Origin of the sequence: Micromonospora sp. LOL_025 (assembly GCF_048060285.1) — a bacterium.
Lineage (GTDB): Bacteria > Actinomycetota > Actinomycetes > Mycobacteriales > Micromonosporaceae > Micromonospora.
Map to the genome: position 1 here is coordinate 1 of NZ_JBHMIR010000020.1, position 54,195 is coordinate 54,195.

The window sequence follows — 54,195 nt, forward strand, 5'->3', positions numbered from 1 at the left end:
CGGCTGCCGTGGCGGCGGCTGCCGTGGCGGCGGCTGCCGTGGCGGCGGCTGCCGTGGCGGCGGCTGCCGTGAGGGTGGCTGCCGCCGCCTCGGGGTCGTCGGCGCGCATGACGGCACCCAGCACCGCCACCCCCACGGCACCCGCCTCGACGCAGGCGGCCACCTGGTCCGGGCTCCGCACTCCACCGAGCGCCAGGATCGGCACGGAGCTGGCCGCGATCAGCGCGCCGAGCCCGTCCGGGCGCAGGGGTGGGCCGTAGCCGGGTTTGGTGCTGGTCGGGTAGACGGGCGAGAGGGTGGCGTAGTCCTCCGTGGTGAGTCGCGCCAGCTCCGCCCGGTCGTGGCAGGAGCGGCCGACCAGGCCGAGCCTCGGCGGCGGGTACGGGCCGGCGGAGGGCAGGTGGACGGCGTCGCCGCCGAGCGGGTCGGGGCCCGCGACGATCAGCGTGCCGCCCGCCTCGGCGAGGATCGCGCGCAGCTCGGCGGCGAGGGCGGCGCGCTCGGCCCGGGGCAGGTCCTTCTCCCGCAGCACCACCCACCGCACTCCCCCGGCGACGGCCCCCGCCACGACGTCGACCAACGACCGCCGCGCCTGCCACCGGTCCGTCAACAGCACGACGCCGGCCGGCCCGCCCGAGATCTTGGCGGGAAACGGCCCCTCCAGGGGCCTTTCCGTACCAAGATCCGCAGCCGAGGCCGCAGCCGGAGTCGGTGCCGCAGCCGGAGTCGGTGCCGCAAGGGCGGGGCCGGGGCTGGCGGTCACAGGTCCGGCCGTCCCTCGTCCGGGGTGGAGGCGAGCGCGTGGAAGCGCCGGGCGATCCGGCCCGCCCCGTACGCTAGCCGGCCCGCCTCGACCGCGTACCGCATCGCGGTGGCCATCGCCACCGGGTCGGCGGCACGGGTGACCGCGCTGGCGAGCAGCACCGCGTCGCAGCCCAGCTCCATGGCCAGCGCGGCGTCCGAGGCGGTGCCGATGCCGGCGTCCAGGATCACCGGCACGTCGACGCCCTGCCGGATCAGCCGGATGTGGTGCGGGTTCGACACGCCCAGGCCGGAGCCGATCGGCGCGCCCGCCGGCATCACCGCGGCGCAGCCGACGTCGGCCAGTCGGCGTGCCAGGATCGGGTCGTCCGACGTGTACGGCAACACCACGAACCCGTCGTCGACGAGTTCCTCGGCGGCGCGCAGCAGCTCCACCCCGTCGGGCAGCAGCGTGCGCTCGTCGCCGATCACCTCCAGCTTCACCCAGTCGGTGCCGAACGCCTCCCGGGCCAGGTGCGCCACCTTCACCGCCTCGCCCGCCGTGTAGCAGCCGGCGGTGTTCGGCAGCAGCCGTACGCCGCAGCGGTCCAGCAGGTCCAGCAGCCCACCGGCGGTGCCGGGGGCGGTGTCGACGCGGCGCAGGGCCAGGGTGACCAGTCCGGTGCCGGAGGCGCGGATGGCGTCCTCCAGCACGCGTAGGTTGGCCGCGCCGCCGGTGCCGAGGATCAGCCGGGACGTGAAGCTCACGCCACCCAGGTCGAAGCTCACCGCGTCACCCGCCCTGGGCGGCGCTGAGCACCTCGACGCGGTCGCCGTCGCGCAGCACGGTCGCCGGCCAGCCCGTACGCGGCACCACCTCCCCGTTGACCGCGACGGCGAGGCCGCGCTGCTGGTCGGTGACCGCGCGGACCAGGTCCGCCACGGTCGAGCCGCCGGGCAGGCTGCGCCCGGCGCCGTTCACCGTCAGTTCCACGTGTGTTCCTCCTCGCGTGCGGACAAGTCGTGACCGAACCGGGCCGGGGTGAAGGGGGCGAGCAACGGGTCCGTGGCACCCGTGACGACCAGCTCGGCGATCAGGTCGGCGGTGACCGGGGTGAGCACGATGCCGTGCCGGTGGTGCCCGGTGGCGGCGAGCACGCCGGGCCGGCCGGGCAGGGGGCCGAGGATCGGGGCGTTGTCGGGGGTGCCGGGGCGCAGGCCGGCGAGGGTCTCGACCAGGTCGTACTCGGCCAGCTCGGGCAGCAGGTCGACGGCGGCGCGCAGCAGGCGCAGCACCGCCCCGGCGGACACGTCGGTGTCGGAGCGCTCCTCGACGGTCGCGCCCACCACCACCTCCCCGCCGTCGCGGGGCACGAGGTAGACGTGCTCGCCGTCGGCGTACCCCCGGATGACGTGCCGGAAGCCCGGCGCCCCGCCGCCGGGCGCGCGGAGCCGGACCACCTGCCCCTTCACCGGCCGCACCGGCAGCCCCGCCAGGGCCGCCGCGCCGCAGCCGGCCGCGACCACCGTGACGCGGGCGTCCACGTCGGACAGGGAGCGCACGGCGGCGGGGACCAGCGCGGCACCGGCCCGCTCGGCGGCCGTGCGCAGGGCCGGCACCAACCGGCGCGGGTCGACCTGGTGGTCGGTGGCCGCGAGCGCGCCGCCGCGCACCCGGGGCGCCAGCGCCGGCTCGCGGTCCCGCAGCGCCGACGGGCGCAGCGGCGTCACCGGCAGCCCGATCCCCTGCTGGTACGCCCAGAGCCGGCGCGCCTCGGCCAGGTCGTCGGCGGTGAGCCCGACCATCAGCGTGCCCTCGGTCCGGTAGCCGACGTCCACGCCGGTGGCGGCGGTCAGCTCGGCGGCGAAGGCCGGCCAGCGGGCGGCGGAGGCGGTCAGCAGCCCGGTCAGCTCGTGCTCGCCGAAGTACGCCTCGGCGACCGGGGCGAGCATGCCGGCGGCGACGTGGGACGCGCCGGATCCGGGGGCGGGGTCGTGCACGACGACGCGTAGTCCGCGCTGCGCGCAGCGCCAGGCGATCGCCAGCCCGACCGGTCCCGCCCCCACCACGGCGACGTCCGGTCGGTTCAGCACCCCAGCGCTCCCAGCAGCTCCGCCGTCGCCCGGGCCGGATCCGCCGCCCCGGAGAGGGCCCCCACCACCGCCACCCCGTACGCCCCGGCGGCCAGCAGCGCGGGCACCCTCGCGGCGGTCACCCCGCCGATCGCGACGACCGGCACGTCCACGGCGTCGGCGACGGCGCGTACCCCGGCCGGGCCGATCGGCGCCGGCAGCCCCGTCTTGGTGCCGGTGGCGTGGCAGGGGCCCACGCCCAGGTAGCTGGCCCCGGCGGCGACCGCCTCGGCGGCCGTCCCCGGCTCGCGGGCGGTGGCGCCGAGCACGGCGGTCGCGCCGAGCACCCGGCGGGCCGCCCCGACCGGCAGGTCGTCCGCGCCGACGTGCCCACCGGCGGCGCCCACGGCCAGCGCCACGTGCAGCCGGTCGTTCACCAGGCAGGTGGCGTCGTACCGGGCGCAGAGCGCGACCACCCGTCGGGCCAGGTCGTACGCCTCCCGGTCCGTGGCGTCGTCGGTCACGCGGACCTGCACGACCAGTTCCGCGCGGGCCACCGGGAGGGCGGCCCGCAGCACGGCGACCGGATCCCGCCCGGGTCGGGTGTCGGTGATGAGATGCAGTCGCCCGAGGGACGGCACGGCAACACTCCTCCCTGCGCCGGCATTACCCGGATCAGGTTCGACGGTCGGGGGCTCACAGCCCCCCTCTCAGCCCGGTGTACCGGGCTCCCGTGGGTCACTTGCGGGTGTCACCGTACGACGGATCGCCGGATCCGCCAAGGTCGAGCTGCGGATTTCACACCGACCGCCCGAACCCGACGGACGGGGCGGCGCGTGACCGTCCCGTCACGCGATGCTGTCCGGATGCCCTCCGCCGCCCGGGTACTGCTGCACCGCCGGGCGGTGAAACTCGCCGCGTTGCGCGCGTACGCCGACGCGCGGTCCGGCTGGCCCGGCCTGCCCCTGCTGCGGGAGGTCCTGACGCTGGCGGAGCCGCTGGCCGAGTCACCCATGGAGACCCGCCTCCGGCTACTCCTGCTCGACGCGGGGTTGCCACCGGCGGTGGCCCAGCACGACGTTCGCAAGGCCGACGGGCGGTTCGTCGGCCGGGTGGACCTGGCCTGGCCCGCCCTGCGCGTCGCGGTCGAGTACGACGGCGACCACCACCGCGAGCGTGCCCACTTCCGCCAGGACGTCGCCCGGCTGAACGCGCTGCGGGCGGCCGGCTGGATCGTCCTGCGCTTCACCGCCGACGACGTGCTCCGGCACCCCACCCGCACCGTCGCCCTGGTCACCCAGGCCCTCCGCGAACGCCACCCCTCCATCTGACCCGACCACCGCCCTCGGTGGAACAGCACGGGTGTCTCCGCCGTCCGCTGACACCCGTGATGTTCCACCCAGCGACCACCCGGCACACGCCACGACCGGCCGCCGCGCACAGCGGCCACATGCCGGGCACGAGGCGACCCGACAGTCGGGTGGAACGTGGTGGGTGTTTCCGGTGCCGGGTGACACCCATGGCGTTCCACCGAGCCTCGCCCCAGCGCGGGTTGGGGTGCCGCGCACAGCGCACCACCCCCGGTGCCTGCCGGGGGTGGTGTCGACGTGGCTCAGAGGACGGCGCGCAGGGCTTCGAGGTCCTCGTCGGTGGGCTGCCAGGTGCCCGCCTCCGCGTTGGCGCGTACCTGCTCGGGTGTGGTGGCGCCGGCGATCACCGAGGTCACCGCGGGCTGGGCGGCCAGCCCGCCGATCGCCACCTGGAGCATCGACAGCCCCCGCTCGGCGGCGTACGCCTCGATCGCCTCGATGGTGTCCCAGTCGGCGGCGGCGAGTCGCTGGGCGTACCGGCCGCCACCGGCGAGGCGGCTGCCGGCCGGCGGGGCCTCGTTGCGCTTGTACTTGCCGGTGAGCAGCCCGTTGGCCAGCGGGAAGAACGGCAGCAGCCCGAGGCCGAAGCGCTCGCACGCCGGCACCACCTCGGCCTCGACGCCGCGCTCCAGCAGGCTGTAGTGGTTCTGTGCGCTGATGAACCGGGACCGGCCGTTCGACGAGGCCACCCAGTCCGCGTCGGCGATCTGCCAGCCGGCGAAGTTGGAGTTGCCCAGGTAGCGGACCTTGCCGGCGCGGACCAGGTCGTCGAGCGCGGCGAGCGTCTCGTCGATCGGGGTGCCCGGGTCGGGCTCGTGCATCTGGTACAGGTCGATGTGGTCGGTGCCGAGCCGGCGCAGCGACGCCTCCACCGCCCGGGCGACGTAGCGACGGGCGCCCCGGGCGCCGAAGTCGGGGCCGTTCATGCCGTTCATGTCCATGCCGAACTTGGTGGCCACCACGACGTCGTCGCGCCGGCCCTTGAGCGCCTGGCCCAGCAGCTCCTCGGAGCCGCCCTGCGGCTCCCCGTAGATGTCGGCGGTGTCGAAGAAGTTGATCCCGGCGTCGAGCGCGGCGTCGACCACCGCCCGGGTGCCGTCGAGGTCGAGCTTGCGGCCGAAGTTGTTGCAGCCGATGCCGACCACGGACACCACGAGCCCGGAGTCGCCCAACCGGCGGTAGGTCATCTCAGTCACGAGATCCACCCTATGCCGCCCGGCCGGGCCACGCCGTGGACCACGGAGCCCACCACACGCACGGACCCGGAAGCCGAACCAGGCCCCACGGGCCGCGAGGCCCACGCACGACCCACGCACCCTCGGACCACGCCGCCCACGCAGGACCCACGCGCACCGACGGCGGAGCCCGTTCGGCGTACGTCACGGACCGTCAGTCGAGCACGTCGGCGACGAGCCGGCGGGCGGCGGCGAGCGTGCCGGCCAGCTCGTCCGGCGTGTGCCCGACCGCGCCGAGCAGCGCCTGCGCCCGCCGGGCGAAGTCGGCGGGGATCACGCCACGTCCCAGACCGGTTCCGGAGTCTCCACCACCTCGTTGTCACCCCGGAAGAGCACGAACCGGTCGAAGGAGCGGGTGAACCAGCGGTCGTGGGTCACCGCCACCACGGTCCCCTCGAACGCCGTCAGCCCGGCCTCCAGCGCCTCCGCCGAGGCCAGGTCGAGGTTGTCGGTGGGCTCGTCGAGCAGCAGCAGCGTCGCGCCGGACAGCTCCAGCAGCAGCACCAGGAAGCGCGCCTGCTGACCGCCGGAGAGGGTGCCGAAGCGCTGGTCGCCCTGCCCCGCCAGCTCGTACCGGCTCAGCGCCGCCATCGCGGCGTGCCGGTCCATGCCGGTCCGGTGCTCGTCGCCCCGCCAGAGGATCTCGACGAGGGTCTTCGTCATCAGCTCCGGCCGGTCGTGGGTCTGCGAGAAGTGCCCGGGGCGTACGCGGGCGCCGAGCCGGGCCACCCCGTCGTGCACCACCGGCGCGAGCGCGGCGGCGCCGTCGACCGGACCGTTCGCCGGGTCGGGGTCGGTGCCGCCCCGGGCGAGCAGCCGCAGGAAGTGCGACTTGCCCGTCCCGTTGGCCCCGAGCACCGCGACCCGGTCGCCGTACCAGATCTCCAGGTCGAACGGGAAGGTCAGGCCGTCGAGCTCCAGCTGCTCGCAGATCACCGCGCGCTTGCCGGTCCGCCCGCCGGTGAGCTGCATCCGGATGTCCTGGTCCTTCGGCGGTACGGGCGGCGGCCCGGCCTCCTCGAACTTGCGCAACCGGGTCTGCGCGGCCTGGTAGCGCGACGCCAGCCCGTCGTTGTACGCGGCCTTCTGCTTGTACATCAGCATCAGCTCGCGCAGCTTCTGGTGCTCCTCGTCCCACCGCTTGCGCAGCTCGTCGAGGCGGGCGTGCCGGGCCACCCGCGCGGAGTGCCAGCTCGCGAAGCCGCCCGGGTGCACCCAGGCGCTGCCGCCCTCCACGGCGACCACCCGGTCGGCGGTGTGGGCGAGCAGCTCCCGGTCGTGCGAGACGTAGAGCACCGACTTGGTCGACTCGCGCAGCCGCCCCTCCAGCCAGCGCTTGCCGGGCACGTCGAGGAAGTTGTCCGGCTCGTCGAGGAGCAGCACCTCGTCGGGGCCGCGCAGCAGCAGTTCGAGGGCGAAGCGCTTCTGCTGACCGCCGGAGAGCGTCCGGACGGGCCGTTCCCGGGCGCTCTCCCAGGGCAGGCCGAGCACGATGGTGGCGACCGTGTCGAAGAGCACCTCGGCGTCGTATCCGCCGATCTCGCCCCAGGCCGCGAGCGCGTCCGCGTACGCCAGCTGGGCCTTGCCGGCGGCGGTGCTGTACTTGCCGCGGACCTCGGCGGCGCGCATGGCCCCCTCGGTCTCGACCAGCCGGCGGCCGGCGTCGCGCAGCGCGGGCGGGGCCAGCGACAGGGCCAGGTCGGCCAGCGTGGACTCGTCGCCGATCATCCCGATGAACTGGCGCATCACGCCCAGCCCGCCGGAGCGCGCGATCGCGCCGGTCTTCACCGGCAGGTCGCCGGCGACCATCCGCAGCAACGTCGTCTTGCCCGCGCCGTTCGGCCCGACCAGGGCCACCTTGGCGCCCTCCCCGACCCGGAACGACACGTCGGAGAAGAGCTCCCGACCGTCGGGAAGGATGTGCCCGACCGCTGCCACGTCCACGTATCCCACGTCGGCATCCTGCCCGAGCAGGGGCCGGGCGGCCCAACCATTTACCGGGTGACCCGCAGCACCCGGTAGCCCTTCTGGCTGGCGTGGCGCCCCACCTGCCAGCCCTGCTCGACCAGCCAGCGCTGCAACGAGTCCCCGCCGAGATAGCGGGCCACCACCAGCCAGGCGACGCCGTCCGGGGCGAGCCGGGGCAGCCAGCGCAGCAGGATCCCGTGCAGTTCGTCCTTGCCGACGTGGATCGGGGGGTTGGACCAGAGCTGGGTGAAGGTCAGGTCGGCGGGTACGTCGTCCGGCGCGGCGACGCGCACCCGGTCGGCCGCGCCGACCCGCGCGGCGTTGGCCGCGGTGAGTTCGCGGGCCCGTTCGTTGACGTCGACGGCCCACACGCTCGCCGACGGCGCGGAGCTGGCGAGCACGCAGGTGATCGGGCCGAAGCCGCAGCCGAGGTCGAGCAGGGCGCCGGTGGTTTCGGCGGACGGCAGCTCGGCCTTGCGCAGCAGCACCGCCGTGCCGGGGTCGAGGCGGGCGGCGGAGAAGACGCCGGCGGAGGACGCCAGGGCGTAGTCGCGGCCGGCGACGGAGAACTCGACCTCGCGCGGGTTGGCGGCGGTCGTGGGTTCAGCGGTGAAGTAGTGTTCGCCGGTCACGCCGGCAATTCTCGCACCGCCGCCGGCCACCCCGGCGCGGGCCCGGCGGCCCGACCAGGCCGACCGGGCCGACCAGGCCGGGCACGGCGGCGTAGGCCCCGGCACGGCGGCGCGGACCATGAACGGCAGGGATGGCGGCGGCGCGGGCCTGGTGCGGCGGCGCGGGTGCCCAGCACGGGACGAAACGACTCCACCCGCAATTTCCGATTATTCGCACCTAAAGGGACAATGCCTCCTATTCTGGGCGACATGGTGTATCGGTACGAGTCCGATGAGGACGCATTCATGGAGTACCCGGAGCCCGGGTCCGACGGGTCGGTGCTCGGTGCCGGTCCGCCTCCCCCAGCCGGCCCCTCCCCGTCCCGCTTCCCGACGCCGTCGCTGCCCCGCGCCAACCGGGTCGCGCTGCCCTCCGCCGCGCCGGAGCCGGTCCGCGCCGCGGCGCAGGTGTCGCCTCCGCTGCCCGCCCACGTGCGGGCACCCGTCGAGACGCAGCCGCCCGCGCCGGTCGAGCCGCCGCCGGTCGAGCCGTTGCCGCCCGTCGAGCCGCCGTTGTCAGCCGGGCGGTCGCAGCGGCGTGGCGGCGGCCGGTGGTGGCAGGTCGTGGTCGGCGGCGCGGCCGTCCTGGCGCTGCTCGCGCTCTGCGGCCTCGGCGCCGCCGCCCTGCTGGCCGAGCGCGACGGGACCCCGCAGACCGCGCCCACGTCCCCACCGGAGGCGGCCGAGTCCGCCGACGTCGGGGCCCAGGCCCTCGACTCGCGGGACACCGACCAGGCGCCGCTGACCGCCAGGGAGCTCTTCCCCGGCAAGCAGCTCGTCGTCGCCGACGGGGAGCCCGCCTACAAGGTGTTGAAGAGCCAGTCCAGCGCCAGCTGCGCGGTGGCGGCCACCGGTGAGGTCGCCGACCTGCTGGTCCGCCTCGGCTGCACCCAGGTGGTCCGGGCCACGCTGCGGACGCCCGACGGCGGCCACCTCGTCACCACCGGGTTGTTCAACCTGACCGACCGGGCCAACGCCGAACGCGCCCGGGACCGGATCCGGCTGCTGCTCGACGAGCGGGAGGGCCGGTTCCGGGGCATGGCGGCCGACGAGGACAGCGCGGCGATCGCCACGGCGCCGGCCCGCGTCGGCTGGCAGGTGCGCGGCCACTACCTCGCGTACGCGGTGGTCGCCCGCAGCGACGGCGAGACGATCAGGTCCGGCGACACGAAGGCCCGGGAGATCCTCTTCGACATGATCGAGCTGCACCTCAACCGGGGCGTGCTGGAGCGCCGGGCGGACGGCGGCACGGCCGGCCAGCCGACCGACGAGAGCGACACCGGCACGCAGGACGGGGGCGACTGACCGCATCGCGACGGCGGGAGGCGAGCCCGACGACAGCGAGTACGGGGAACGGGTACGTGGGCCACGGCCGCGTACCCGTTCCGCGTGTCGCCACCGGCCGCTCAGGTCCGCAGCTCGACCCGGTGGGCCCGTAACAGGTCCAGCATCCGTTCGTGCGGGACCGCGTACCTGACGCGTCCCTTGACGCCGACGGTGGTGCGCGCCATGAAGAGCGAGTTCAGCAGTGCCTCCTCCACGGCCTCCAGCACCGCCGCGAAGACCGGCTCCAGGTCGGACTCCGGCGCCGTCGGTGCCTGCGTGTCGGCAATGGAGAACGCCAGGGCGTAGTCGCCGCTGCCGCCGGCGAAGTCCGAACCGACGCGCGCCATGGCGAAGATGGCCCGGCGGGCGACGCGACCCAGCTGCCGCGCGTCGAGGCGGCCGTCCGTGGCGACCACGATGACGCAGGAGTTGCCCGGCTGCTCCGGCCGGCCCGGCGGCGACAGGGTCGGCACCCCCACCTGCCCGGGCCGGATCGGCACCCCGGACACCTGTAGCACGCCGGAGAAGTTGGACTGCACCAGCGCGCCGACGGTGACGGCGCCACGGGAGGTCGTGGCGAGCCGCGAGGACGTCCCGATGCCGGCCTTGAAGCCGAGGGCCGCCGTGCCCGTACCGGCGCCGACGGCGCCCTCCGCGGGCAGTCCGCCGCGGGCCTCCGCCAGCGCGGCGAGGACGTGCTCCGCCCGCACCGGGCGCGCCCGGATGTCGGACAGGAACCCGTCGTTGGTCTCCGCCACCACCGGGTTCAACGACTCGACCGTCTCCCGGCCCGGCTGCCGGAGCATGTACGTGACCAGCGCGTCCGCGGCCCGGAACGTCGACAGTGTCGCGGTCAGCACCACGGGGGTCTCGATCTCGCCCAGCTCGGCCACCTGGGTCGAACCGACCATCTTGCCGTGCCCGTTGCCCACGAAGAGCCCCGCCGGCAGCGACCGGCGGTCGGTCAACTGGTCCGGGACGATCGCCGTCACCCCGCTGCGGATGCTGTCCCCGTCGACCAGCGTCGTGTGGCCCACCCGTACGCCGGGCACGTCGGTGACGGCGTTCAGCGGTCCCGTCGGCAGCGTCCCGACGACGATGCCGAGGTCCCGTCCACGGCGAGGTTCCTGCACGGCTTCCACTCCTTGACGGTCGACGATGCTCTGCCGGGGCCGGGCGCGGGCCCGCCGGGCGACCGCCCCGATCCCGGCGCAGCCGCTCACCCCGGCCCGAGGATCCGGCAGCCGACGGTCGGGAGGCAAGCCCCGGGCGGTCAGCCCTCCACGGGTACGCGCAGCCGGCGGGTCGCCTCGGCGCGGTGGGCGTACTCGGCCGGGTCCTCGGGGTAGCCGACGGCGACCAGGGTGAGCCCGTGCGCCGGCGCCACGGTCACCTCGCTGGAGCGTTCCCGGCGGGCCAGCAGACTGCCCGGCCACTCGACCGGCCGGCGTCCGTCCCCGGCGACCAGCATCGCGCCGACGAGGCTGCGCACCATCGCCTGACAGAACGCGTCGGCCTGCACGGTGGCCACGACTATGCCGTCCGGGTCCCGGCGCCAGTCCAGCCGGGTCACCTCGCGCAGCGTCGTGGCGTGCTCCTTGCGCCGGCAGTACGCGGCGAAGTCGTGCTCCCCCACCAGGCCCGCCGCGGCGGCGTTCAGCGCGGCCAGGTCCAGCGGCTTCGGCCAGGCCAGGATCTCGTGCCGGCGCAGCGGCTCGGCGCCCCACGGCGCGTCGGTCACGCGGTACTCGTAGCGGCGGAAGGTGGCCGAGAACCGGGCGTCGAAGTCGGCGGGAACCTCGGCCATCGCGCGCACCCGGACGTCGGTGGGGAGCAGCCGGGCCAGTCGGCGCAGCAGCCGTCCCTCGTGCTCCCGCCACACGGCGGTCGGCAGGTCGACGTGGCAGACCTGCCCGCTGGCGTGCACCCCGGCGTCGGTGCGGCCCGCCACGGTCAGGCCGGTCGCCGTGCCCGCGCCGAGGACCAGGTCGAGGGTCTCCACGAGCACCCCGGCGACCGTGCGCCGGGTGGGCTGGGCGGCCCAGCCGGAGAAGCCCGACCCGTCGTACGCGACGTCCAGCCGCAGCCGGGTGCGCTCGTCCACTCGTACCTCCGCCTCACGGGGTCGGGCCCGGCACCCCAGGAGGGGTGCCGGGCCCGACGGTGGCCTGGATCAGGCCTTGTCGTTCTCGCCGGCCTCGTCGCTGTCCTCGCGGGCGGCGGCGGTGTCGCCGGACGCCGACACGGGCGGCTCGGCGTCCTGGTCGCCCGAGTTCGACTTCGGGGCCTCCTCGGCCGGGGCGAGCGCCTCGACCTTGTCCTGCTGCGCGGCCTTGCGGGCGGCGGTCTTCTTGTTCGCCTTCGGCTCGGCGACCTGAAGCTCCTCGACAAGCTCGATGATCGCCATCGGCGCGTTGTCACCCTTGCGCGGACCGGTCTTCACGATCCGGGTGTAGCCACCGTTGCGGGTGGCGAACCGCGGCGCGATCTGGTCGAACAGGGAGTAGACCACGTCCTTGTCCTTGACGACGCCCAGCACCCGCCGGCGGGACGCCAGGTCGCCGCGCTTGGCCTTGGTGATGAGCTGCTCGGCCAGCGGACGCAGCCGCCGGGCCTTCGTCTCGGTGGTCTTGATCTTGCCGTGCTGGAACAGCGCAGTGGCCAGGTTGGCCAGCATCAGCCGCTCGTGCGCGGGGCTGCCGCCGAGGCGGGGGCCCTTGGTGGGCGTGGGCATGCTTGGTGCTCCTCAGGTGTGGCGGCAGCGCGGACTAGAGCTGCTCGGTCTCGCGATAGTCGTCGGTGTCGTAGTCGGCCTCGCCGAAGGCGTCCACGACGTGCGCCGGGTCGAAGTTCGGGGCCGAGTCCTTCAGCCCCAGACCCATCCCGGCGAGCTTCATCTTGACCTCGTCGATCGACTTCTGACCGAAGTTGCGGATGTCGAGGAGGTCGGCCTCGGTACGCCCGATGAGCTCACCAACGGAGTTGATGCCCTCGCGCTTGAGGCAGTTGTAGGAGCGGACGGTCAGGTCCAGCTCCTCGATCGGCAGCGCCAGGTCGGCCGCGAGCTGGGCGTCCTGCGGGGACGGCCCGATGTCGATGCCCTCGGCGGTCTCGTCCAGCTCCCGGGCCAGACCGAACAGCTCCACCAGCGTCGAGCCGGCGGAGGCCAGCGCGGTACGCGGGCCCATCGACGGCTTGGTCTCGACGTCGATGATCAGCCGGTCGAAGTCGGTCCGCTGCTCGACACGGGTCGCCTCGACGCGGTACGTCACCTTCAGCACCGGCGAGTAGATCGAGTCGACCGGGATCCGGCCGATCTCGGCGCCGGCCTGCTTGTTCTGCGCCGCCGTGACGTAGCCGCGCCCCCGCTCGACGGTCAGCTCCATGTCGAGCCGGCCCTTGCCGTTGAGGGTGGCGAGCTTCAGATCCGGGTTGTGCACCGAGACACCGGCCGGCGGCTGGATGTCGCCCGCCGTCACGTCGCCCGGGCCCTGCTTGCGCAGGTACATGCTGACCGGCTCGTCGTGCTCGGAGCTGACGCACAGCTCCTTGATGTTCATGACGAGCTCGACCACGTCCTCCTTGACACCGGGGATCGTGGTGAACTCGTGCAGCACGCCGTCGATCTTGATCGAGGTGACCGCCGCACCCGGGATCGACGACAGCAGCGTGCGCCGCAGCGAGTTGCCCAGGGTGTAGCCGAAGCCCGGCTCCAGCGGCTCGATGGTGAACCGGGACCGGGTCTCGTTGATCGACTCCTCGGAGAGAGTCGGTCGCTGGCTGATGAGCATGTCTTCTCTTCTCTTCCGGGGCGCCCGCCATATGACGCCCACGACAAACTGTTCCGGTGGCCCGCCCCGGAAGGGCGGGCCACCGCAACGAGCTCCGACTACTTGGAGTAGAGCTCGACGATCAGCTGCTCCTGGACCTGCGTGTCGATGACCTGACGGGCCGGGAGCGAGTGCACGAGCACCTTCATCTGGCTGGGGATAGCCTCCAGCCACGCCGGAACCGACTTCGAGCCGGCCTCGGCCTGCGCCACGATGAACGGGGTGAGCTCCTTGCTCTTGCCCCGGACCTCGATGATGTCGTGCTCCTTGACGCGGTACGACGGGATGTCGACCTTCTTGCCGTTCACGTTGAAGTGACCGTGCTTGACGAGCTGGCGGGCCATGTCCCGGGACTTGGCGTAGCCGGCCCGGTAGACCACGTTGTCCAGCCGCGACTCGAGGATCTGCAGGAGGACCTCGCCGGTCTTGGCCTTCTTGCCCACGGCCTCCTCGTAGTAGCCGCGGAACTGCTTCTCCAGCACGCCGTACACGCGGCGGGCCTTCTGCTTCTCACGGAGCTGGAGCAGGTACTCCGTCTCCTTCGTGCGGCCGCGGCCGTGCTGCCCGGGCGGGAACGGCCGGGACTCGAACGGGCACTTCGGGCCATCGCACTTGCTGCCCTTGAGGAACAGCTTCATCTTCTCCCGCCGGCAACGGCGGCAGTCAGCACCGGTGTAACGAGCCATCTCTCTCTACCTCTCAGACCCGACGACGCTTGGGCGGACGGCACCCGTTGTGCGGCTGCGGGGTGACGTCGGAGATCTGTCCGACCTCGAGACCGGCGGCCTGCAGCGAACGGATGGCGGTCTCCCGGCCGGAGCCGGGGCCCTTGACGAACACGTCGACCTTGCGCATGCCGTGCTCCATGGCCCGACGCGCGGCGGCCTCGGCGGCCAGCTGCGCGGCGAACGGGGTCGACTTGCGGGAGCCCTTGAAGCCCACCTGGCCCGACGAGGCCCAGGAGATGACCGCACCGGTCGGGTCGGTGATCGACACGATGGTGTTGTTGAAGGTGCTCTTGATGTGCGCCTGCCCGTGGGCGACGTTCTTGCGTTCCTTGCGCCGGACCTTCTTGACGGCGGCTCCGGCACGAGCCTTCGGTGGCATAAGTCTGTGCGCTCCTATTACTTCTTGCCGGGCTTCTTCTTGCCGGCGACGGTCCGCTTCGGGCCCTTGCGGGTCCGGGCGTTGGTCTTGGTCCGCTGGCCACGCACGGGCAGGCCCCGGCGGTGCCGGATGCCGGCGTAGCAGCCGATCTCGACCTTGCGGCGGATGTCAGCGGCGACCTCGCGGCGCAGGTCGCCTTCAACCTTGTAGTTGCCCTCGATGTGGTTGCGGAGCTGGACCAGCTCCTCGTCCGTGAGGTCCCGGACGCGCTTGTCCGGCGAGATGCCGGTGGCAGAGAGCGTCTCCAGGGCCCGGGTGCGACCCACGCCGAAGATGTAGGTGAGCGCGATCTCCATCCGCTTCTCGCGGGGGAGGTCGACGCCGACTAGACGTGCCATGTGCGGGCGTACTCCTCGTGATGTTCTGGCGGAGGTGTGGACCCGTCCCACCCCGCTACCGACCGTTCCGCCACCGGCGTCGTGCGCCGGCGACCGGGGACGGTCGCTGCCCGAGCGGGCCCCGGCCTCCGACCGGGGGTCAACCACGATGAGGTACGCGACGCGCACCGCCCGCGGCTGGGACGAGCATGTGATTCGTTGTCTGGATCCGCGGCCCGGACCGATTTCGAGCGACCGTTGTCACACGGTCGACCGGAACTGGTTCAGCCCTGGCGCTGCTTGTGGCGCGGGTCGGTGCAGATGACCATGACCCGGCCGTGCCGACGGATGACCCGGCACTTGTTGCAGATCCTCTTGACGCTCGGCTTGACCTTCACGGTTGCCTTACTTCCCATCTGGCCCGACGACGCGCCGAGGCGCGACACCGGACGTCGAAGACGGACACGGGGACGTCCCGGCCGCCGTCAGGCTTACTTGTAGCGGTAGACGATGCGCCCGCGGGTCAGGTCGTACGGCGAGAGTTCGACGACGACCCGGTCCTCCGGCAGGATGCGGATGTAGTGCTGCCGCATCTTGCCGCTGATGTGAGCCAGCACCTTGTGGCCGTTCGCGAGCTCCACCCGGAACATGGCGTTCGGCAGGGGCTCGATGACCCGACCCTCGATCTCGATGGCTCCGTCTTTTTTCGGCATGTACTCCGCTGTCCTGACGTCGGTTACTCCGGACGGCCCACAACGTCTTACACGGGCCACCGATCAAGATCAGATTGCCCGCGCCAGCCGCGGCTCCGGCTCCCACCGAAGCGCAGGGTGGGCATGCCGGAGTGGACGCTGTGCGCCGATCAGAAAGTGTACGCCCGCCTGCGGGCCGTCGCCAAACCGGCCGGCAATCGGTGCGTCGAACCGGACGGAAAGGGCCTTTCAGACCTCGGCGTCGGCCCCACCGCGCCGGTCCTCCCGCTGCGCCGCCGGCAGCTCCCGTTCCGCCCCGTGGCGGTTTTCCCCGGGGGCAGCCGGCTCGCGCACCTGGTCCGGGTCCTCCCCCTCGGCTGCCGGCAGTTCCCGCACCGGGTCATGGCGCCCCTCCTCGGGGGCAACCAGCTCGCGCTTCCGCGCCCGCTTCGCCCGGCGGCGCTCGCGCCGTCGCTCCCGCTGCTCGGCCTGCCGCCGCGGCTCCCCGTCGACGAGGCCGGCGACCGTCCGCACCACGAGCACCCCACCCCACGGCCCGGCCACCCAGACGGGCCAGAAGTAGAGCAGATCCGTGGAGAGCGCGGACGTCACCGCCCAGACGGTCACCACGATCGCCACCACCCGCAGGTACGGCAGCCAGACCTCGGCCAGCCACCGGGCCGTCACGGACGAGGTCGCCGGCGGCCGGACACCCTCCGGGGGCGACGGGACGGTCTCCGGCCGCGTGGCGAGCTCCGACGCCGCCGGGGCGGCCGATGCCGGCAGGTCGACCACCAGCGCGTCCAACTCGCCGTACGTGCGCGAGGCGTACGCCCGCTGCAACCGCTCGTCGTACTCGTGCAGGTCGAGCCGGCCCTCGTCGACGGCCACCCGCAGCCGCTCCGCCACCGCCTGGCGGTCGGCGTCGGCGGCCCGCATCCCGTCGCGTCCCTGCATGCCCGCAAGCATGCCACCGCCCCACCAGCCGCTGCCCCTGTGTGCCGTCCCGCCCGGGGCCCGGGGCGGCTGGTGGGGCGCCTCAGCGGGCGGGAGGACGGGACGCGCGGGCGCCGGCGGGACGCTGCCGCGAGGCTCAGCGGGCCGGCGAGTCCGCGGGCTGCCGGGAGGTGACCAGCTCGCCCAGGCGGGCGCGCCCGCCGTCCGGCGCGGTCAGCACCCAGACGCCGTCCGGGAGCAGCGCCATCGTGTGCTCGACGTGCACCGCCATCGACCGGTCCCGGGTGATCACGGTCCAGCCGTCGGACAGCTCGACCGTCCGGGGCGAACCCATCGTGATCATCGGCTCGATCGCCAGCGCCATGCCCGGCACCAGGCGGGGGCCCTTGCCCGGCCGCCCGTGGTTGAGCACGTGCGGGTCCTGGTGCATCTCGGTGCCGATGCCGTGCCCGCCGTAGCCGTCGACGATGCCGTACCGCCCGCCCTTGCGGACCGCGTCCTCCACGGCGTGCGAGATGTCGGTGAGCCGGCCCTTGCCGCTGGCCGCGCCGCGGGCGGCCGCGGCGATGCCCGCCCACATGGCGTCCTCGGCCACCGCCGCCATTTTCAGCAGCGTCGGTTCGACCTCGCCCACGCCGACGGTGATGGCGGCGTCGCCGTGCCAGCCGTCGAGCACCGCACCGCAGTCGATGGAGATCAGGTCGCCGTCGCGAAGCGCCTGCTGCGCCGACGGGATGGCGTGCACGACCTGCTCGTTGACGGAGGAGCAGATCGACGCGGGGAAGCCGTGGTAGCCCTTGAAGGAGGGGACGGCACCGGCCTCGCGGATGGTCGACTCGGCGATCGCGTCCAGGTCGGCGGTGGTGACCCCGGGGGCGACCGCCTCCCGCATCCGACGCAGCGCCTCGGCGACCACCAGCCCGGCGGCCCGCATCTTCTCGATCTGGTCAGGAGTCTTCAGCTGGATGTCCAGCTGGGGACGACGCATGGAGCCGTTACCTTTCGTTGCCGATGCCGAAGAGCGGGGCACGTCAGACGTACCCCGCTCTTCGCACTCTATCCGCCGCAAACCGGCGGGACGTCAGCCGCCGTACGACCGCAGGGCGTCGATGGCGCGGACCGTGACGTCCTCCACCGGGCCGGTGGCGTCGATGCCCACCAGCTTGCCCTGGGCGCCGTAGTAGTCGACCAGCGGCGCGGTCTTGTCCGCGTACTCGCGCAGGCGGGTGGCGATGGTCTCCGGCTTGTCGTCGTCGCGCTGGAACAGCTCGGCGCCGCACCGGTCGCAGATGCCCTCACGCGAGGTGGCGTCGAACTCGACGTGCCAGATCTTGCCGCAGCCCCGGCAGGTACGCCGACCGGAGAGCCGCCGGATCACCTCGTCGTCGTCGACGACCAGCTCCAGCACCAGGTCCAGCGCGGTGCCCAGGTCGGCGAGGAGCTTGTCCAGCGCGGCGGCCTGCGGCGTCGTGCGCGGGAAGCCGTCGAGCAGGAAACCCTCGGAGGCGTCCGGCTCGGCGAGCCGGTCCCGCACCATGTTGATGGTGACCTCGTCGGGCACCAGCTCGCCGGCGTCCATGTAGCGCTTCGCCTCGACGCCGAGCGGGGTGCCCTGCGAGACGTTCGACCGGAAGATGTCGCCGGTCGAGATCTTCGGAACCGAGAGGTGCGCGGCGATGAACTCGGCCTGCGTGCCCTTGCCCGCCCCCGGCGGGCCAACCAGAACGAGTCTCATCTACCGCAGGAACCCTTCGTAGTTCCGCTGCATGAGTTGGCTCTCGATCTGCTTCGTGGTCTCCAGACCGACGCCGACCATGATCAGCACAGCGGTGCCGCCGAACGGGAAGTTCAGGTACTGCTGCTTGTCCAGCCAGATGAAGAAGAAGTTCGGCAGGATCGAGATGATGCCCAGGTACAGGGCGCCCGGCAGCGTGATCCGGCTGAGGATGAAGTCGAGGTAGTCGGCGGTCGGCTTGCCGGGGCGGATACCCGGCACGAAGCCGCCGTACTTCTTCATGTTGTCCGCGACCTCGGTCGGGTTGAACGTGATCGAGACGTAGAAGTACGTGAAGAAGATGATCAGCAGGAAGTAGACCGCGATGTAGATCGGGCTGGTCGGGTCCACCAGGTTGTTCTGGATCCACGCCTGCGTCTTGCCCGGGTTGTTCTGGTCGAAGAACTGCAGCGCCAGCTGGGGCAGGTAGAGCAGCGAGGAACCGAAGATGACCGGGATGACACCTGCCTGGTTGACCTTCAGCGGGATGTAGGTCGAGGTGCCTCCGTACATCCGCCGGCCGATCATGCGCTTGGCGTACTGCACCGGGATCCGGCGCTGCGCCTGCTCGATGAAGGTGACCGCGGTGATGACCACCAGGACCAGCGCGATGACGAGCAGGAACTTGCCCCAGCCACCGGTCTGCTTGATCTGCCAGCCCTCGCTGGGGAGCCGGGCGGCGATCGAGGTGAAGATCAGGACGGACATGCCGTTGCCGACGCCCCGGTCGGTGATCAGCTCACCGAGCCACATCACCACGCCGGTGCCGGCGGTCATCGTCATGACCAGGAGGCTCAGCGTCAGCCAGTCCGGGATGCCGGTCCCCTCGGGGATGATCGGGAACTGGTCGCACTGGTTGTTGAAGAGCTGCCCGGAGCGGGCCAGCGCCACGAACGCCGACGCCTGGAGGACACCCAGGCCCAGGGTCAGGTAGCGGGTGTACTGGGTGATCTTCGCCTGGCCGGCCTGGCCCTCCTTGCGGAGCTGCTCCAGCCGGGGGATCACCACGGTCAGCAGCTGCAGGATGATCGACGCTGTGATGTAGGGCATGATGCCCAGCGCGAAGACCGAGAGCTGCAGCAGCGCGCCGCCGGAGAAGAGGTTGAGCAGGTTCATCACGCCCGTGGAGCCGTTCTCCATGGCGTCGATGCACTTCTGGACGTTGCCGTACGAGACACCCGGGCTGGGCAGCGTCGCCCCGAGCCGGTAGACCGCGATGATGCCTACTGTGAACAGCAGCTTCTTGCGCAGGTCAGGCGTACGGAACGCACTGAGAAAGGCGGACAGCAACTTCTTCCTCCTGCGCGAGGCGGGCCGCCGGTGATCCCTGGCGGGGCGGGTTGGGTGCCGGGCGAGTGCCCGATATCCATGGCTGGGAAGGGACTCTAACAGCCCGATCCCCGTCCGGGCAGATGTGCCCGGCTACATAAACCGAATCCGATGTTACCCGGCGCACACATGCCAGGCAGACCATGGCGCCCGCCCAGTTTCGACAACTGAGCGGGCGCCATGGGTCGTGCAGCCCTTACAGCTCGGTGACGGAGCCACCGGCGGCGGTGATCTTCTCCTTGGCCGACGCGCTGAACGCGTGCGCCGACACCTGGAGAGCGACCCCGCCCAGGTCCCCGGTGCCGAGGACCTTGACCGGGTGGCCCTTGCGGACCGCGCCGGCCTCGACCAGCTCGAGCGGGCCGACCTGGCCGCCGTTCGGGAACAGCTCGGCGAGCCGGTCCAGGTTGACCACCTGGAAGACCACCTTGAACTTGTTCTTGAAGCCCTTCATCTTCGGCAGGCGCATGTGGATGGGCATCTGCCCACCCTCGAACGCCGCCGAGATGTTCTTACGGGCCTTGGAACCCTTGGTACCGCGACCGGCGGTCTTGCCCTTGGAGCCCTCACCGCGACCCACGCGGGTCTTCGCGGTCTTGGCACCGGGCGCCGGACGCAGGTGGTGGACCTTGATCGTCATTACTCGACCTCCTCGACCTTCACGAGGTGGTTGACCGTGAAGATCATGCCGCGGATCTCCGGACGGTCCTCCTTGACCACCACGTCGTTGATCCGCTTGAGACCGAGCGAACGCAGCGAGTCACGCTGGTTCTGCTTGGTCCCGATCCCGGACCGGACCTGGGTGACCTTCAGGCGAGCCATCAGGAAGCCACCCCCGCCCGCGACGCCAGCATGGCGGCCGGCGCGACGTCCTCGACCGGCAGGCCACGACGGGCGGCGACGGCCTCGGGGGACTCGAGCCCCTTCAGCGCCGCCACGGTGGCGTGCACGATGTTGATCGGGTTCGACGAACCGAGGCTCTTGGAGAGCACGTCGTGGATACCCGCGCACTCCAGCACGGCACGCACCGGACCACCGGCGATGACACCCGTACCGGCGGAAGCCGGCTTGAGCAGCACCACACCGGCCGCGGCCTCACCCGTCACCGGGTGCGGGATCGACTGGGCGATCCGCGGCACCTTGAAGAAGTGCTTCTTGGCCTCCTCGACGCCCTTGGCGATCGCCGCGGGCACCTCCTTGGCCTTTCCGTAGCCCACACCGACGGTGCCGTCGCCGTCGCCCACGATCACCAGGGCGGTGAAGCTGAAGCGACGACCACCCTTCACGACCTTGGCGACGCGGTTGATCGCGACGACCCGCTCGAGGTGCGGGGTCTTCTCGACGGGCGCGTTTCCGCGGCCGCCCTCACGGCGGTTGTCGCGGCGACCACCCTCGTTGCCACCGGACCCGCCGCCACGGCGCTGTTGACCTGGCATCAGCAGCCTTCCTTCTCTCTCGTGACGGGGTTTCTAGAACTCGAGCCCGGCTTCGCGGGCGGCGTCGGCAAGCGCGGCGACCCGCCCCGCGTACCGGTTGCCACCGCGGTCGAAGACGACCTTGGAGACGCCGGCGGCCTTGGCCCGCTCGGCGAGCAGGGCGCCGACCTTGCCGGCCAGGGCGCTCTTGTCGCCCTCCGCGCCCCGCAGCGAGGCGTCCAGGGTCGAGGCCGACGCCAGGGTGTGACCCTTGGTGTCGTCCACGATCTGGGCGACGATGTGCCGCAGGGAGCGGGTGACCACGAGGCGGGGACGCTCGGCGGTGCCGCTGACGTTCTTGCGGACCCGGAAGTGCCGGCGCGCACGCCCGACGGCACGCTTGGCGGCGACGCCGCGGCGGCGCTTGAGCAGCGTGGCGCTCACTTCTTACCTGCCTTTCCAGCCTTGCGGCGGATGACCTCGCCCTGGTACTTCACGCCCTTGCCCTTGTAGGGCTCCGGCGGGCGGATCTTCCGGATGTTGGCGGCAACCTCACCGACGAGCTGCTTGTCGATGCCGGCCACGTGGAACAGCGTCGGCTTCTCCACCGTGAAGGTGATGCCGGCGGGCGCCGGCACGTGCACCGGGTGCGAGAACCCGAGCGCGAACTCCAGGTCCTGACCCTTGGCGGTCACGCGGTAACCGGTGCCGGCGATCTCCAGGCTCTTGCGGTAGCCCTCGGTGACGCCGACGATCATGTTGGCGACCAGGGTACGGCTGAGGCCGTGCAGTTCCTTGGCCTTGCGCTCGTCGTTCGGGCGGTTCACGTTCAGCTGCCCGTCCTCGGCCCGGTCGATCGTGATCGGCTCGGCCAGGGTGTGCGAGAGCTCGCCCTTCGGGCCCTTGACCTTGACGGTCTGCCCGTCGATCGTGATGTCGACGCCGGCTGGCACCGGGATCGACTTACGTCCAATACGCGACATTTCTACCTGTCTCCCGTTACCAGACGAAGGCGAGGACTTCCCCGCCAACGCTCCGCTTGCGGGCCTGCCGGTCGGTGAGCAGCCCCTGGGACGTCGAAATGATCGCCACGCCCAGCCCGCCGAGCACCCGCGGGAGCCCGTCCGACTTGGCGTAAACCCGCAGACCGGGCTTGGACACTCGCTTGATGCCGGCCAGGCTCCGCTCCCGGTTCTGGCCGTACTTCAGCTCGACGACCAGTCGCTTGCCGACGGCGCCCTCCTCGGGCTCCTCGACCGACCAGGTGGCGATGTAGCCCTCGGCCTTGAGGACCTCGGCGATGTTCGCCTTGATCTTCGAGTAGGGCATCGTCACCCGGTCGTGGTACGCCTGGTTGGCGTTACGCAGACGCGTGAGCATGTCTGCGATCGGGTCGGTCATCGTCATGGATTTCGTCAGCCTTTCTCGCCGGGGTTCCCGAGGCGATGCGCCTGGGCCTACGGCGAAGAGCAATACGTGATCGGTGCAAGGGGTCCCGGCCCGAAGGCCGGGACGCGGTCGCCCTTACCAGGAAGCCTTGGACACGCCCGGCAGCTCACCGCGGTGGGCCATCTCCCGGATGCAGACCCGGCAGAGACCGAACTTGCGGTAGACCGCCTTGGGACGCCCGCACCGCTGGCAGCGGGTGTACGCGCGAACCGAGAACTTCGGCTTCGCGGCCGCCTTGATGATCAGCGCCTTCTTGGCCATCTCAGTTCTCCTTGAACGGGAAGCCCAGGAGCTTGAGCAGCGCCCGGCCCTCGTCGTCGGTCGTGGCGGTCGTGACCACCGTGATGTCCATGCCCCGCTGCCGATCGATCTTGTCCTGGTCGATCTCGTGGAACACCGACTGCTCGGTCAGACCGAACGTGTAGTTGCCGTGCCCGTCGAGCTTGCGCCCGTCCAGGCCCCGGAAGTCGCGGATACGCGGCAGCGCGATCGACAGCAGCCGGTCCAGGAACTCCCACATCCGGTCGCCGCGGAGGGTCACCTTCGCGCCGATCGGCATGCCCTCGCGGAGCTTGAACTGCGCGATGGACTTGGTCGCCCGCCGCACCTGCGGCTTCTGGCCGGTGATGGTGGCCAGGTCCCGGACGGCGCCGTCGATCAGCTTGGCGTCCCGGGCGGCCTCGCCGACACCCATGTTGACGACGATCTTGACCAGCCGCGGCACCTGCATGGGGTTGCCGTACTTGTGCTGCTCCTGCAGCTGCGCCACGATCTCGTTGCGGTACCGCTCCTTGAGGCGCGGCGTGGTCTTGGTTTCGGTAGCCGTGGTCATCACAGGTCCTTACCGGTGCTACGCGCGATGCGGACCTTCTGGCCGTTTTCGTCGATCCGGTAACCGACGCGGGTCGGCTTGCCGTCGGAGTCCAGGACCTGCACGTTCGAGACGTGGATCGGGGCCTCCTGGGTGACGATGCCACCGGTCTTGGCGCCACGCTGAGTGGTGCTGATGCGGGTGTGCTTCTTGACCCGGTTCACGCCCTCGACCAGGACCTTGTCCTGCCGCGGGTAGGCCGCGATGACCTTGCCCTTGGCACCCTTGTCCTTGCCGGCGATGACGACGACCGTGTCGCCCTTCTTGACCTTCACGGTCACAACACCTCCGGCGCGAGGGAAATGATCTTCATGAACCGCTTGTCCCGCAGCTCCCGGCCCACCGGGCCGAAGATACGGGTACCGCGCGGGTCCCCGCCGTCCTTGATGATGACGGCGGCGTTCTCGTCGAAGCGGATGTACGAACCGTCCGGCCGCCGCCTCTCCTTGGCGGTGCGAACGACGACGGCCTTGACGACGTCGCCCTTCTTCACACCGGCACCTGGGATCGCGTCCTTGACGGTGGCCACGATGACGTCGCCGATGCTCGCGTAGCGCCGACCGGAGCCACCGAGAACCCGGATGCACAGGATCTCCCGGGCACCCGTGTTGTCGGCGACGCGCAGTCGCGACTCCTGCTGAATCACGTCTATCTCCTATGTCTGCCGGTTCTCCGGCCGCGCACGGCGGCCGGAGCCTGGCGGAACCCGCGCCCGACTGACGCCGGGCGAGCTCGAGCCTTCGCTACTTGGCCTTTTCCAGGATCTCCACGAGCCGCCACCGCTTCGTGGCGGACAGCGGCCGGGTCTCCATGATCATCACCCGGTCGCCGATGCCGGCGGTGTTCTGCTCGTCGTGCACCTTCAACTTGCGCGTACGGCGCATGATCTTGCCGTACAGCGCGTGCTTGACCCGGTCCTCGACCTCGACGACGACGGTCTTTTCCATCTTGTCGCTGACCACGAGGCCCTCACGCACCTTGCGGCGGGCCCGCGCGGCGGCGGTGGTGTTCTCGCTCATGATGCAGTCACCTCAGTCGGCGCGGCCGAGAGACCCAGCTCGCGCTCACGCATGATCGTGTAGATCCGGGCGATCTCCCGACGGATGACCTGCAGCCGCCGGTTGTTGTCCAGCTGGCCGGTCGCGGCCTGCACGCGGAGGTTGAACAGCTCCGCCTTGGCCTCGCGCAGCTTCGTGACCAGCTCCTCCTCGGAGAGCTCACGCAGCTCGGAGGCCTTAACGCCCGCTGCCATCAGGATTCACCCACTTCGCGCGTAACAATGCGGCACTTCATCGGGAGCTTGTGGATCGCGCGACGCATCGCCTCTCGCGCGATCTGCTCGTTGGGGAAGGACATCTCGAAGAGAACCCGCCCCGGCTTGACGTTGGCGACCCACCACTCGGGCGAACCCTTACCGGAACCCATCCGGGTTTCCGCCGGCTTCTTGGTGAGAGCCTGGTCCGGGAAGATCGTGATCCAGACCTTGCCACCACGCTTGATGTGGCGGGTCATCGCGATACGCGCCGACTCGATCTGGCGGTTCGTCACGTACGCCGGCTCGAGAGCCTGGATCCCGAACTCGCCGAACACCACCCGGTTACCACCCTTGGACGCGCCACTGCGGTCCGGGTGGTGCGGCTTGCGGAAGCCCTTCGGGGGCTTGCGCGGCATCAGCATCTGTCAGCCCTCCTGCTGCGTTTCTGCCGCGGCGGCGACGGCGGCGGGATCCACCGCGTCCCCACTCGGCGTCTCGGCCTGCTGCGCGATGGTCGTCGCGGCGGCGGCCCGGCCGGCCTCGGTACCGCCGGCGGTCGTGCCGGACGAGCCGGACCGGCCACGGCGCGGCCGCTCGGGGCGGTCGCCACGGTCACGGCGCGGACGCGACGGCGCCTCGGCCGGAGTCTCCCGACCCGGCACCGCGTCGCCCTTGTAGATCCAGACCTTCACGCCGATCCGGCCGAAGCTCGTACGGGCCTCGAAGAAGCCGTACTCGATGTTGGCCCGCAGCGTGTGCAGCGGGACCCGGCCCTCGCGGTAGAACTCGGTCCGGCTCATCTCGGCGCCGCCGAGACGACCCGAGACCTGGACCCGGATGCCCTTGCAGACCGGGTTCTTCATCGCGGACTGCATGGCCTTGCGCATCGCCCGACGGAAGCTGACCCGGCTGGAGAGCTGCTCGGCCACACCCTGTGCGACGAGCTGCGCGTCCGACTCGGGGTTCTTCACCTCGATGATGTTCAGCTGGACCTGCTTGCCGGTCAGCTTCTCGAGCTCGCCGCGGATCCGGTCGGCCTCCGCACCCTTACGGCCGATGACGATTCCCGGCCGGGCGGTGTGGATGTCGACGCGGACCCGGTCCCGGGTGCGCTCGATGTCGACCTTGGAGATGCCGGCGCGCTCGAGGCCCTTGGACATCATGCGGCGGATCTTGACGTCCTCGCCGATGTAGTCCTTGTAGAGCTTGTCCGCGAACCAGCGGGACTTCCAGTCGGTCGAGATGCCGAGCCGGAACCCGTGCGGGTGAACCTTCTGACCCATTACTCGGCGCCCTCCGTCTTGCTCTGCGTCTCGGCCGTCTCGGCCGGCTCCGCCTGCTTCGCCGGGGCCGCCTTCTTCGCGGCCGCCTTCTTCGGCGCGGCCGGCGCCACCGCCTCGACCGCGACGGTGATGTGGCAGGTGCGCTTGCGGATCCGGTAGGCCCGGCCCTGCGCCCGCGGCTGGAACCGCTTCATGGTCGGGCCCTCGTCCACGAACGCCTCGCTGACGAGCAGCGCGTCGGGGTCCAGCCGCTCGTTGTTCTCCGCGTTGGCGATCGCGCTAGCGAGCACCTTGTACACCTGCTCGCTCGCAGCCTGCGGCGCGAACTGCAGCACCGTGAGCGCCTCCTTCGCGGGCAGGCCGCGGACGAGGTTGACCACCCGGCGCGCCTTCATCGGCGAGATGCGCACGTGCCGCGCAACCGCCCGCGCGCCCGGAAGCACCGGAGCGTCGCCCTTTCCTGGCATCGCTGTAACCCCTTGTTCCTCTATCCGTATGCCCGCGGCGTCAGCGCCGACGGCTCTTCCGGTCGTCCTTCTCGTGACCCTTGAACGTGCGGGTCAGCGCGAACTCGCCGAGCTTGTGCCCGACCATCGCCTCAGTCACGAACACGGGGACGTGCTTGCGTCCGTCGTGCACGGCGATCGTGTGGCCCAGCATCTCGGGGATGATCGTCGAGCGCCGCGACCAGGTCTTGATGACGTTCTTCGAGCCCTTGTCGTTCTGCGTCTCCACCTTCTTGAGCAGGTGGTCGTCGATGAACGGGCCCTTCTTCAGGCTGCGAGGCATGTCTTATCTCCCTCAGCCGCGCTTACGCGTGGCGTAGCGGCGGCGGACGATCAGCCGGTCACTCGGCTGGCCCTTACGACGGGTGCGGCCCTCGGGCTTACCCTGCGGGTTGACCGGGTGGCGACCACCGGAGGTCTTACCCTCACCACCACCGTGCGGGTGGTCGACCGGGTTCATGGCGACACCACGGACGGTCGGGCGCTTGCCCTTCCAGCGCATGCGGCCGGCCTTGCCCCAGTTGATGTTCGACTGGTCGGCGTTGCCGATCTCGCCGATGCTGGCGCGGCAGCGGACGTCGACCCGCCGGATCTCGCCGGACGGCATACGCAGGGTCGCGTACACGCCCTCACGGCCGAGCAGCTGGATGCCGACGCCGGCCGAGCGGGCCAGCTTGGCGCCGCCGCCCGGACGCAGCTCCACGTTGTGGATCGTGGTACCGACCGGGATGTTGCGCAGCGGCAGGTTGTTGCCCGGCTTGATGTCGGCGCCCGGACCCGACTCGACGCGGTCGCCCTGCTTCATGTCCTTCGGCGCGAGGATGTAACGCTTCTCGCCGTCGGCGTAGTGCAGCAGCGCGATGCGCGCGGTGCGGTTCGGGTCGTACTCGATGTGGGCGACCTTCGCCGGCACGCCGTCCTTGTCGACCCGCTTGAAGTCGATCAGACGGTACTGGCGCTTGTGACCGCCACCGTGGTGCCGCGTGGTGATCCGGCCGTGGGCGTTACGCCCGCCCTTCTTCGGCAGCGGAGCCAGCAGCGACTTCTCGGGCGTCGACCGGGTGATCTCAGCGAAGTCGGCGACGCTGGAGCCACGCCGGCCCGGCGTCGTCGGCTTGTACTTACGGATAGCCATTGTCTACACCCCTCAGCTGACCGGGCCGCCGAAGGCCTCGATACGGTCACCGTCAGCCAGCTTCACGATCGCCCGCTTGGTGGCCTTACGCTGCCCGAAACCGGTCTTGGTCCGCTTGCGCTTGCCCTGGCGGTTGAGCGTGTTGACCGTCAGGACGCGGACGTCGAAGATCTGCTGGATCGCGATCTTGATCTCGGTCTTGTTCGCGTCCGGGTGCACCAGGAAGGTGTACCAGTTGCGGTTCAGCTCGCTGTAGCTCTTCTCCGAGACGACCGGCGCCACGATGATGTCGCGCGGGTCGGCGATCGTGCTCACTTGCCACCCTCCTCGGTGGTCTCGGCGGGAACACCCAGGAACTCGTCCAGGGCGTCCTTGGTGAAGACCACGTCGTCGGCCACCAGCACGTCGTACGTGTTGAGCTGGCCGGCCTCGATCAGGTGCACCCGCGGCTCGTTGCGCAGCGACACCCAGTTCAGCTCGTCGGTGCTGCTCAGCACGACCAGGACCCGGCGGGCCTCGGTCAGCTTCGCCAGCGTGGCCAGGGCGGCCTTGGTCGACGGCTTCTCGCCCGAGACGAACGCCTCGACGACGTGCACCTGCCCGGCGCGGGCCCGGTCGGAGAGGGCGCCACGCAGGGCGGCGGCCTTCATCTTCTTCGGGGTCCGCTGGCTGTAGTCGCGCGGCACGGGGCCGTGCACGACGCCACCGCCGGCGAACTGCGGCGCGCGGATCGAGCCCTGCCGGGCGCGACCGGTGCCCTTCTGCTTGTACGGCTTCTTGCCGCCACCGGCGACCTCGCCGCGGGTCTTGACCTTGTGCGTGCCCTGCCGGGCCGCCGCGAGCTGAGCCACCACGACCTGGTGCATCAGCGCGACATTGGCCTGGACGTCGAAGATGTCGGCGGGCAGCTCGACGGAGCCGCTCTTGGAGCCTTCGACGGTGAGGACGTCAACGGTGGTCACTTGGCCGCACCGCCCTTCTTCGCCTTGGTCTTGGCCGCGGTACGGACCAGGACCAGCGCGCCCTTGGGGCCGGGAATGGCGCCACGGACGAGCAGGAGGTTGTTCTCGGTGTCGACCGCCTGGACGGTCAGGTTCTGAACGGTGTAGCGCACGCCACCCATCCGGCCGGCCATCCGGGTGCCCTTGAAGACACGACCCGGGGTGGCGCAGGCGCCGATGGAGCCCGGCGAGCGGTGCTTGCGCTCGACACCGTGGCTGGCGCGCAGACCGTGGAAGCCGTGCCGCTTCATCGGGCCGGCGTAGCCCTTGCCCTTGGTCTTGCCGGTCACGTCGATCGACATGCCCGCCGGGAACTGCTCGACCGTGACCTCCTGGCCCAGCGAGTAGTCGGCGGCGTCGCTCGTGCGCAGCTCGACGATGTGGCGACGCGGCGCGACGTCGGCCTTCGCGTAGTGCCCGCTGATCGGCTTCTTGACCTTGCGCGGGTCGATCGTGCCGTACGCCAGCTGGACCGCGGAGTAACCGTCCTTGTCGGCGCTACGAACCTGGCTGATGACGCACGGGCCGGCCTCGACCACGGTCACCGGGACAACACGGTTGTTGTCCCAGACCTGGGTCATGCCGAGCTTTGCGCCCAGGATCCCCTTGACTTGCCTGTCCATTTGTCCGGTCCCTACAGCTTGATCTCGATGTCGACGCCAGCCGGCAGGTCGAGGCGCATGAGCGAGTCGACCGTCTTCGGGGTCGGGTCGATGATGTCGATCAGCCGCTTGTGCGTGCGCATCTCGAAGTGCTCGCGCGAGTCCTTGTACTTGTGCGGCGAGCGGATAACGCAGAAACGGTTGATCTCCGTGGGCAGCGGCACCGGGCCCGCGACCTGCGCCCCGGTACGCGTCACCGTCTCGACGATCTTCCGAGCCGAGGAGTCGACGACCTCGTGGTCATAGGCCTTGAGCCGGATGCGGATCTTCTGTCCCGCCATGGTGGCTTCTGTTCCTTCTCTCGATGCCGCTGTGTTGCGGGCGCCTGTACCGGCTGGCACAGGCCCACTTCGCCGACCCCCGCGGTCGGGCGTGTCGCGCCCTCGGGCCAGGCTCCGCCCCGGGACTCCGGAGCGACTCTGACCGCGCGGTGGGTCAAGACGTCGATCGCACTACCGCGACCTGAACGCCGTGCGAGGGTGGTTGGCGGACGGGCCGCCAACCACCCTACGCTCGACTGCTCTGCCACCCGGAGGTTCAGCGAAAGCCGAACACAGGCAGCGAACTGTCGTTACGCAACCTGACTAGTATGCCGCACGACCGGCGGCGGGTCTAATCGGGGTTACCTAGCTCACTTGAGGATCTTGGTGACGAACCCGGCGCCGACGGTGCGGCCACCCTCGCGGATCGCGAACTTGAGGTTCTCCTCCATGGCGATGGGCTGGATCAGCTTCACCGTCATGGTGGTGTTGTCACCCGGCATGACCATCTCGGTGCCCTCGGGGAGGGTGACGACACCGGTGACGTCCGTGGTCCGGAAGTAGAACTGCGGACGGTAGTTCTGGAAGAACGGGGTGTGCCGGCCGCCCTCCTCCTTGGAGAGGATGTAGACCGTCGCCTCGAACTCCGTGTGCGGGGTCGTGGTGCCCGGCTTGACGACGACCATGCCGCGCTCGACGTCCTCGCGCTTGATGCCACGCAGCAGCAGACCGACGTTCTCGCCCGCGCGGGCCTCGTCGAGCAGCTTGCGGAACATCTCGATGCCGGTGCAGGTGGTCTTCATCGACTTCTCACGGATGCCGACGATCTCCACCTCCTCGTTCGGCTTGAGCACGCCACGCTCGGCGCGGCCGGTCACGACCGTGCCACGACCGGTGATCGTGAAGACGTCCTCGATGGGCATGAGGAACGGCTTCTCGGTCTCGCGCTCCGGCTGCGGGATCGCGGTGTCGACCGCGGTCATCAGGTCCAGCAGCTTGCCGGTCCACTCGGGGTCACCCTCGAGGGCCTTCAGCGCGGAGACCCGGACGACCGGCAGGTCGTCACCCGGGTAGTCCTGGTTCGACAGCAGCTCACGAACCTCGAGCTCGACGAGCTCCAGGAGCTCCTCGTCGTCGACCATGTCGCTCTTGTTGAGCGCCACGACGATGTACGGCACGCCGACCTGGCGGGCCAGCAGCACGTGCTCGCGGGTCTGCGGCATCGGGCCGTCGGTCGCCGCGACCACCAGGATCGCGCCGTCCATCTGGGCGGCACCGGTGATCATGTTCTTGATGTAGTCGGCGTGACCGGGGCAGTCGACGTGCGCGTAGTGCCGCGCCTCGGTCTGGTACTCGACGTGCGCGATGGAGATCGTGATGCCGCGGGCCTTCTCCTCCGGCGCCTTGTCGATCTCGTCGAACGGCGTGTACGGGTTCAGGTCCGGGTACTGGTCGTGCAGGACCTTGGTGATGGCCGCCGTCAGCGTCGTCTTACCGTGGTCGATGTGACCAATGGTGCCGATGTTGACGTGCGGCTTAGTCCGCTCGAACTTCGCCTTCGCCACTGGGTCCTCCTGTGGACTTCTTGGTTCGTACGCCCGGCGCGCCGGTCGGCGCTTAGGACTCTGTCGACAGCCTTTCCGGCCTGACGGCCGGAGAGCTTTGGTGGGTTCTGCGGCGATGAAGCCTACAGGCCCGGTCTCACGCGTTCCGACCGAGGTGGCCGCGGGCGGGAACACCCTCCCGCGACCGCCTCGGATCATCGATCACGCCAGGTGAGGGTCACTCACCCGTCGCCTTGGCGATGATCTCCTTCGCGACCGAGGACGGAACCTCGGCGTAGGAGTCGAACTGCATGCTGTAGCTAGCCCGGCCCTGGGTCTTCGACCGCAGGTCGCCGACGTAGCCGAACATCTCCGACAACGGCACCAGAGCCTTGACGACGCGGGCGCCGCTGCGCTCCTCCATCGCCTGGATGATGCCGCGGCGGGAGTTGAGGTCGCCGATGACGTCACCCATGTTCTCCTCAGGAGTGGTGACCTCAACGGCCATCATCGGCTCGAGGAGCGCGGGGTCGGCCTTGCGGGCCGCCTCCTTCATCACCATCGAGCCGGCGATCTTGAATGCCATTTCCGACGAGTCGACCTCGTGGTACTGGCCGTCCAGCAGGGTGAGCTTGACACCCACCAGCGGGAAGCCGGCGAGGATGCCGTACTGCATGGCGTCCTGCGCGCCCGCGTCCACCGACGGGATGAACTCCCGGGGGATGCGGCCACCGGTGACGGCGTTGGCGAACTCGTAGGTCGGGGCGTCGTTGCCCAGCGGCAGCGGCTCCAGGCTGATGATCACCCGGGCGTACTGGCCGGAACCACCGGTCTGCTTCTTGTGGGTGTACTCGACCTTGTCCACCTTGCGGCGGATGGTCTCGCGGTACGCCACCTGCGGCTTGCCGATGTTGGCCTCGACGTTGAACTCGCGGCGCATCCGGTCGACCAGGATGTCCAGGTGCAGCTCGCCCATGCCGGAGATGACCGTCTGACCGGTCTGGTCGTCCAGCTTGACGCGGAAGGTCGGGTCCTCCTCGGCCAGCCGCTGGATGGCGGTGCTGAGCTTCTCCTGGTCGGCCTTGGTCTTCGGCTCGATGGCGACCTCGATGACCGGCTCCGGGAAGGTCATCGACTCCAGGATGACCGGGTTCGCCGGGTCGCACAGCGTGTCACCGGTGGTGGTCTGCTTGAGACCCTGCACCGCGATGATGTCACCAGCCTGGGCCGAGCTGCGCTCTTCCCGCTTGTTGGCGTGCATCTGGTAGATCTTGCCGATCCGCTCCTTGCGGTCCTTGGTGGAGTTGACCACCTGGGAACCGGACTCGAGCGTGCCGGAGTAGATCCGGACGTAGGTGAGCTTGCCGAGGTGCTTGTCCGTCTGGATCTTGAAGGCGAGGCCCGAGAACGGCTCCGACTTGGACGGCTTGCGCTGCAACGGCGTCTCGCCGTCGGTGGCCGTGCCCTCGATCGCCGGGATGTCCAGCGGCGACGGCAGGTACGCGACGACCGCGTCGAGCATCGGCTGGATGCCCTTGTTCTTGAAGGCGGTGCCGGTGAGGACCGGGTTGGCCTTGCCGTCGATGGTGGCGCGGCGGATGGCGGCCTTCATCTCCTCGACGGAGATCTCCTCGCCCTCCAGGTACTTCTCCATCACCGCGTCGTCGACGTCGGCCAGGGTCTCCATCAGCTTCTCGCGCCACTCGGCGGCGGAGTCGGCGAGGTCGGCCGGGATCTCCTCGATCGCGTAGTCCTCGCCCTTCTGCGTCTCGCCGCGCCAGGTGAGGGCCCGCATCTCGACCAGGTCGACCACGCCGATGAAGTCGGACTCGGCGCCGATCGGGATCTGGAGGACCAGCGGGGTGGCGTTGAGCCGGTCGATCATCATCTGCACACAGCGGAAGAAGTCGGCACCGGTCCGGTCGAGCTTGTTGACGAAGCACATCCGGGGGACGTTGTACTTGTCCGCCTGCCGCCAGACGTTCTCCGTCTGCGGCTCCACGCCGGCGACACCGTCGTAGACCGCTACCGCGCCGTCCAGCACCCGCAGCGACCGCTCGACCTCGACCGTGAAGTCGACGTGGCCGGGCGTGTCGATGATCTGGATCGTGTGGCCCTTCCACTCACACTTGGTAGCAGCGGAGGTGATGGTGATACCACGCTCCTGCTCCTGCTCCATCCAGTCCATGACGGCACCGCCCTCGTGGACCTCACCGATCTTGTACGTGATGCCGGTGTAGAACAGGATCCGCTCGGTGGTGGTGGTCTTACCGGCATCGATGTGGGCCATGATGCCGATGTTGCGTACGTTGGCGAGCGCGTCTGCGGCGGCCACTTCAATCCCTACTTATCGTCGTCTCGACACAACTGGTGGCGGTTCCGGCGCCGCGGGGGCGCCGGAACCAGGGTGTTACCAGCGGTAGTGCGCGAAGGCCTTGTTGGACTCGGCCATCTTGTGCGTGTCCTCGCGCCGCTTGACGGCGGCACCGAGGCCGTTGCTCGCGTCCAGCAGCTCGTTCATCAGCCGCTCGATCATGGTCTTCTCGCGACGGGCGCGGGAGTAGGTGACCAGCCAGCGCAGGCCCAGGGTGGTCGCCCGGGCGGGGCGGACCTCGACCGGGACCTGGTAGGTGGCGCCACCGACGCGGCGGCTGCGCACCTCGAGGGTCGGCTTGACGTTGTCCATCGCCCGCTTGAGGGTGACGACCGGGTCGGTGCCGGACTTCTCGCGGCAGCCCTCGAGGGCGGCGTAGACGATGCGCTCGGCGAGCTGACGCTTACCGCGCAGGAGGATCTTGTTCACCAACTGGGTGACCAGCGGCGAGTTGTACACCGGGTCAGCGACCAGCGGCTTCCGCGGAGCGGGTCCCTTACGCGGCATGTCAGCTCTTCTCCTTCTTCGCGCCGTAACGGCTGCGCGCCTGCTTGCGGTTGCGGACACCCTGGGTGTCCAGCGAACCGCGGACGATCTTGTAACGCACGCCGGGGAGGTCCTTCACCCGGCCGCCGCGGACGAGCACGATCGAGTGCTCCTGCAGGTTGTGGCCGACGCCCGGGATGTAGGCGGTCACCTCGATCTGGCTGCTGAGCTTGACACGAGCGACCTTGCGCAGCGCCGAGTTCGGCTTCTTCGGGGTGGTGGTGTACACGCGGGTGCACACGCCGCGCCGCTGAGGGGAACCCTTCAGCGCCGGGGTCTTGGTCTTACTCGTCTTAGCCTGGCGGCCCTTTCGGACCAGCTGCTGGATCGTGGGCACCGGGTTTCTCCGCTCCCTTCGGCCGCCTGGTGGCGGCCGCACCGTCTGCCGTAGCCGACCTGATGGCCGACTCTCCTACATTCCGACCAGGGCCACCTCGCGGTGGTCCCGGCACCCGCGGTCGGGCGTGTCGCCCAGCTCACGGCCCCGGCGCCGACGCTCGCGCGTGTCGACGGGGTCTTGCACCGGCACACGGAAGGCCGCGCGCCGGATCTTTGGCTTTGTCGTGCTCCCACGCGATCTCCGGCTCACCGGATCCAGCGCACGCACGAGTTGCCCGGGCTTGCCCGGGCACAAGGGGAAAGAGTACCTACCACAACCGCACAGGTCAAAACGGAGCGGCCGGCGCAGCGTCCACCGCCTGCCGATCGAACCCTTCGCGCCTACCCGCCCGTGGTGGGCACCTACGGATCCAAGTGTACCGGCTTCCCTGCGGAGCGGCCCGTCGACCCCGTCACGGCCGCCGTCACGCCCCACTGCCGGGCGCGGGCGTCACCCGAGCGTCAGCAGCAACGCCAACCCCAGGCCGAGCAGGCTGAGCAGCAGCCCCGCCCCGCCACAGCTGACCCCGGCCACGGCCAGGCCCCGCCCGGTGAACCGGACCGCCGGCGGGGCGGTCGGGCGGCGGATCTGCCGCATCCCCAGCAGGCCGGCCACGACGGCGCCCGCGCCGGCCAGCACGCCCAGCACGGTGAAGGCACCGGCCGCCCAGGCGCCGCCCACGCCGCCGACCGCGCCGATACAGATCACCAGCATCGCGACCAGCGTCGAGACGATCCCGGCCACCAGCGAACCCACGGCCAGGCCGGAGGTGACCGGCGGCACGTCGAGGTGCACCACGCCGAAGGGCGTGCCCGCGACCGGGTCGACCCGCTTCGGCGTTCGGGCGGCCTCGCGCGGTGGCGGGGGCGGGGCGGTCGGGCCCGGGCCCCAGCCCGGAGCCGGCGACGGGCCCGCTCCCGCGGGCGAGGTCCCCCAGGGGGACACCGACGACGGACCCGGGTCCCCACCGGCGGACGAGGCACCCCAGGGCGCCGCCGACGACGGACCCGGGTCCCCTCCCCCGGACGGGGCGTTCCAGGGCGACGCCGCCGGCGGGTACCCCGGCGCGACGGACCCGTTGCCCGCGTCGGGTCGCCCCCACTGCGTCCCGCCGGGCGGGGCGTCGGGATTCGCGGCGGGGGGCGCCACGGGATCGCCGCCCGGGTAGCGCGCCGGTTCCGTCACGGGTCCTCCTGTCGACGTCTCGGCGTCCACCGCCGCGCGACGGACACCGGGCCAGGCTACCGCCGCCGGTCCACGGCCCGCGCCCGGCGCGGGACCCGTTCCCCCGGGTGGCCGGTCAGTCCATGTTCGGGGCGAAGTCCTGCCCGTAGGGAGTGTCGGCGAGCCGGACCACCCCGAGCACCACCGCGGCCACCACGCTGACGGCGACGAGCACCAGGCCCGTCCAGGCCAGCCGCTCCCCCCGTCGCAGCCAGGCCGCGCCGGTCAGGAAGCCCCCCGAGGCGTACGCCTCCCGGCGCGCCTGGCGGGCGAGCTGGAGCGCCACCGTGGCCGGCACCACGCCGCCGATGAACAGGCCGGTCAGCGCGCCGATCAGGCCCAGCGCGAAGACCGCCCGTGCCTTGGTGGCCCGGGCCGGGTCCGGGTCGAGCGGATGGCGGGGCAGCCCCGGCTGGGCGACGGGCGCCTGCCCGGGTGCGGTCGTCATGCCCCCATCATGCCCCGGCCCGCCGCCACGCGACGCCCGCACGGGCCACCCCGGTCCCGGGACACGGCGAGGCCCCCGGCGCGTGCCGGGGGCCTCGTCGATCGTGCTGCCTAGCGGTACGACCCGAAGTCGAAGTCGTCCAGCGGAACCGCCTGGCCGCTGGCCGGCCCGAAGCCGTAGTCGGTCTCCGGGTAGCCGGTCATCGAGTAGACCTTGGCCTTCGCCTCCTCGGTCGGCTCGACCCGGACGTTGCGGTACTTGCTGATGCCCGTACCGGCCGGGATGAGCTTACCGATGATCACGTTCTCCTTGAGGCCGACGAGCGAGTCGCTGCGCGAGTTGATCGCCGCGTCGGTCAGCACCCGGGTGGTCTCCTGGAAGGAGGCCGCCGAGAGCCAGGAGTCGGTGGCCAGCGAGGCCTTGGTGATACCCATCAGCACCGGACGGCCGGCGGCGGGCTCGCCGCCCTCGGAGACGAGTCGGCGGTTCTCCGACTCGAACAGCGCCCGGTCGACCAGCACGCCCGGCAGGAACTCGGTCGAGCCGGAGTCGATGACCGTCACCCGCTTGAGCATCTGGCGGATGATGATCTCGATGTGCTTGTCGTGGATGAGCACACCCTGCGAGCGGTAGACCTCCTGGACCTCACTGGTCAGGTGGACCTGGACCGCCCGCGGACCCATGATCCGCAGCAGCTCGTGCGGGTCGATGGTGCCCTCGGTCAGCTTCTCGCCGACCGCGACGTGACCGCCGTCGTGGGTCCGCAGCCGGACCCGCTTGGAGATCTTGTCGTAGACGATTTCGTCGCTGCCGTCGTCCGGCACCACGATGATCTTCCGGGAGCGCTCGCCGTCCTCGATCCGGATCCGACCCGGGGTGTCGGCGATGGGCGCCTTGCCCTTCGGGACCCGGGCCTCGAAGATCTCCTGCACACGGGGCAGACCCTGGGTGATGTCCTCACCCGCGACACCACCGGTGTGGAAGGTACGCATCGTCAGCTGCGTACCCGGCTCACCGATCGACTGGGCGGCGATGATGCCGACCGCCTCGCCGACGTCCACGGTCTTGCCGGTCGGCAGCGAGCGGCCGTAGCACGCTCCGCAGACGCCCAGCTTCGACTCGCAGGTGAGCACGCTGCGCACCCGGACCGTCTCCACCCCGGCGGCGACGATCTTGTCGACCAGGATCGAGTTGATGTCCTGACCCCGCTCGGCGACGACGACGCCGTCCGGCCCCTTGATGTCGTCGGCCAGCGTCCGCGCGTGCACGCTGGTCTCGGCGTGCTCGTGCACGACCAGCTTGCCGTCGAGCCGCTCGCCGATCTGCATCGGGATGGCGCGGTCGGTGCCGCAGTCCTCCTCGCGGATGATGACGTCCTGCGAGACGTCCACCAGACGACGGGTCAGGTAACCCGAGTCGGCGGTACGCAGGGCGGTGTCCGCGAGACCCTTACGGGCACCGTGCGTGGAGATGAAGTACTCCAGCACGGACAGACCCTCCCGGTAGCTGGCCTTGATCGGCCGCGGGATGATCTCGCCCTTCGGGTTGGCCACCAGACCACGGATCGCCGCGATCTGCCGGAGCTGGAGGAGGTTACCGCGGGCACCCGAGTTGATCATCTTCCACAGCGGGTTCTCCTGCGGCAGGGCGGTGTCCATCTCCTTGGCGACCTCGTTGGTCGCCTTGGTCCAGATCTGGATGAGCTCGCCGCGGCGCTCCTCCGGGGTCATCAGACCGCGCTGGTACTGCTTGTCGATCTGGTCGGCTTCCTTCTCGTACCGCTCCAGGATCTCCCGCTTGCGCGGCGGGGCGATGACGTCCTCCATGCCGATCGTCACGCCGGACCAGGTGGCCCAGTGGAAGCCGGCCTCCTTGAGCCCGTCCAGGGTGGCGGCCAGCGCCACCTTGGGGAAGCGCTCGGCGAGGTCGTTGACGATCGCGGAGAGCTGACCCTTGCGGATCTCGTAGTTCACAAAGCGGTAGCCCTGCGGCAGCGTCTCGTTGAACAGCACCCGGCCGAGGGTCGTCTCCACGGTCAGCGGCTCGCCCTCGACCCAGCCCTCCGGGGCGGTCCACGCCTCGGCGCCGGCACCGTTGTCGACCCCGACCACGCCACGCAGGCGGATCTTCACCGGGGCCTGGAGGTGCAGCTCGCCGTTGTCGTACGCCATCCGCGCCTCGGCGTCCGAGCTGAACGCCCGGCCCTCGCCCTTCTCGCCCGCCGTGAGGTGGGTGAGGTGGTAGAGGCCGATGACCATGTCCTGGGTGGGCATGGTGACGGGCTTGCCGTCGGCCGGCTTGAGGATGTTGTTCGACGACAGCATCAGGATCCGCGCCTCGGCCTGGGCCTCGGCCGACAGCGGCACGTGCACCGCCATCTGGTCACCGTCGAAGTCGGCGTTGAACGCGGTGCAGACCAGCGGGTGGATCTGGATGGCCTTGCCCTCGACGAGCTGCGGCTCGAAGGCCTGGATGCCCAGGCGGTGCAGGGTCGGCGCCCGGTTCAGCAGGACCGGGTGCTCGCCGATGACCTCTTCCAGCACGTCCCACACGACCGGCCGCTGCCGCTCGACCATCCGCTTGGCGGACTTGATGTTCTGCGCGTGGTTGAGGTCGACCAGCCGCTTCATCACGAACGGCTTGAACAGCTCCAGCGCCATCTGCTTGGGCAGGCCGCACTGGTGCAGCTTGAGCTTCGGGCCGACGACGATGACCGAACGGCCGGAGTAGTCGACGCGCTTGCCCAGCAGGTTCTGCCGGAACCGGCCCTGCTTGCCCTTGAGCATGTCGGAAAGCGACTTCAGCGGGCGGTTGCCCGGCCCGGTGACCGGCCGGCCGCGGCGGCCGTTGTCGAACAGCGCGTCGACGGCCTCCTGGAGCATCCGCTTCTCGTTGTTCACGATGATCTCGGGCGCGCCGAGGTCGATCAGCCGCTTGAGGCGGTTGTTCCGGTTGATCACGCGGCGGTACAGGTCGTTCAGGTCGGAGGTCGCGAAGCGGCCACCGTCGAGCTGCACCATCGGGCGCAGGTCCGGCGGGATGACCGGCACGCAGTCGAGCACCATGCCGAGCGGCGAGTTGCGGGTGTTCAGGAACGCCGCGACGACCTTGAGCCGCTTGAGCGCCCGGATCTTCCGCTGGCCCTTGCCGGAGCGGATCGTCTCGCGCAGGTTCTCGGCCTCGGCGTCGAGGTCCATGTTCTGGACCAGCGCCTTGATCGCCTCGGCGCCCATGCCGCCGGTGAAGTACTCGCCGAACCGGTCCCGCAGCTCGCGGTAGAGCAGTTCGTCGGTGACGAGCTGCTTCGGCTCCAGCTTGCGGAAGGTGTCCAGCACCTCGTCCAGGCGGTCGATCTCGCGCTGGGCCCGGTCGCGGATCTGGCGCATCTCGCGCTCTCCGCCCTCCTTGACCTTGCGCCGGACGTCCGCCTTGGCACCCTCGGCCTCCAGCTCGGCCAGGTCGGCCTCGAGCTTGGTGGCCCGCTTCTCGATCTCCGAGTCGCGGCTGTTCTCGGCCTGCCGCTTCTCGGCCAGGATCTCGTTCTCGATGGTCGAGAGGTCACGGTGACGCGACTCGGCGTCCACGCTCGTCACGACGTACGAGGCGAAGTAGATGATCTTTTCGAGGTCCTTGGGGGCGAGGTCCAGCAGGTAGCCCAGCCGGCTCGGCACGCCCTTGAAGTACCAGATGTGGGTCACCGGCGCGGCGAGCTCGATGTGCCCCATCCGCTCACGGCGGACCTTCGACCGGGTCACCTCGACGCCGCAGCGCTCGCAGATGATGCCCTTGAACCGGACCCGCTTGTACTTACCGCAGTAGCACTCCCAGTCCCGCTGCGGACCGAAGATCTTCTCGCAGAAGAGCCCGTCCTTTTCCGGCTTCAGGGTGCGGTAGTTGATCGTCTCAGGCTTCTTGACCTCACCGTGCGACCACTGACGGATGTCGTCGGCGGTGGCGAGGCCGATGCGCAGCTCGTCGAAGAAGTTGACGTCGAGCACTATGTCCCCTATGTCGTCGTCTGTACTGCTAGCTAGTGGGTGGGGTCGGGAGCCGGCGGCGAGCCGGCTCCCGACCGCTCACCTCAGACCTCTTCGACCGAGCTCGGCTCGCGCCGGGACAGGTCGATGCCCAGCTCCTCCGCGGCGCGGAACACCTCGTCGTCGGTCTCGCGCATCTCCAGGGCCACACCGTCGCTGGACAGCACCTCGACGTTGAGGCACAGCGACTGCAGCTCCTTGAGCAGCACCTTGAACGACTCCGGGATGCCCGGCTCCGGGATGTTCTCGCCCTTGACGATGGCCTCGTAGACCTTGACCCGGCCGAGGACGTCGTCGGACTTGATCGTCAACAGCTCCTGCAGGGCGTACGCGGCGCCGTACGCCTGCATCGCCCAGCACTCCATCTCGCCGAAGCGCTGGCCACCGAACTGCGCCTTACCACCCAGCGGCTGCTGCGTGATCATCGAGTACGGACCGGTCGACCGGGCGTGGATCTTGTCGTCGACCAGGTGGTTGAGCTTCAGGATGTAGATGTAGCCGACCGCGATCGGGTCCGGCAGCGGCTCGCCGGAGCGGCCGTCGAACAGCTGCGCCTTGCCGCTGGAACCGATCAGCTGCTTGCCGTCCCGGTTGGGCAGGGTCGACGAGAGCAGGCCGGAGATCTCCTCCTCGCGGGCACCGTCGAAGACCGGCGTGGCCACGTTGGTGTCCGGCTCCGACTCGTGCGCCTCGATGGAGCGCAGCTGGCGCTTCCACTCGGCGTCGTCGCCGTCGACGCTCCACCCCGTCTTCGCCACCCAGCCGAGGTGCGTCTCCAGCACCTGGCCGATGTTCATCCGGGACGGCACACCCAGCGGGTTGAGCACGATGTCGACCGGCGTGCCGTCCTCCAGGAACGGCATGTCCTCGATCGGCAGGATCTTGGAGATGACGCCCTTGTTGCCGTGCCGGCCGGCGAGCTTGTCACCGTCCTGGATCTTCCGCTTCTGGGCGACGTAGACCCGGACCAGCTCGTTGACGCCCGGCGGCAGCTCGTCGCCGTCCTCGCGGGAGAAGGTACGCACACCGATGACCGTGCCGGTCTCGCCGTGCGGCACCTTCAGCGAGGTGTCGCGGACCTCGCGCGCCTTCTCACCGAAGATCGCGCGGAGCAGCCGCTCCTCCGGGGTCAGCTCGGTCTCACCCTTGGGCGTGACCTTGCCGACCAGGATGTCGCCGGGGACGACCTCGGCGCCGATCCGGATGATGCCGCGCTCGTCGAGGTCGGCGAGCATCTCCTCGCTGACGTTCGGGATGTCGCGGGTGATCTCCTCCGGGCCGAGCTTGGTGTCCCGGGCGTCGACCTCGTGCTCCTCGATGTGGATCGAGGTGAGCACGTCCTGCTGCACGAGGCGCTGCGACAGGATGATCGCGTCCTCGTAGTTGTGGCCCTCCCAGCACATGAACGCCACCAGCAGGTTGCGCCCGAGCGCCATCTCGCCCTCGTCGGTGCACGGACCGTCGGCGATGACCTGGCCGGCCTCGACGCGGTCGCCCTCGAAGACGACCGGCTTCTGGTTGACGCAGGAGCCGGCGTTGGAGCGGCGGAACTTGTGCAGCAGGTACGTGCGGCGGTGGCCGTCGTCCTGGTGGATGGTGATGTAGTCGGCGCAGAGGTCCTCGATGACGCCGCCGACCTCGGCGACGACCACGTCACCGGCGTCGACCGCGGCCCGGTACTCCATGCCGGTGCCGACGAGCGGGGACTCGGCCTTGACCAGCGGCACCGCCTGGCGCTGCATGTTCGCGCCCATCAGCGCCCGGTTGGCGTCGTCGTGCTCGAGGAACGGGATCATCGCGGTCGCGACCGAGGTCATCTGCCGCGGCGACACGTCCATGTAGTCGACGGCGCTCGGCACCACGTCCTCGGTCTCGCCGCCCTTACGGCGGCACAGGACCCGGTCCTCGGCGAACGTGCCGTCGGCCTTCAGGGGCGCGTTGGCCTGCGCCTTGACGAACCGGTCCTCCTCGTCCGCGGTCAGGTAGTCGATCTGGTCGGTGACCCGACCGTCGACGACCTTCCGGTACGGCGTCTCGATGAAGCCGAACGGGTTGACCCGGGCGAAGGTGGACAGCGCGCCGATCAGACCGATGTTCGGGCCTTCCGGCGTCTCGATCGGGCACATCCGGCCGTAGTGGGACGGGTGCACGTCGCGGACCTCGAAGCCGGCCCGCTCCCGGGACAGACCACCCGGGCCGAGCGCGCTCAGCCGGCGCCGGTGGGTCAGGCCCGCCAGCGGGTTGGTCTGGTCCATGAACTGGGACAGCTGCGAGGTGCCGAAGAACTCCTTGATCGCCGCCACCACCGGGCGGATGTTGATCAGGGTCTGCGGCGTGATCGCCTCGACGTCCTGGGTGGTCATCCGCTCGCGGACGACCCGCTCCATCCGGGACAGACCGACCCGGACCTGGTTCTGGATCAGCTCACCCACGGTACGCAGGCGCCGGTTGCCGAAGTGGTCGATGTCGTCGGCCTCGTAGCCGTCCTCACCGGCGTGCAGCCGGCAGAGGTACTCCACGGTGGCGACGATGTCGTCCTCGGTCAGGGTGCCGGTCGTGATCGGCACCTCCAGCTCGAGCTTCTTGTTGAACTTGTAACGACCGACCTTGGCGACGTCGTACCGCTTCGGGTTGAAGAAGAGGTTGTCGAGCAGGGTCTGGGCGTTCTCGCGGGTCGGCGGCTCGCCAGGGCGGAGCTTCCGGTAGATGTCGAGCAACGCCTCGTCCGCGCCGGCGATGTGGTCCTTCTCGAGCGTCGTCATCATCAGCTCGGACCAGCCGAACCGCTCGCGGATGCGCTCGGCGGACCAACCGACGGCCTTGAGCAGGACGGTGACGGCCTGCCGGCGCTTGCGGTCGATGCGGACGCCGACCGTGTCGCGCTTGTCGATGTCGAACTCCAGCCAGGCGCCCCGGCTGGGAATGACCTTGACGCTGGTGAGGTCGCGGTCGGAGGTCTTGTCCGGCTGCTTGTCGAAGTAGACGCCCGGGGACCGGACGAGCTGGCTGACGACGACGCGCTCGGTGCCGTTGATGATGAAGGTGCCCTTCGGCGTCATCATCGGGAAGTCACCCATGAACACCGTCTGGCTCTTGATCTCGCCGGTGGTGTTGTTGGTGAACTCCGCGGTCACGAACAGCGGTGCGCAGTAGGTCAGGTCCTTCTCCTTGCACTCCTCGATCGAGGCCTTGACCTCGTCGAAGCGCGGAGCCGAGAAGGAGAGCGACATGGTGCCGGAGAAGTCCTCAATGGGACTGATCTCGTCGAGGATCTCCGCGAGACCCGAGCGTGCGTGCGGGTCGTCCGCCGACCGGCCCTGCCAAGCCTCGTTGCCGACGAGCCAGTCGAAGGACTCGTTCTGGATGGCGAGGAGGTTGGGGACCTCGAGGTGTTCGGTGATCCTGCCGAATGAAACTCGGCGGGGAGCGAATGCGCTCGACGTACGACTGGTCTTCGCAGGGCGGGAAGCTGCCAAGATGCGTCCTTCCGAGGACCGGTGCTGCAGAACGGCTGGTACGCGTGCACTCCAATGACCCCACCAGAAATATCCGTAAACGGACATTTCCGAGCAGGGGTCAAGTCGGAAGGCAGCGCAAACTAGCAGTGTAGCCGAGAGGCTAACCGCTGTCCAGCCCAACCCGCAGGTCGTCGCGGAACGTGCCTCGGGACCCCTGGACCAGGGTCTCACCGGGCCGCTCGGAACGCGACGTTCCTGCCGGGCCGCTCAGGTGCCGCGGCCGATGGTGTCGCCGCTGCCATTACCCAAGTGGTGGCCGTTGCAAGCGCGGAAGGTCTTGCTGTGTCAGCGTGCCTGTCAGCCCGGGGCCGCGTCAAGGCCCGGCATCCGGGTCGCCGCTTCTTTCCCACCGACGGGCTACCCACGGGCCCCGGTCGCCGACCGTTGCGGGGCGCGGACGCCCTGCTCACCGCGCTGTCGCCGGATCCACCAAGACGGCGGGCGGCGATCCAGTGTCGGATCACCGCCCGCCGTGACGCGGTGTGCCCAGGCTCACGGAGCCGGACGCGCGCCTGGTGGTACGTCAGGTCACTTGAGGGTGACCTTGGCGCCCTCGCCCTCGAGCTTGGCCTTGGCCTTGTCCGCGGTCTCCTTGTTGGCCTTCTCCAGGACGGCCTTCGGAGCGGCCTCGACCAGGTCCTTGGCCTCCTTGAGGCCCAGGCCGGTCAGCTCACGCACGACCTTGATGACCTGGATCTTCTTGCCGCCGTCAGCCTCGAGGATGACGTCGAACTCGTCCTTCTCCGGCTCGGCCTCGGCCGCAGCGGCACCGGCACCCGGGCCGGCAACCATCATCGCGGCCGGAGCGGCGGCGGTGACCTCGAAGGTCTCCTCGAACTGCTTCACGAACTCGGAGAGCTCGATCAGCGTCATCTCCTTGAACGCGTCGAGCAGCTCGTCGGTGCTGAGCTTCGCCATGTCTGGCGTCCTTTCCTGAATCTGTTAGGTAAGAACTGGGTGCGCCGCGGGGCCTCAGGCCGCCTCGGCGCCCTCCTTCTCGCGCTTGTCCTGCAGGGCGGCCGCCAGGCGGGCGGTCTTCGACAGCGGGGCCTGGAACAGGGCCGCGGCCTTGCTCAGGTTGCCCTTCATCGCGCCGGCCAGCTTGGCCAGCAGCACCTCACGGGACTCCAGGTCGGCGAGCTTCGTGACCTCGGCCGCGGTAATGGCCCTGCCCTCGAAGACACCGCCCTTGATGACGAGCTTCGGGTTGGCCTTCGCGAAGTCGCGAAGCCCCTTCGCCGCCTCGACGACGTCGCCCGAAACGAAAGTCAGCGCGGTAGGACCGGAGAACATCTCGTCGAGGCCGGAGATGCCAGCGTCGGTCGCGGCACGCTTCGCGAGCGTGTTCTTCGCAACCGTGTAGCTGGTCTCCTTGCCGAGCGAGCGCCGCAGCTGGGTGAGCTGGGAAACCGTCAGACCGCGGTACTCGGTCAGCACCGTGGCGCCCGCGTTGCGGAAGCTCTCGGTCAGCTCAGCGACGGCCGTGGCCTTGTCGGCCCGGATCGGCTTGTCCGCCATGTCCCTCCTCTCTCGTTACTCGAGGCCGGTCACCGTCGTCGGCCGGGGCTTTCGACGGGGGCGCAGGTGCCACGACAACGAGAAAGGCCCCGGCGCAGGGCGCACGGGGCGAGGGCCGGCACACGGACACGGTCGGCGGACCATGCTCAGCACCGATTTTCGCTTACCGCCCTGCGCGGGTCGCCCGTAGTCGCGGGACCTTCGACCGTGCCGGGGCACGGTGACCAGCGGTCTCTGGGTGGAACTTCGCGGCCTAGGTTACGCGAGGCGCCCCGCGACCACCAAATCGCCCCCTGGTGGGCCGGGTCACTCCCCCGTGCCCGGGGAGCCGGAAGGCCCTGACCGCACCGGCGGTCGCGGCACGCCGCCGGTCTCGCCACACCGGGCGCTGGAGCGTTCCGACCGTCGGAGCACCCGGCCGTCTGTGCGCCGCGGCACGTCGCGGCAGTGCCTGGCCGGTCGCGGCAGTGCCCGGCGGTTCGCGGCAGTGCCCGGCGGTTCGCGCCAGTGCTTGCGGTCGCGGCAGTGCCCGGCGGTCGCGGCAGTGCCGGCGGTTGACGCCGGGCGCGGGCTCAGGGCCGGTGGCGCCGCCGCCACAGGTACGCCACAACCGCCGCCGCGCTCCAGGCCGCGGCCCAGGCGGTGAGCAGGCCCACCGTCGACGCGGCCAGGCCGTCGGCGGCGGCCCGCGCGGTCGCCATCACCGGCGGCGCCAGCCACGGCGCCACCGAGCCGCTCAGGCCGAGGACGACCGCGCCGACCCCGCCGAGCGCGAGCACCGCGACGCCGTAGCCGGCGCTGCCCGTGCAGGCGCGGCTGGCCAGCGCCCCGAGCGCCACCGCCGCGGGTACGGCCAGCAGGTGCGCCCACAGCCCGACGGCGATCCCCACCGGCACCGACCGGTCGCCCGGCTCGACCGGGCCGGCGACCCCGCCGACCAGCCACGGGAAGACCAGTGCGACGGCCACCGTGCCGAGCCCGGCCACGCCGGCCGCCAGCAGCCCGGCCAGTCGTTCCCGGCGCACCCCGACGAGCGCCTGGGCCAGCCGGCGCTGCACGTCCGGCTCGACGTCCAGCAGCACCTTGGTCTGCCAGGCGAGCACCGGGAAGAGCACCACCGCCGAGACGCCGTACGCCTCCCCCGGCTGCGCCCGGCCGCCGCCGTAGAGGACGCCGAGTGCCACCAGGCCGGCCAGCAGCGGGGCCAGCGCCCGTCCCGTACGCAGGAAGCCCGCCAGCCGCAGCCGGAGCAGTGCGGTCACCGCGGCCCCCCGGTGGCCCCGCCCGTGGCCTCCGGCGCCCGGGCGACGGGCGGCGCGCCGGGGTCCACGGTCCCCGTCGGCGGCCCCTCGGCGCCCTCCGGGGCGACCGCGCCGGGCCGGGCGGGTCGGCGTACGCGAAGGATCCGGTGCCCCTCGGCGCGCAGCCGGGCGACGGTGCCGTCGACCCGCGCCACCGGGACCGCGACCTCGACCACCGCCAGCTCCGCGTCCGCCGACGGGGCGGCCTCGGTGACCGTGCCGTCCGCCACCGTCCAGCGGCGGGCGCCGGGCAACCGGGCGATCTCGCCCCGGTGGTCGCTGACCAGCACCGACCCGCCCGCCGCCGACACCTCGTCGATCACCTCGGGCACGAGGTCCCGGGTCGCCGCGTCGAGGCCCTCCCACGGCTCGTCGAGCACCAGCAGGCCGGGCGGACGCAGCATCGCCTGGGCCAGGCCGACCTTCTGGGCGGTGCCCTTGGACAACTCCGGCAGGCGGACCCGGCGGAACCCGGACAGGCCCAGCCGGGAGGTCCAGTGGTCGACCGCGTGGCCGACGGCCGCCGGGTCGAGGCCGGCGACACGTCCCATGGCGGTCAGGTAGTGCTCGACGGTGAAGGGCTGGTCGGCCGGGAAGCGCTCCGGGACCCACCCGACGTGCCGGGGTCGACCGGTGACCCGCCCCCGGCTCGGCCGCAGCACCCCGGCCGCCACCTGGAGCAGGGTCGACTTGCCCACGCCGTTGCGGCCGAGGACAACCACGACCTCACCGGGGTCGACCCGCACCGCGGCTTCCCGCAGCACCCACGGGCCCCGCCTCCGGTAGCGCAGCCAGACGTTCTCCAGGCGCACCGGCCGAGCATGCCACAACCGACGCGGAACGGGGCGCCGCCACGATGTGGCGACGCCCCGTCACGGGTACGGATGCTCAGCCCTCGGCCGAGGCCTCCTGCAGGTTCTTCACCACGTTGGGGTCGACCGGGACGCCCGGGCCCATGGTGGTGGTCAGGGTGACCTTCTTGAGGTACTTGCCCTTCGCGGCGGACGGCTTGGCCCGCAGGACCTCGTCGAGGACCGCCGCGTAGTTGTCGATCAGCTGGGTCTCGGAGAACGAGGCCTTGCCGATGATCAGGTGCAGGTTGGAGTGCTTGTCCACCCGGAAGGTGATCTTACCGCCCTTGATGTCCGAGACGGCCTTGGTGACGTCCATGGTCACCGTGCCGGTCTTCGGGTTCGGCATGAGACCGCGCGGGCCCAGGATCCGCGCGATCCGGCCGATCTTGGCCATCTGGTCCGGCGTGGCGATCGCCGCGTCGAAGTCGAGCCAACCGCCCTGGATCCGGGCGACCAGCTCGTCGGTGCCCACCTCGTCCGCACCGGCGGCGGCGGCCTCCTCGGCCTTCGCGCCGGCGGCGAAGACGATCACGCGGGCGGTCTTACCGGTGCCGTGCGGCAGGTTGACCACGCCACGGACCATCTGGTCCGCCTTGCGGGGGTCGACGCCGAGGCGCATGGCGACCTCGACCGTGGCGTCGAACTTGGCGGTGGTCGTGTCCTTGGCCAGCTTCACGGCCTCGGCGGGGGTGTAGAGCTTCGACCGGTCGATGACCTCGGCGGCCTTGCGGTAGCTCTTGCTGCGCTGCATTTTCTGCGTACTCCTGTGGTCTATGGCGGGCCGCGATTCCCGCGCGCCCTCCCACGAACTGGATCTGGCGGTGGCCGAGGTCAGTCGGTGACGTTGAGGCCCATCGACCGGGCGGTGCCGGCGATGATCTTCTCAGCCTGGTCGATGTCGTTGGCGTTGAGGTCGGCCATCTTCTTCTCGGCGATCTCACGCACCTGGGCGCGGCTGACGGAGCCGACCTTCTCCTTGTGCGGGACGCCCGAGCCCTTCTGCACGCCGGCGGCCTTGATCAGCAGCCGGGCGGCGGGCGGGGTCTTCAGCACGAAGGTGAAGCTCCGGTCCTCGTAGACGCTGATCTCGGCGGGGACGATGTCGCCCCGCTGGGACTCGGTCTGCGCGTTGTAGGACTTGCAGAACTCCATGATGTTCACGCCGTGCTGGCCGAGCGCGGGGCCGACCGGCGGCGCCGGAGTGGCCTGGCCCGCCGGCAGCTGAAGCGTGAAAGTCTTGACGAGCTTCTTCTTCGGAGGCATGTCTCTTCCTGGGGCTTGAAACTGGGAAAGGTGCCGGCCGCAGGCGCGCACGGTCAGCGCGATGCGACAGCGGCGACGTTCTAGAATAGCGCAGCGTCCCGCCGCCGCCTGCGCCGAGGTCGGGCGGGGGGGCGGAACAGGTACGCCGGCGGCGGGCCGCGGCCCACCGCCGGCGCTCCCGACGTCAGATCTTGGCGACCTGGTTGAAGTTCAGCTCCACCGGCGTCTCGCGACCGAAGATCGACACCAGCACCTTGAGCTTCTGCTGGTCGGCGTTGATCTCACTGATCGTCGCCGGCAGCGAGGCGAAGGCGCCGTCGGTGACGGTGACCGAGTCGCCGACCTCGAAGTCGAGGACCTTGATCTCGGGCTTGGCCTTCTTCTGCTCGGTCTCGACGGCCGGCGCCAGCCACTTCAGCACCTCGTCGAGGGAGAGCGGGGCCGGGCGGTCGGCCCGGTCCGTCGCGCCCACGAAGCCGGTGACGCCCGGCGTGTTGCGCACGCAGGAGTAGGACTCGGCGGTCAGCTCCATCCGGACCAGGATGTAGCCCGGGAAGACCTTGGCCTGGATCTGCGACCGTTTCCCGTTCTTGACCTCCACCTCTTCCCGGGTCGGCACCTCGACCTGGTAGATGTAGTCCTCCATGTCGAGGCTCGTGATCCGGGTCTCGAGGTTGGTCTTGACCTTGTTCTCGTAGCCGGCGTACGAGTGCACCACGTACCAGTCGCCCGGCGCGTAGCGCAGCTTCTGCCGCAGCTCGGCGACCGGGTCGTAGTCCTCGTCCGGCGCGGGCTCGGTGGTGGGGAACTCCGGCTCGCTGGCGGCCTCGACCGACTCGTCACCAGCCGCCGTCGCCACCGTGGACTGCTCGTCCGTGGTCTCGGCGGTCTCGTCGTACTCAGGCACGCTCGCTCACTTCCGTCACTATCGGCTCAGTCGGCCGGTCAGCTGGGGTTGCCGAAGACCCACAGCACGCCCTTCGCGAAGGCGAAGTCAAGGCCGGCCACGATCGTCAGCATCACCGCGACGAAGGCGACCACCACGGCCGTGTAGGTCAGCAGCTCCTTGCGGGTCGGCCAGATGACCTTACGCAGTTCGGCCACGACCTCGCGGATGAATCGGGCGATGCGGCCGAACAGGCCCACCCGATCGGTTTCCGCCTTGGTCTTCGGTCGGCTGTCCGCCGAATCCGCCTTCGCCCGCGAGCGCGTCGCGGTGCCGCCGCGGGATACCGGCTCCTCGGCGTCGGTGGCGTCGTCGTCGGCCACGTCGTCGACGACCTCGTCGTGCAGACGGTCGTCGCCGGCGTCCTCGCCGCGCCGCTTCTTGTCGGCCACTTCGCCCTCCGTCGCGGGATGTCGGGTCGCACGCTGTCGGGCGTGCGCGGCGCTTGGTCACGCCGGCCGGACCAACCGTCCCGCGACGGGCCGCGGCCGGCGGATCAGCCGGGAGGGCCCGAATGCCTCGGAGCCACCCCGCCGATGCCACCACCACGGGCCGGACGCCGCCGTACGGCGGCGCGACCCACGGGAACGGTCAGGCCTGAGGCGCAGGGGTGACAGGACTTGAACCTGCAGCCTGCGGTTTTGGAGACCGCTGCTCTGCCAATTGAGCTACACCCCTGTGCGGCAATGCTCGCCCCACCCGGTCATGCACGACCGTGCAGGGGTTACTTGCCCCACGGCGGACCAGTGTACGGGTAGCGGCACCACTTTCCCAACCGGTCTGCCCCTCGCGCGTCGGGAGCCTGGTCAGCGGGCCGTCCGGACGGTCGCCCGCGCCTGCGAGAGCACCTTCTCGCCCCGGCAGACGGCGGTCACGTCGAGCCTGGTCAGCCCGTCCTCGGTGACCTCCCGGACCACGGCCGTGACCTCGATCTCGGTGCCCTCGTCGTCGTCCGGGACGACCACCGGCCGGGTGAAGCGGACGTTGTAGTCGACGATCGCGTCGGGCGCCCCGGCCCACTCCGCCACCGCGCGACCGACCAGCGCCATGGTGAACATGCCGTGGGCGATCACGCCCGGCAGACCCACCTTCGTGGCGGTCCGGTCGTTCCAGTGGATCGGGTTGAAGTCCCCCGAGGCGCCGGCGTAGCGGACCAGGTCCGCGCGCGTCACCCGGAACGTCCTGGCTGGCAGCTCCATCTCAGCCCTCCCCGCGTACGACGAGCTTCGACCAGACGGTCACGACCGGCTCGCCGGCCGGGGTGGCCACCTCGGTGCGGGTGGTCAGGAAGCCGTGCCCGCCACGGCTGCTGACGTCGTCGATGACGCTGACGCAGACCAGCTCGTCCCCCGCCACCACCGGCCGGGTGTAGGCGAAGCGCTGGTCGCCGTGGACGACGCGGCTGTAGTCGACGCCTAGGGCCGGGTCGTCGATGATCTGCTGGTTGGCCGCCATCGTGAGCACGATGGGGAAGGTCGGCGGGGCGACCACGTCCGGGTGGCCGAGCGCACGGGCGGCCTCCGGGTCGTGGTGGGCCGGATCGGCGGCGCCGATCGCCGTGGCGAACTCGCGGATCTTTTCTCGGCCCACCTGGTAGGGGGCGGTCGGCGGATACGTCCGGCCGACGAAGGACGGGTCCAGGGACATGCCGCGAACCTACACGCAAACGCCGATCGCCGATCCGTACGGTCGGCGGCGGCCGGAGCCGCGCCGCCCCTACGGACCGGCGATCGGGAAGTGCCTGAGGACCGAGCCGGCGGTGCCGGCCGTGGGTCAGCGGGTCTCGCGGTGGACCGTGTGCTTGCCGTCCCGCGGGCAGAACTTCTTCAGCTCGATGCGGTCGGGGTCGTTACGACGGTTCTTGCGCGTGATGTAGTTGCGCTCCTTGCACTCCACACACGCCAAAGTGATCTTCGGCCGGACATCGGTCGCCTTCGCCACGGCGGAGTGCCTTCCTCGCTACGGGTAACAACTACGGCGCATCAGCCTACGCGCTGACGGCGCGGACATGCAAAGTGGGCGCCAGTGGCGCCCATCCCACCGACCGCCGGGAGCTGGCCCGGTGGACGAGAGTAGCGGTGGCCGGACTTGAACCGGCGACACAGCGATTATGAGCCGCTTGCTCTACCATCTGAGCTACACCGCCGTGGCGGGTCCAGCCGGACCCTCTGAGCCCCCTTACGGAATCGAACCGTAGACCTTCTCCTTACCATGGAGACGCTCTGCCGACTGAGCTAAGGGGGCCTGCGCGATCTCCCCGGGGGGTGACGCGCAGGGGATACATTACACGGCCCTGCGGCGGAGATGAAATCGGATCCCCCACAGGGGCGTTTCCGCAGGTCAGGGCACGGCCCGCAGCCGGGGCAGCTCCCCCGGGGAGATCGTCTCCGGGTCCACCTGGGCGCCGAACCAGGCCTCCAGCCGCTCGTACGGCAGCGGGCGGCTGAACAGGAAGCCCTGGCCGATCTCGCAGCCGATGTCCTGGAGCAGCTCCAGGGTCAGCTCGCTCTCCACGCCCTCGGCGACCACGGCCAGGCCGAACTGCTGGGAGAGCGTGACGACCGCGTTGACGATCGCCAGGTCGCCCGGGTCCGTCGCCATGCCCTGCACGAAGGAGCGGTCGACCTTCACCTCGTGCACCGGCAGGCGGCGCAGGTGGGCCAGGGACGAGTCGCCGGTGCCGAAGTCGTCCACCGACAGCCGTACGCCGAGGTCCCGCAGTCGCCGCAGGGTCGGGATGGGCCGGTCGGTGCCGTCCAGCACCCCGGCCTCCTTGATCTCCAGCGTGAGCAGTTGCGCCGGCACGCCGTACTCGTCGAGCAGCTCCTTGACGCGGGCCGGGAAGTGCTGGTCGGTGAGCGTACGCGCGGAGAGGTTGACCGCGACGGCGAGCGGCTGGCCGGCGTGCGTCCAGTCCCGGCTGCGCCGCAGCCCCTCGCGGAGCACGAACTCGGTGAACCGGCCGAGCTGGCCGGTGTGCTCGGCCACCGCGACGAAGTCCTCCGGGGCGACCGTGCCGTGCGCCGGGTGCTCCCAGCGGGCCAGGCACTCCACGCCGACCAGCCGGCGGTCGCGCAGCGTCACCTTGGGCTGGAAGTAGACCTCCAGCTCGTCGGCGTCCAGCGCGCGGCGCAGGTCGCCGGCGAGGCCGAGCCTGCGCAGCGACCGCGACTCCAGCGTCGGGCTGAACAGCTGCACGCTGCCCGGCACGGACTTGGCCGCCGTCGCCGCCAGGTCAACCCGCTGCAACAGGGAGACCGCGTCGCTGCCGTGGTCGGGATACACGGCGACCCCGACCGCCGTGTCCACGTCGAGGGTGAGCGCGTCGAAGACCATCTCGTCGCGGATCTGCTCGCGCAGCTGCGCGGCCAACTCCATCGCCGTTTCGGCACTCTCCAGGCGCAGCGTCACCAGGAACTCGTCCCCACCGGCCCGCCCGACCAGGGCCGACGAGGGTACGCAGGAACGCAGCCGGTTCGCGACCTCCACCAGGACCTTGTCGCCGGCGGCGTGCCCGAGCGACTCGTTGACCTGGCGCAGCCGGTCGACGTCGAACAGCAGCAGGGCCACCACCTCGCCGGGCGCCCGGATCTTGACGGCCTCCTCCAACGCGCCCGTGATCCGCCGCCGGTTGGGCAGCCTGGTCAGCGCGTCGTGGCTGGCGTCGTGCCGGAGCCGGTCGACCAGCCGCGAGTTCTCCAACGCCACCGCCGCGTGCGCCGCCACCGTCTCGAAGAGAGGCACGTCGGTACGGACGAAGTAGTTGCTGTCCCCCAGCCGGTTGGCCACCTCCAGCGTCCCGATGACCGCCTGACCGGACCGCAGTGGCAGGACGATCACGTCCTTGACCCGGTGCGTCGAGAGCGGGGCGCGCAGGTCACCGTCGGTCGTCAGTCCCCGGCCGACGGCCACGGTGCGGCCCTCGTCCCGGGCCCGTTCCCGCAGGGCGGCCGGGGTCTTGGCGAAGTCGAGCAGACCGGGGGCGTCGTTGCGCGCGGTCAGCAGCACCTCGGGGTGCCTGCCCTGCGCGGGCAGCCAGAGCGTGGCGTACTCCGCCTGCATGAGCGCCCGCACGCGGCCCAGGAGGGCGTCGGGCAGGGTGCCGTACTCGCCGCTCTCGCTGACCGCGCGGCTCAGCTCGTACATGTCGGTGAGGGTGCGGTGCTGCCGGAAGAACTGCGCGTACGCCCGGTAGACGAGCGCCAGCGCGACGAGCAGGGCCCCCAGCAGCAGCAGCGACCACCAGGTGGTGGCGATGAGAATGAGGACGATCATGCCGCTGGCGATATTGATCATCGCCGCCAGGAGCGCGGGCGGCGACTGCCGCAGCGTGCCCCGGCCCGCCTGCCAGCCCTGCAACAGCGTGTGCACGCCGGCGACCGAGACGATGCTCAGCAGGTTCACCATGCTGGCCGCGAAGAACAGCTTCAGCCAGGTGCCCGGCCCGACGCCGTGGACGGGCGGCAGCGCCTGGAGCACGAGCACGGCCAGCGACGAGCCCGCGGCCGCCCGGGCCACGTTGAACCAGAACTTCGTGGCGCCGAACCGGTGCCGGATGTGGGTCACGGCCGACGCGACCGTGTAGATCACGACGACCGTGAGTGGCTCGACGAGGTAGAACGCCAGGACCAGTGGAATCTCGGTCAGGGTCACGCCGAGGGACTGCCGCCGGACGGTGAAGTTCAGCACCGGGAGCCCGGCACCCACCATGGCCACGAAGAGTGGCACCGCGAGCGACCACTCCCCGAACGGCTGTGGCGCCACCAGCCCGACCGCCGTCGTGCAGACGATGGCGATCAGGGCCAACGGCCCGGTGATCAGCCATGCGTATTCAGTCGAGCGGGGGCCGGTGCGGCCACGACCCGCCATGCCGTGCCCCCTTACCGGCCCGCCGGTTCACGTCATCGAGCGGTGGTTGGTCAGCGAGGCGCGGGCATGTTCCAGATGACGTCGGCG

The 54,195-nt window shown here is 70.8% G+C and carries 66 protein-coding genes, 3 tRNA genes and 1 riboswitch (1 of these 70 only partly in view); of the genes, 2 read left to right on the plus strand and 67 right to left on the minus strand.

Going from position 1 to position 54,195, the window contains the following annotated elements:
- The 5 genes from ACFHW0_RS22025 to thiE form a co-directional block, all read right to left on the minus strand.
- A partial coding sequence (locus ACFHW0_RS22025; protein ID WP_416610590.1) for a thiamine phosphate synthase occupies positions 1-640 on the minus strand: 640 nt, incomplete at its 3' end.
- Positions 641-759: 119 nt separating this feature from the next.
- The gene (locus ACFHW0_RS22030) at positions 760-1,530 is read right to left on the minus strand and encodes a thiazole synthase (RefSeq protein ID WP_416610436.1); all 771 of its coding nucleotides are present in this window, start codon (positions 1,528-1,530) and stop codon (positions 760-762) included.
- Positions 1,531-1,534: 4 nt separating this feature from the next.
- Positions 1,535-1,735 (minus strand): sulfur carrier protein ThiS, encoded by a 201-nt coding sequence (gene thiS / locus ACFHW0_RS22035; protein ID WP_132230919.1) that lies wholly within the window; start codon positions 1,733-1,735, stop codon positions 1,535-1,537.
- Positions 1,726-2,835, minus strand: coding sequence for a glycine oxidase ThiO (gene thiO, locus ACFHW0_RS22040; RefSeq protein ID WP_416610438.1), 1,110 nt, complete (start codon positions 2,833-2,835; stop codon positions 1,726-1,728). The genes thiS and thiO overlap by 10 nt, the downstream gene beginning before the upstream one ends.
- Positions 2,829-3,455, minus strand: coding sequence for a thiamine phosphate synthase (thiE, locus tag ACFHW0_RS22045; protein WP_416610440.1), 627 nt, complete (start codon positions 3,453-3,455; stop codon positions 2,829-2,831). Before thiE ends, thiO begins: the two co-directional genes overlap by 7 nt.
- A riboswitch (TPP riboswitch) is annotated at positions 3,450-3,558 on the minus strand. It overlaps the preceding gene by 6 nt.
- Before the next feature lie 122 nt (positions 3,559-3,680).
- On the opposite strand from thiE, the gene ACFHW0_RS22050 reads away from it, so the two are divergent.
- A complete protein-coding gene (locus tag ACFHW0_RS22050) occupies positions 3,681-4,145 on the plus strand; it encodes an endonuclease domain-containing protein (protein ID WP_416610442.1) in 465 nt (154 codons plus the stop codon).
- Positions 4,146-4,426: 281 nt separating this feature from the next.
- Here the strand turns inward: ACFHW0_RS22050 and ACFHW0_RS22055 are convergent, their stop codons facing one another.
- The 4 genes from ACFHW0_RS22055 to ACFHW0_RS22070 form a co-directional block, all read right to left on the minus strand.
- Entirely contained in the window at positions 4,427-5,389 is a 963-nt protein-coding gene (locus ACFHW0_RS22055) for an aldo/keto reductase (protein ID WP_416610443.1), read from the minus strand.
- Between the two features lie 184 nt (positions 5,390-5,573).
- Complete coding sequence (locus tag ACFHW0_RS22060; RefSeq protein WP_416610445.1) at positions 5,574-5,696, minus strand: hypothetical protein; 123 nt, start codon at positions 5,694-5,696, stop codon at positions 5,574-5,576.
- Entirely contained in the window at positions 5,693-7,372 is a 1,680-nt protein-coding gene (locus ACFHW0_RS22065) for an ABC-F family ATP-binding cassette domain-containing protein (protein ID WP_416610447.1), read from the minus strand. The genes ACFHW0_RS22060 and ACFHW0_RS22065 overlap by 4 nt, the downstream gene beginning before the upstream one ends.
- A gap of 41 nt (positions 7,373-7,413) precedes the next feature.
- Positions 7,414-8,019 carry a class I SAM-dependent methyltransferase gene (locus ACFHW0_RS22070; protein WP_416610448.1) on the minus strand — a complete coding sequence of 202 codons (606 nt, stop codon included), beginning with the start codon at positions 8,017-8,019 and terminating at the stop codon, positions 7,414-7,416.
- Positions 8,020-8,304: 285 nt separating this feature from the next.
- Between ACFHW0_RS22070 and ACFHW0_RS22075 the strand changes: the two genes are divergently transcribed.
- Positions 8,305-9,363 carry a hypothetical protein gene (locus ACFHW0_RS22075; RefSeq protein ID WP_416610450.1) on the plus strand — a complete coding sequence of 353 codons (1,059 nt, stop codon included), beginning with the start codon at positions 8,305-8,307 and terminating at the stop codon, positions 9,361-9,363.
- A 101-nt stretch (positions 9,364-9,464) separates the two neighbouring features.
- Here the strand turns inward: ACFHW0_RS22075 and ACFHW0_RS22080 are convergent, their stop codons facing one another.
- From ACFHW0_RS22080 to ACFHW0_RS22365, 58 genes are all read right to left on the minus strand, one after another.
- Positions 9,465-10,517: a P1 family peptidase gene (locus ACFHW0_RS22080; protein ID WP_416610452.1), complete on the minus strand. Its 1,053-nt coding sequence runs from the start codon at positions 10,515-10,517 to the stop codon at positions 9,465-9,467.
- A gap of 140 nt (positions 10,518-10,657) precedes the next feature.
- A complete protein-coding gene (gene truA / locus ACFHW0_RS22085; RefSeq protein WP_416610454.1) occupies positions 10,658-11,488 on the minus strand; it encodes a tRNA pseudouridine(38-40) synthase TruA in 831 nt (276 codons plus the stop codon).
- 69 nt (positions 11,489-11,557) lie between these two features.
- Entirely contained in the window at positions 11,558-12,118 is a 561-nt protein-coding gene (rplQ, locus tag ACFHW0_RS22090; protein ID WP_121399880.1) for a 50S ribosomal protein L17, read from the minus strand.
- A 34-nt stretch (positions 12,119-12,152) separates the two neighbouring features.
- The gene (locus ACFHW0_RS22095) at positions 12,153-13,175 is read right to left on the minus strand and encodes a DNA-directed RNA polymerase subunit alpha (RefSeq protein WP_013735931.1); all 1,023 of its coding nucleotides are present in this window, start codon (positions 13,173-13,175) and stop codon (positions 12,153-12,155) included.
- Positions 13,176-13,273: 98 nt separating this feature from the next.
- Positions 13,274-13,900, minus strand: coding sequence for a 30S ribosomal protein S4 (rpsD, locus tag ACFHW0_RS22100; protein WP_121399881.1), 627 nt, complete (start codon positions 13,898-13,900; stop codon positions 13,274-13,276).
- 13 nt (positions 13,901-13,913) lie between these two features.
- Complete coding sequence (gene rpsK / locus ACFHW0_RS22105) at positions 13,914-14,321, minus strand: 30S ribosomal protein S11 (RefSeq protein ID WP_014440747.1); 408 nt, start codon at positions 14,319-14,321, stop codon at positions 13,914-13,916.
- 17 nt (positions 14,322-14,338) lie between these two features.
- Complete coding sequence (gene rpsM / locus ACFHW0_RS22110; RefSeq protein WP_088998365.1) at positions 14,339-14,719, minus strand: 30S ribosomal protein S13; 381 nt, start codon at positions 14,717-14,719, stop codon at positions 14,339-14,341.
- Positions 14,720-14,982: 263 nt separating this feature from the next.
- Positions 14,983-15,096 carry a 50S ribosomal protein L36 gene (gene rpmJ / locus ACFHW0_RS22115; protein ID WP_012184307.1) on the minus strand — a complete coding sequence of 38 codons (114 nt, stop codon included), beginning with the start codon at positions 15,094-15,096 and terminating at the stop codon, positions 14,983-14,985.
- 93 nt (positions 15,097-15,189) lie between these two features.
- Positions 15,190-15,411: a translation initiation factor IF-1 gene (infA, locus tag ACFHW0_RS22120; protein WP_007073013.1), complete on the minus strand. Its 222-nt coding sequence runs from the start codon at positions 15,409-15,411 to the stop codon at positions 15,190-15,192.
- A 228-nt stretch (positions 15,412-15,639) separates the two neighbouring features.
- A complete protein-coding gene (locus ACFHW0_RS22125) occupies positions 15,640-16,347 on the minus strand; it encodes a DUF1707 SHOCT-like domain-containing protein (protein WP_416610458.1) in 708 nt (235 codons plus the stop codon).
- 136 nt (positions 16,348-16,483) lie between these two features.
- Positions 16,484-17,335: a type I methionyl aminopeptidase gene (gene map / locus ACFHW0_RS22130; protein WP_416610460.1), complete on the minus strand. Its 852-nt coding sequence runs from the start codon at positions 17,333-17,335 to the stop codon at positions 16,484-16,486.
- A gap of 93 nt (positions 17,336-17,428) precedes the next feature.
- Positions 17,429-18,082, minus strand: coding sequence for an adenylate kinase (locus tag ACFHW0_RS22135; RefSeq protein WP_091627746.1), 654 nt, complete (start codon positions 18,080-18,082; stop codon positions 17,429-17,431).
- Positions 18,083-19,411 carry a preprotein translocase subunit SecY gene (secY, locus tag ACFHW0_RS22140; protein ID WP_121399884.1) on the minus strand — a complete coding sequence of 443 codons (1,329 nt, stop codon included), beginning with the start codon at positions 19,409-19,411 and terminating at the stop codon, positions 18,083-18,085.
- Positions 19,412-19,646: 235 nt separating this feature from the next.
- Complete coding sequence (gene rplO / locus ACFHW0_RS22145) at positions 19,647-20,090, minus strand: 50S ribosomal protein L15 (RefSeq protein WP_121399885.1); 444 nt, start codon at positions 20,088-20,090, stop codon at positions 19,647-19,649.
- Complete coding sequence (rpmD, locus tag ACFHW0_RS22150) at positions 20,090-20,272, minus strand: 50S ribosomal protein L30 (RefSeq protein ID WP_074314584.1); 183 nt, start codon at positions 20,270-20,272, stop codon at positions 20,090-20,092. Before rpmD ends, rplO begins: the two co-directional genes overlap by 1 nt.
- On the minus strand, positions 20,272-20,886 hold the full coding sequence (gene rpsE, locus ACFHW0_RS22155) for a 30S ribosomal protein S5 (RefSeq protein ID WP_121399886.1): 615 nt from the start codon (positions 20,884-20,886) through the stop codon (positions 20,272-20,274). The genes rpmD and rpsE overlap by 1 nt, the downstream gene beginning before the upstream one ends.
- A gap of 33 nt (positions 20,887-20,919) precedes the next feature.
- Positions 20,920-21,297 carry a 50S ribosomal protein L18 gene (gene rplR / locus ACFHW0_RS22160; RefSeq protein ID WP_172894548.1) on the minus strand — a complete coding sequence of 126 codons (378 nt, stop codon included), beginning with the start codon at positions 21,295-21,297 and terminating at the stop codon, positions 20,920-20,922.
- An 8-nt stretch (positions 21,298-21,305) separates the two neighbouring features.
- A complete protein-coding gene (rplF, locus tag ACFHW0_RS22165; protein ID WP_416610464.1) occupies positions 21,306-21,848 on the minus strand; it encodes a 50S ribosomal protein L6 in 543 nt (180 codons plus the stop codon).
- Positions 21,849-21,864: 16 nt separating this feature from the next.
- A complete protein-coding gene (gene rpsH, locus ACFHW0_RS22170; protein ID WP_013288624.1) occupies positions 21,865-22,272 on the minus strand; it encodes a 30S ribosomal protein S8 in 408 nt (135 codons plus the stop codon).
- Positions 22,273-22,389: 117 nt separating this feature from the next.
- Entirely contained in the window at positions 22,390-22,575 is a 186-nt protein-coding gene (locus ACFHW0_RS22175) for a type Z 30S ribosomal protein S14 (RefSeq protein WP_007465272.1), read from the minus strand.
- A gap of 1 nt (position 22,576) precedes the next feature.
- Positions 22,577-23,146, minus strand: a complete 570-nt coding sequence (gene rplE, locus ACFHW0_RS22180) for a 50S ribosomal protein L5 (RefSeq protein WP_121399888.1) — start codon at positions 23,144-23,146, stop codon at positions 22,577-22,579.
- On the minus strand, positions 23,146-23,466 hold the full coding sequence (gene rplX / locus ACFHW0_RS22185; protein ID WP_172896341.1) for a 50S ribosomal protein L24: 321 nt from the start codon (positions 23,464-23,466) through the stop codon (positions 23,146-23,148). The genes rplE and rplX overlap by 1 nt, the downstream gene beginning before the upstream one ends.
- A complete protein-coding gene (gene rplN / locus ACFHW0_RS22190; protein WP_007465279.1) occupies positions 23,463-23,831 on the minus strand; it encodes a 50S ribosomal protein L14 in 369 nt (122 codons plus the stop codon). Before rplN ends, rplX begins: the two co-directional genes overlap by 4 nt.
- A gap of 97 nt (positions 23,832-23,928) precedes the next feature.
- A complete protein-coding gene (rpsQ, locus tag ACFHW0_RS22195) occupies positions 23,929-24,204 on the minus strand; it encodes a 30S ribosomal protein S17 (protein ID WP_121399889.1) in 276 nt (91 codons plus the stop codon).
- Positions 24,201-24,437, minus strand: a complete 237-nt coding sequence (gene rpmC, locus ACFHW0_RS22200) for a 50S ribosomal protein L29 (RefSeq protein WP_007073028.1) — start codon at positions 24,435-24,437, stop codon at positions 24,201-24,203. The genes rpsQ and rpmC overlap by 4 nt, the downstream gene beginning before the upstream one ends.
- The gene (gene rplP, locus ACFHW0_RS22205; RefSeq protein WP_007465292.1) at positions 24,437-24,862 is read right to left on the minus strand and encodes a 50S ribosomal protein L16; all 426 of its coding nucleotides are present in this window, start codon (positions 24,860-24,862) and stop codon (positions 24,437-24,439) included. The genes rpmC and rplP overlap by 1 nt, the downstream gene beginning before the upstream one ends.
- A gap of 3 nt (positions 24,863-24,865) precedes the next feature.
- Complete coding sequence (gene rpsC, locus ACFHW0_RS22210; protein ID WP_088998355.1) at positions 24,866-25,723, minus strand: 30S ribosomal protein S3; 858 nt, start codon at positions 25,721-25,723, stop codon at positions 24,866-24,868.
- Positions 25,723-26,190, minus strand: coding sequence for a 50S ribosomal protein L22 (rplV, locus tag ACFHW0_RS22215; RefSeq protein WP_091627711.1), 468 nt, complete (start codon positions 26,188-26,190; stop codon positions 25,723-25,725). Before rplV ends, rpsC begins: the two co-directional genes overlap by 1 nt.
- Positions 26,191-26,230: 40 nt before the next feature.
- Positions 26,231-26,512, minus strand: a complete 282-nt coding sequence (gene rpsS, locus ACFHW0_RS22220) for a 30S ribosomal protein S19 (RefSeq protein WP_088647003.1) — start codon at positions 26,510-26,512, stop codon at positions 26,231-26,233.
- Between the two features lie 12 nt (positions 26,513-26,524).
- Positions 26,525-27,364 (minus strand): 50S ribosomal protein L2, encoded by an 840-nt coding sequence (gene rplB, locus ACFHW0_RS22225; protein ID WP_091242024.1) that lies wholly within the window; start codon positions 27,362-27,364, stop codon positions 26,525-26,527.
- Between the two features lie 12 nt (positions 27,365-27,376).
- Entirely contained in the window at positions 27,377-27,679 is a 303-nt protein-coding gene (rplW, locus tag ACFHW0_RS22230; RefSeq protein WP_088998352.1) for a 50S ribosomal protein L23, read from the minus strand.
- Positions 27,676-28,326 carry a 50S ribosomal protein L4 gene (gene rplD, locus ACFHW0_RS22235; RefSeq protein ID WP_101412800.1) on the minus strand — a complete coding sequence of 217 codons (651 nt, stop codon included), beginning with the start codon at positions 28,324-28,326 and terminating at the stop codon, positions 27,676-27,678. The genes rplW and rplD overlap by 4 nt, the downstream gene beginning before the upstream one ends.
- The gene (gene rplC, locus ACFHW0_RS22240; protein WP_366639777.1) at positions 28,323-28,988 is read right to left on the minus strand and encodes a 50S ribosomal protein L3; all 666 of its coding nucleotides are present in this window, start codon (positions 28,986-28,988) and stop codon (positions 28,323-28,325) included. The genes rplD and rplC overlap by 4 nt, the downstream gene beginning before the upstream one ends.
- 11 nt (positions 28,989-28,999) lie before the next feature.
- A complete protein-coding gene (gene rpsJ / locus ACFHW0_RS22245) occupies positions 29,000-29,308 on the minus strand; it encodes a 30S ribosomal protein S10 (RefSeq protein ID WP_007073037.1) in 309 nt (102 codons plus the stop codon).
- A gap of 350 nt (positions 29,309-29,658) precedes the next feature.
- Positions 29,659-30,852, minus strand: coding sequence for an elongation factor Tu (gene tuf / locus ACFHW0_RS22250; RefSeq protein ID WP_416610469.1), 1,194 nt, complete (start codon positions 30,850-30,852; stop codon positions 29,659-29,661).
- A 217-nt stretch (positions 30,853-31,069) separates the two neighbouring features.
- Positions 31,070-33,166, minus strand: a complete 2,097-nt coding sequence (gene fusA / locus ACFHW0_RS22255; RefSeq protein WP_416610471.1) for an elongation factor G — start codon at positions 33,164-33,166, stop codon at positions 31,070-31,072.
- Positions 33,167-33,241: 75 nt separating this feature from the next.
- Positions 33,242-33,712, minus strand: a complete 471-nt coding sequence (gene rpsG / locus ACFHW0_RS22260; RefSeq protein ID WP_077938296.1) for a 30S ribosomal protein S7 — start codon at positions 33,710-33,712, stop codon at positions 33,242-33,244.
- A 1-nt stretch (position 33,713) separates the two neighbouring features.
- Positions 33,714-34,088, minus strand: coding sequence for a 30S ribosomal protein S12 (gene rpsL / locus ACFHW0_RS22265; protein WP_014440718.1), 375 nt, complete (start codon positions 34,086-34,088; stop codon positions 33,714-33,716).
- Positions 34,089-34,580: 492 nt separating this feature from the next.
- The gene (locus tag ACFHW0_RS22270; RefSeq protein WP_121400157.1) at positions 34,581-34,928 is read right to left on the minus strand and encodes a hypothetical protein; all 348 of its coding nucleotides are present in this window, start codon (positions 34,926-34,928) and stop codon (positions 34,581-34,583) included.
- A 502-nt stretch (positions 34,929-35,430) separates the two neighbouring features.
- Positions 35,431-35,802 (minus strand): hypothetical protein, encoded by a 372-nt coding sequence (locus ACFHW0_RS22275; protein WP_121399892.1) that lies wholly within the window; start codon positions 35,800-35,802, stop codon positions 35,431-35,433.
- Positions 35,803-35,912: 110 nt separating this feature from the next.
- A complete protein-coding gene (locus tag ACFHW0_RS22280; protein WP_358091973.1) occupies positions 35,913-39,800 on the minus strand; it encodes a DNA-directed RNA polymerase subunit beta' in 3,888 nt (1,295 codons plus the stop codon).
- 83 nt (positions 39,801-39,883) lie between these two features.
- Positions 39,884-43,315: a DNA-directed RNA polymerase subunit beta gene (locus tag ACFHW0_RS22285; protein ID WP_121399894.1), complete on the minus strand. Its 3,432-nt coding sequence runs from the start codon at positions 43,313-43,315 to the stop codon at positions 39,884-39,886.
- Positions 43,316-43,885: 570 nt separating this feature from the next.
- Positions 43,886-44,275, minus strand: a complete 390-nt coding sequence (gene rplL / locus ACFHW0_RS22290) for a 50S ribosomal protein L7/L12 (protein WP_101412803.1) — start codon at positions 44,273-44,275, stop codon at positions 43,886-43,888.
- Positions 44,276-44,329: 54 nt separating this feature from the next.
- On the minus strand, positions 44,330-44,875 hold the full coding sequence (gene rplJ, locus ACFHW0_RS22295) for a 50S ribosomal protein L10 (protein WP_416610475.1): 546 nt from the start codon (positions 44,873-44,875) through the stop codon (positions 44,330-44,332).
- Positions 44,876-45,447: 572 nt separating this feature from the next.
- Positions 45,448-46,137, minus strand: a complete 690-nt coding sequence (locus ACFHW0_RS22300) for a hypothetical protein (protein WP_416610476.1) — start codon at positions 46,135-46,137, stop codon at positions 45,448-45,450.
- A complete protein-coding gene (locus ACFHW0_RS22305; RefSeq protein ID WP_416610478.1) occupies positions 46,134-46,988 on the minus strand; it encodes an ATP-binding cassette domain-containing protein in 855 nt (284 codons plus the stop codon). Before ACFHW0_RS22305 ends, ACFHW0_RS22300 begins: the two co-directional genes overlap by 4 nt.
- A 76-nt stretch (positions 46,989-47,064) precedes the next feature.
- A complete protein-coding gene (gene rplA, locus ACFHW0_RS22310; RefSeq protein ID WP_121399897.1) occupies positions 47,065-47,781 on the minus strand; it encodes a 50S ribosomal protein L1 in 717 nt (238 codons plus the stop codon).
- A gap of 80 nt (positions 47,782-47,861) precedes the next feature.
- The gene (gene rplK, locus ACFHW0_RS22315) at positions 47,862-48,293 is read right to left on the minus strand and encodes a 50S ribosomal protein L11 (RefSeq protein WP_121399898.1); all 432 of its coding nucleotides are present in this window, start codon (positions 48,291-48,293) and stop codon (positions 47,862-47,864) included.
- Positions 48,294-48,477: 184 nt separating this feature from the next.
- Positions 48,478-49,200: a transcription termination/antitermination protein NusG gene (nusG, locus tag ACFHW0_RS22320; RefSeq protein ID WP_088998338.1), complete on the minus strand. Its 723-nt coding sequence runs from the start codon at positions 49,198-49,200 to the stop codon at positions 48,478-48,480.
- Positions 49,201-49,238: 38 nt separating this feature from the next.
- Positions 49,239-49,631, minus strand: a complete 393-nt coding sequence (gene secE / locus ACFHW0_RS22325) for a preprotein translocase subunit SecE (RefSeq protein WP_121399899.1) — start codon at positions 49,629-49,631, stop codon at positions 49,239-49,241.
- A gap of 213 nt (positions 49,632-49,844) precedes the next feature.
- Positions 49,845-49,917, minus strand: a tRNA-Trp gene (locus ACFHW0_RS22330).
- Positions 49,918-50,045: 128 nt separating this feature from the next.
- Complete coding sequence (locus tag ACFHW0_RS22335; RefSeq protein ID WP_132230891.1) at positions 50,046-50,438, minus strand: MaoC family dehydratase; 393 nt, start codon at positions 50,436-50,438, stop codon at positions 50,046-50,048.
- 1 nt (position 50,439) lies between these two features.
- Positions 50,440-50,886 (minus strand): MaoC family dehydratase N-terminal domain-containing protein, encoded by a 447-nt coding sequence (locus ACFHW0_RS22340; RefSeq protein ID WP_121399901.1) that lies wholly within the window; start codon positions 50,884-50,886, stop codon positions 50,440-50,442.
- A gap of 126 nt (positions 50,887-51,012) precedes the next feature.
- Positions 51,013-51,180, minus strand: a complete 168-nt coding sequence (gene rpmG / locus ACFHW0_RS22345) for a 50S ribosomal protein L33 (protein ID WP_013288652.1) — start codon at positions 51,178-51,180, stop codon at positions 51,013-51,015.
- 132 nt (positions 51,181-51,312) lie between these two features.
- Positions 51,313-51,385, minus strand: a tRNA-Met gene (locus ACFHW0_RS22350).
- Positions 51,386-51,410: 25 nt separating this feature from the next.
- Positions 51,411-51,483 (minus strand) — tRNA-Thr (locus ACFHW0_RS22355).
- Between the two features lie 96 nt (positions 51,484-51,579).
- Positions 51,580-54,108, minus strand: coding sequence for a putative bifunctional diguanylate cyclase/phosphodiesterase (locus ACFHW0_RS22360; protein ID WP_416610483.1), 2,529 nt, complete (start codon positions 54,106-54,108; stop codon positions 51,580-51,582).
- A gap of 50 nt (positions 54,109-54,158) precedes the next feature.
- Positions 54,159-54,195 carry the 3' portion of a hypothetical protein gene (locus ACFHW0_RS22365; RefSeq protein ID WP_416610485.1) on the minus strand. Its footprint extends 107 nt past the window's final position, so only the last 37 of its 144 coding nucleotides appear in the window; its start codon lies beyond the right edge, outside the window — the gene reads right to left on this strand; its stop codon occupies positions 54,159-54,161.

Excerpts from the sequence above, each read along its gene's own strand:
- ACFHW0_RS22340 (WP_121399901.1), bottom strand. The coding sequence starts at position 50,886 with ATGTCCCTGGACCCGTCCTTCGTCGGCCGGACGTATCCGCCGACCGCC.
- ACFHW0_RS22335 (WP_132230891.1), bottom strand. The coding sequence starts at position 50,438 with ATGGAGCTGCCAGCCAGGACGTTCCGGGTGACGCGCGCGGACCTGGTC.
- rplO (WP_121399885.1), bottom strand. The coding sequence starts at position 20,090 with ATGACGATCAAGGTCCACCACCTGCGTCCGGCGCCCGGTGCCAAGACC.
- rpsS (WP_088647003.1), bottom strand. The coding sequence starts at position 26,512 with ATGCCTCGCAGCCTGAAGAAGGGCCCGTTCATCGACGACCACCTGCTC.
- ACFHW0_RS22125 (WP_416610458.1), bottom strand. The coding sequence starts at position 16,347 with ATGCAGGGACGCGACGGGATGCGGGCCGCCGACGCCGACCGCCAGGCG.
- rplE (WP_121399888.1), bottom strand. The coding sequence starts at position 23,146 with ATGACCACGGCTACCGAAACCAAGACCACGCCGCGCCTCAAGGAGCGG.
- rpsG (WP_077938296.1), bottom strand. The coding sequence starts at position 33,712 with ATGCCGCGTAAGGGACCCGCTCCGCGGAAGCCGCTGGTCGCTGACCCG.
- rpsJ (WP_007073037.1), bottom strand. The coding sequence starts at position 29,308 with ATGGCGGGACAGAAGATCCGCATCCGGCTCAAGGCCTATGACCACGAG.
- rplC (WP_366639777.1), bottom strand. The coding sequence starts at position 28,988 with ATGGACAGGCAAGTCAAGGGGATCCTGGGCGCAAAGCTCGGCATGACC.
- ACFHW0_RS22095 (WP_013735931.1), bottom strand. The coding sequence starts at position 13,175 with ATGCTCATCAGCCAGCGACCGACTCTCTCCGAGGAGTCGATCAACGAG.
- rplK (WP_121399898.1), bottom strand. The coding sequence starts at position 48,293 with ATGCCTCCGAAGAAGAAGCTCGTCAAGACTTTCACGCTTCAGCTGCCG.
- rpsH (WP_013288624.1), bottom strand. The coding sequence starts at position 22,272 with ATGACGATGACCGACCCGATCGCAGACATGCTCACGCGTCTGCGTAAC.
- rpsK (WP_014440747.1), bottom strand. The coding sequence starts at position 14,321 with ATGCCACCGAAGGCTCGTGCCGGAGCCGCCGTCAAGAAGGTCCGGCGC.
- ACFHW0_RS22175 (WP_007465272.1), bottom strand. The coding sequence starts at position 22,575 with ATGGCCAAGAAGGCGCTGATCATCAAGGCGGCCGCGAAGCCGAAGTTC.
- rplJ (WP_416610475.1), bottom strand. The coding sequence starts at position 44,875 with ATGGCGGACAAGCCGATCCGGGCCGACAAGGCCACGGCCGTCGCTGAG.
- infA (WP_007073013.1), bottom strand. The coding sequence starts at position 15,411 with ATGCCGAAAAAAGACGGAGCCATCGAGATCGAGGGTCGGGTCATCGAG.
- rpsD (WP_121399881.1), bottom strand. The coding sequence starts at position 13,900 with ATGGCTCGTTACACCGGTGCTGACTGCCGCCGTTGCCGGCGGGAGAAG.
- ACFHW0_RS22360 (WP_416610483.1), bottom strand. The coding sequence starts at position 54,108 with ATGGCGGGTCGTGGCCGCACCGGCCCCCGCTCGACTGAATACGCATGG.
- ACFHW0_RS22135 (WP_091627746.1), bottom strand. The coding sequence starts at position 18,082 with ATGAGACTCGTTCTGGTTGGCCCGCCGGGGGCGGGCAAGGGCACGCAG.
- ACFHW0_RS22275 (WP_121399892.1), bottom strand. The coding sequence starts at position 35,802 with ATGACGACCGCACCCGGGCAGGCGCCCGTCGCCCAGCCGGGGCTGCCC.
- rpsE (WP_121399886.1), bottom strand. The coding sequence starts at position 20,886 with ATGCCAGGTCAACAGCGCCGTGGCGGCGGGTCCGGTGGCAACGAGGGT.
- ACFHW0_RS22050 (WP_416610442.1), top strand. The coding sequence starts at position 3,681 with ATGCCCTCCGCCGCCCGGGTACTGCTGCACCGCCGGGCGGTGAAACTC.
- rplP (WP_007465292.1), bottom strand. The coding sequence starts at position 24,862 with ATGCTGATGCCGCGCAAGCCCCCGAAGGGCTTCCGCAAGCCGCACCAC.
- rpmD (WP_074314584.1), bottom strand. The coding sequence starts at position 20,272 with ATGGCTCGCCTGAAGGTCACCCAGGTCCGGTCCGGGATCGGGACCAAG.
- rplA (WP_121399897.1), bottom strand. The coding sequence starts at position 47,781 with ATGCAGCGCAGCAAGAGCTACCGCAAGGCCGCCGAGGTCATCGACCGG.
- ACFHW0_RS22075 (WP_416610450.1), top strand. The coding sequence starts at position 8,305 with ATGGAGTACCCGGAGCCCGGGTCCGACGGGTCGGTGCTCGGTGCCGGT.
- rpsQ (WP_121399889.1), bottom strand. The coding sequence starts at position 24,204 with ATGAGCGAGAACACCACCGCCGCCGCGCGGGCCCGCCGCAAGGTGCGT.
- rpsC (WP_088998355.1), bottom strand. The coding sequence starts at position 25,723 with ATGGGTCAGAAGGTTCACCCGCACGGGTTCCGGCTCGGCATCTCGACC.
- rpmC (WP_007073028.1), bottom strand. The coding sequence starts at position 24,437 with ATGGCAGCGGGCGTTAAGGCCTCCGAGCTGCGTGAGCTCTCCGAGGAG.
- rplB (WP_091242024.1), bottom strand. The coding sequence starts at position 27,364 with ATGGCTATCCGTAAGTACAAGCCGACGACGCCGGGCCGGCGTGGCTCC.
- rpsM (WP_088998365.1), bottom strand. The coding sequence starts at position 14,719 with ATGGCACGTCTAGTCGGCGTCGACCTCCCCCGCGAGAAGCGGATGGAG.
- rplL (WP_101412803.1), bottom strand. The coding sequence starts at position 44,275 with ATGGCGAAGCTCAGCACCGACGAGCTGCTCGACGCGTTCAAGGAGATG.
- rplV (WP_091627711.1), bottom strand. The coding sequence starts at position 26,190 with ATGCCAGGAAAGGGCGACGCTCCGGTGCTTCCGGGCGCGCGGGCGGTT.
- rplQ (WP_121399880.1), bottom strand. The coding sequence starts at position 12,118 with ATGCCCACGCCCACCAAGGGCCCCCGCCTCGGCGGCAGCCCCGCGCAC.
- map (WP_416610460.1), bottom strand. The coding sequence starts at position 17,335 with ATGCGTCGTCCCCAGCTGGACATCCAGCTGAAGACTCCTGACCAGATC.
- rplF (WP_416610464.1), bottom strand. The coding sequence starts at position 21,848 with ATGTCGCGTATTGGACGTAAGTCGATCCCGGTGCCAGCCGGCGTCGAC.